The sequence below is a fragment of the Streptomyces sp. NPDC055243 genome (genome assembly GCF_044544025.1).
Taxonomy (GTDB): domain Bacteria; phylum Actinomycetota; class Actinomycetes; order Streptomycetales; family Streptomycetaceae; genus Streptomyces.
Genome location: NZ_JBITWR010000008.1, coordinates 334,099 through 387,614 on the forward strand (window position 1 = coordinate 334,099; position 53,516 = coordinate 387,614).

The following is a 53,516-nucleotide window of genomic DNA, read 5'->3' on the forward strand; positions in this document are numbered from 1 at the left end:
GTCGGCCGCCGGGATGCGCACGGGGTTGCGGGCCAGCTGCTCCTCGGTGAGCCACTCCTGGTCGTGGCCGCCCGCCTCGATCAGCGCGTAGATCAGCTCGTCGCCGTCGCCGGAGGCCAGGCCGGGCACCTCCTCCGTGCCGAAGTCGTAGCCCTCGTCCCGCAGTCGGCGCAGCAGGGACACGGCGCTGGCGGGGGTGTCCAGACCCACCGCGTTGCCGATGCGCGAGTGCTTGGTCGGGTAGGCGGACAGGACGAGCGCGATGCGCTTGTCGGCGGCTGGGATGTGGCGAAGGCGCGCGTGGCGCACGGCGATGCCGGCCACGCGGGCGGCGCGCTCGGCGTCGGCGACGTACGCGGGAAGTCCGTCCTCGTCGATCTCCTTGAACGAGAACGGCACCGTGATGAGGCGGCCGTCGAACTCGGGGACCGCGATCTGGCTCGCGGCGTCCAGCGGGGACACGCCCTCGTCGTTGTCCTCCCAGTCGCTGCGGGAGCTGGTCAGGCACAGCGCCTGGAGGATGGGCACGTCCAGGCCGCTGAGGGCGCCGGCGTCCCAGGACTCGTCGTCGCCGCCCGCCGATGCCTCGGCGGGACGCGTGCCGCCCGCCGCCAGGACCGTGGTCACGATCGCGTCGGCGGCGCGCAGTTCGTCGATGAGTTCGGGTTCGGGGGCGCGCAGCGAGGCGACGTACAGCGGCAGCGGGCGCGCACCTGCGTCCTCGATGGCACTGCACAGGCCCTCGATGAAGGCGGTGTTGCCGCTCATGTGGTGGGCGCGGTAGTACAGCACCGCGATGGTCGGTCCCTCGGCCTGGCGGGCGGTGCGCTCCAGCGGGCCCCAGGAGGGCGCCGGGGCGGGCGGTTCGAAGCCGTGACCGGTGAGCAGGACGGTGTCGGAGAGGAACCGGGCCAGCTGCTCCAGGTTGTCCGGTCCGCCGTGGGCCAGGTAGGCGTGGGCCTCGGCGGCGATGCCGATGGGCACGGTCGATGCGGCCATCAGCTGGGCGTCGGGGGCCTGTTCGCCGGTGAGGACGACCACGGGGCGTCCGGCGGCCACGACTTGGTCCAGGCCTTCCTGCCAGGCGCGTACGCCGCCCAGGAGGCGTACGACGACCAGGTCGGCGCCGTCCAGGAGCTGCGGAAGGTCCTCGAGCGGGAGCCGGGAGGGGTTCGCGTGGCGGTAGGCGACCGGGCCGCCGGCGGCGCGGGCGCTGAGCAGGTCGGTGTCGGACGTCGACAGGAGCAGGATCATGCGGCGTCGGGCCTTCCTCGGGGTGTCCACGCCCCGGGTGGTGTCGATGGCGTCTCCCCTGCTCGAGCGGACGAGAGCTCGGGGAAGGGAGTTCCTGGCTCGCCCGGCGGCTGCACCGGGCTCACAGTGGCGGGACCGCGCCGGAATCGCACCGGGCTTCCTCCCCTTGTCGCCGTCTGTGGCGACGACGGGCCGGCTGGCCCGTCGCTAGGAATACTAAGGGCCGATCAACTACTGGGGGGCAGGCGGACCTGCTGCAATGGGTCGGTATGCTCGCCGCCATGCCCCCATCGGTCCCCCCGCCCGCACTCTCGGGAGACGCGTCTGCCCGCGGCCGCGGTGACGCCTGCCCCGGCACGCTGCGGCTGCACCGGGCGGACGACGGGGCGCTGGCCCGCGTGCGCATCCCCGGTGGCCTGCTGACCGCGGGACAGGCCGACGTGCTGCGCGAGGTGGCACAGCGGCTGGGAGACGGCGAGTTGCATCTCACATCGCGCGGCAATGTGCAGCTGCGCGGACTGCCCGCGGACCGCGGCGGCGAACTGGCTTCCCTGCTGGGCGAATCGGGGCTTTTGCCCTCCGAGCGCCACGAGCGGGTACGCAACGTGGTGGCCTCCCCCCTCTCGGGACTCGACGGCCGCGGTGAGCAGGACATCCGCCCCTGGCTGTCCGCCCTCGACGAGCTGCTGTGCGCCGGCGCCCGGACCGCCGCCCTGTCCGGCCGGTTCTTGTTCGCCCTCGACGACGGCCGCGGCGACGTCGGGGCCCTCGGCGGCGACGTGACGCTGACGGCGCGGGGCACGAAGCACGCGCTGCTACGGATCGGCCCGGCCCACGACGCCCTCCTGATCCAGGCCGCGCAGGCGCCGCAGGCCGCCCTCATCGCGGCCGAGACCTTCCTGGAGCAGGCACCCGACGGGAGTGCCTGGCGGGTGACGGACCTGCCCGACGGCACCGGACCCCTGCTGGAGGCGGTCGTACGTCGCCTGCGGCAGGCCGGGTTCAGCCCCGCGCCCATCACCGAACCGCTCCCCCAGGAAGCGGACGAGCCCGCGCTCGGCATCGTGCCCGGCCCCCTCGGCACGGCCGCGCTCTCCATCGGCCTGCCGCTGGGCTCCATCAGCTCCCCCCAGTGGCAGACCCTGACGGACACCGCCCGCCGTCACGGCGTCGGCGAGCTGCGGCTGACCCCCTGGCGCGGCGTCGTCCTGCCGGGCGTCGCACGGCGCGAGGCCGCGCGACTCCTGGCGGACCTGGGGGCCGCGGGCCTGATCACCGGCCCCGACTCCCCCTGGACCGGCGTGGGCGCCTGCATCGGCCGGCCCGGCTGCGCCAAGGCGCTGGACGACGTACGCGCCACGGCGACGGCCGCGTCGGGATCCGTGGGGGCGCTGCCCGTGTACTGGTCCGGGTGCGGACGCCGGTGCGGTCACCCGCATGGGGAGTGGATCGACGTCGTCGCCACCCCCGACGGGCATCAGATCTCTCACGTACACGGCGAGAAACGCGACACTCCGGCGAGCATCCCGGGCAGTCCGGGCGCACTCGCCGCCGCCGTGGCAGCGGCCCGCGGCTGACGCGCCGCATGAACACATGAACAACCCTGCAACACTTGACTGTTCCATGCCCTATCAAGAGAGCGAACGCACTGTGCATCAGTACGAGAAGGACGGACCGGCGATCTACCGCCAGTCCTTCGCCACGATCCGCGCGGAGGCGGATCTGTCGGGCCTGCCCGCCGACGTGAGCCAGGTCGCGGTCCGCATGATCCACGCCTGCGGCATGGTCGACCTCGTACGCGACCTCGCTTTCACCCCGCAGGTGGTGGCGCGGGCCCGCGAGGCGCTGCGCGCGGGCGCCCCCATCCTGTGCGACGTGGCCATGGTCGCCAGCGGTGTCACCCGCAAGCGGCTGCCCGCCGACAACGACGTGGTGTGCACGCTGTCCGACCCGGCGGTGCCCGGCCTCGCGGCCGAGCTCGGCACCACCCGCAGCGCCGCCGCCCTGGAACTGTGGCGCGATCGGATGGAAGGTGCGGTCATAGCCGTCGGCAACGCGCCCACCGCCCTGTTCCGCCTCCTCGAAATGATCGAGGAGGGCGCACCGCGCCCCGCCGCCGTCATCGGGGTGCCCGTCGGCTTCGTCGGCGCCATGGAGTCCAAGGACGCCCTGGCCGCGCACCCCTCCGGCCTGGAACACATGATCGTGCGGGGCCGCCGGGGCGGCAGCGCCATCGCGGCCGCCGCACTCAACGCGATCGCCAGCGAGGAAGAATGAGCGTGAGCGAGCACACCACGGACCGGCTGAGCGAGCACGCCACGGGTCGGCTCTACGGCGTCGGGCTCGGCCCCGGCGACCCGTCCCTCATGACCCTGCGAGCGGTGGAAACCATCGCCCAGGCCGATGTCGTCGCCTACCACAGCGCCCGGCACGGACGCTCCATCGCGCGGTCCATCGCGGCCAAGCACCTGCGCGCCGACCACATCGAAGAAGCCCTCGTCTACCCCCTCACCACGGAGACCACCGACCACCCCGGTGGCTACCGGGGCGCGATGGAGGACTTCTACACCGAGGCAGCGGCCCGCCTCGCGGTGCACCTGGACGCCGGCCGCACCGTCGCCGTACTGGCCGAGGGCGACCCGCTCTTCTACGGCTCGTACATGCACATGCACAAGCGGCTCGCCGACCGCTACCCCACCGAGGTGATCCCCGGCGTCACCTCCGTCAGCGCCGCGGCCGCCCGCCTCGGCACCCCGCTCGCCGAGGGCGAGGAAGTGCTGACCATCCTGCCCGGCACCCTGCCGGAGGACGAGCTGACCGCCCGGCTGGCCGCCACCGACGCCGCGGTCGTGATGAAGCTGGGCCGCACCTTCCCCGCGGTGCGCCGCGCCTTCGAGAACTCCGGACGCCTGCCCGAGGCCCACTACGTCGAGCGCGCCACCATGGCCGGTGAGCGCATCGACGAGCTCGCCGCGGTCGACCCGGAGTCCGTGCCGTACTTCGCGGTCGCCGTCCTGCCCAGCCGCATCGACGCCCCCCGGCCCGAGCGCGCCCCGGACGCCGGCGAGGTGGCCGTGGTCGGCACCGGTCCCGCCGGGCCGCTGTGGCTCACGCCCGAGACCCGCGGCGTGCTGGCCGCGGCCGACGACCTGGTCGGCTACACCACCTACCTCGACCGGGTGCCGGTCCGCCCGGGACAGGTGCGCCACGGCTCCGACAACAAGGTCGAGTCGGAGCGCGCCGAGTTCGCCCTGGATCTCGCCCGGCGCGGCCGACGCGTGGCCGTGGTCTCCGGCGGCGACCCGGGCGTCTTCGCCATGGCGACGGCCGTCCTGGAGGTCGCCTCGCAGAAGCAGTACGCGGACCTGCCGGTCCGGGTGCTTCCGGGAGTGACGGCGGCCAACGCGGCCGCCGCCCGCGCGGGCGCCCCGCTGGGCCACGACTACGCGACGATATCGCTCTCCGACCGGCTCAAGCCCTGGGAGGTCATCGCGGAGCGGCTGCGGTCGGCGGCCGCCGCCGACCTGGTGCTCGCGCTGTACAACCCCGGCTCCCGCAGCCGCACCTGGCAGGTCGGCAAGGCCCGCGACCTACTGCTCGAACACCGCTCGCCGGACACTCCCGTGGTGTTGGGCCGCGACGTCGGCGGACCGGCCGAGAGCGTGCGCACCGTGCGCCTCGCCGACCTCGATCCGGCCGAGGTCGACATGCGCACGATCCTGCTGGTGGGGTCCTCGCAGACCCGCTGGGAGCAGCGCGGCGACGGCCGGCAGATCGTGTGGACGCCCCGCCGCTACCCCGAGGACTGAGCCTCCGGTCGCGCTAGGTCTGGCTGCCGCCGCGTGCGCGCAGCCAGGCCAGCGCCTCCTGCGGGGTTCCGACCACCGCCACGCCTTGAGGCACCGGCGGCCGGCGCACCACGACCACCGGGATCCCCGCCTCGCGAGCCGCGGCCAGCTTGGGCGCGGTCGCGGCCCCGCCGCTGTCCTTCGTGACGACGACGTCGATGCGATGGCGGCGGATCAGCTCGCACTCCCCCTCCAAGGTGAACGGGCCGCGGTCGAGCAGCACCTCCATGCGCGCGGGGTGCGGCGCGTCGGGGGCGTCCACCGAACGCATCAAGAACCACAGCCGGTCCAGATCGGCGAAGGCGGCAAGGCCCATGCGCCCCGTGGTCAGGAAGACCCGCTCGCCCAGCGCGGGCAGCGCCCGTGCCGCCTCGGCCAGGGAACCGACCGGGTGCCAGGCATCGCCCTCGCCCGGCACCCAGCCGGGCCGTCGCAGCGCCAGCAGGGGAACATGGGCAGCGGCGGCGGCAGCGGCCGCATTGAAACTGATCGTCTCGGCGAAAGGATGGGTGGCATCGATGAGCGCGCTCACCCGGTGCGTACGCAGCCACGCGGCAAGGCCGTCGGCTCCGCCGAAGCCGCCCACGCGCACCTCGCCCGGCGGCAGCTTCGGGCTCGCCACCCGTCCGGCCAGGGAGCTGGTCACCTTCGCGGCGGCGGGCAGCGTGTCCACCAAGGCCTCGGCGAGGCGGCGGGCCTCCGTCGTCCCGCCCAGTACCAGAACGTGCATCGGATCCATCCATGAGTGAGGCGAAAGGCGGGCGCAGCGCCCAACTCAAGCACACCGGGCTGCGGCCCGGCTGGACGACCGGTGCCTGCGCCACCGCCGCGGCCACCGCCGCCTACACCGCCCTGCTCAGCGGCGACTTCCCCGACCCGGTGACCATCACCCTGCCCAGGGGACAGACACCGGCCTTCGCCCTGGCCGTCGAGGAACTGACCGAGGGGCGGGCGACAGCGGGCGTGGTCAAGGACGCGGGCGACGATCCCGACGTGACGCACGGCGCCCTGGTGCGGGCCGGTGTGCGGCGGCTGCCGCCCGGTTCGGGCGTGGTCTTCAAGGCGGGGCCCGGCGTGGGCACGGTCACCCTGCCCGGCCTGCCGCTCGAGGTCGGCGAACCCGCGGTCAACCCCGTGCCGCGCCAGATGATCCGCGACCACATCGCACGGGTCGCCGCCGAGCACGGGGGCTCGGGCGACGTCGAGGTCACCGTCTCCGTGGACCACGGCGAGGAGATCGCCCGCTCCACCTGGAACCCGCGCCTTGGCATCCTGGGCGGTCTGTCGATCCTGGGCACCACCGGCATCGTGGTGCCCTACTCCTGCTCGGCGTGGATCGACTCGATCCGCCGCGGCGTGGACGTGGCACGCGCCGCGGGCCACACACACGTGGCGGGCTGCACCGGCTCGACCTCGGAGAAGACGGTGGTGGCCGAGTACGGGCTCCCGGAGATCGCCCTGCTGGACATGGGCGACTTCGCGGGCGCGGTCCTCAAGTACGTGCGCCGGCACCCGGTGGACCGCCTCACGGTGTGCGGCGGCTTCGCCAAGCTGTCGAAACTCGCCGCCGGGCACCTCGACCTGCACTCGGCCCGCTCCCAGGTCGACAAGCCCTTCCTGGCCGAGCTGGCCCGCCGGGGCGGCGCGGACGAGGCCCTGGGGGCCGAGGTGGCAGGAGCCAACACGGGCCTGGCCGCACTCCAGTTGTGCCAGGCCCGCGGCATCCCTCTCGGGGACCTGGTGGCCGTGGCCGCCCGCGACGAGGCCCTGTCGGTCCTGCGGGGCGCGCCGGTCGCCGTGGACGTCATCTGCATCGACCGGGCGGGCACGGTCGTGGGGCGCAGCAGCGTGCGCTGAGCCACGCTTCCAGCCGAGCGCTCAGCAGACGTGGCGGTCGCGTTCGGGCGAGTAGAGGTGGCTGTCGCGGAACTGCTCCGCGCCCAACGTCCGGCCCACCATGATGACGGCGGTACGGATCACACCCGCCGCCTTCACCTGCTCGGCGATCTCGTCGAGGGGCCCACGCAGGATGAGCTCGTCGGGGCGCGAGGCCAGCGCCACCACGGCCGTGGGGCAGTCGGCCCCATAGTGCGGCAGGAGTTCCTCGACGACGCGGTCCACGTACTTGGCGGCCAGGTGCAGCACGATCAGCGCGCCGCTGCGGCCCAGTGTGGCCAGGTCCTCGCCCTCGGGCATCGCGGTGGCCCGGTGGGCGATGCGGGTGAGGATGACGGTCTGGCCGACGGTCGGCACGGTCAGCTCCCGCTTGAGCGCCGCCGCGGCGGCCGCGAACGCGGGCACACCCGGCACCACTTCGTAGGGCACGCCCGCCTCGTCCAGGCGCCGCATCTGCTCGTTGACCGCGCTGAAGACGGACGGGTCGCCCGAGTGCAGGCGGGCCACGTCCTGGCCCGCCGCGTGCGCGGCGACGAGCTCGGCGGTGATCTGGTCGATGTCCAGCTGCGCCGTGTCGACCAGGCGGGCGTCCTCGGGACACTCGTCCAGCAGTTCACGGGGCACCAGGCTGCCCGCGTACAGACACACCCCGCAGGCGGCGAGCGTGCGCGCCCCGCGCACCGTGATCAGGTCGGCCGCACCGGGCCCCGCGCCGATGAAGTACACGGTCATGTCTTGTCTCCTGAGGGTTCTGCGGGGGCTTCTGCTGAGCGTTCCGCGGTGGGGACGGTCGAAGGTTTGCGTACGGACCACTGGGTGACCGGCATCGCCTGGCGCCAGCCGGTGAAGCCGCCGACGGGAACGGCGTGCGCGACGGCGAGGCGGACCAGGTCACCGCCGTGGCGGCGGTACCACTCGGCGAGCAGCGCCTCGGACTCCAGCGTGACGGTGTTGGCGACCAGGCGCCCGCCTTCGGGCAGCGCGTCCCAGCAGGCGTCGAGCAGGCCGGGCACGGTCAGCCCGCCGCCGATGAACACGGCGTCGGGCGTGGGCAGTTCGGCCAGGCTCTCGGGCGCCCGACCCGAGATCACGCGCAGGGCGGGCACCCCGAGGCGGGCGGCGTTGCGCTCGATGCGCCGCGCCCGCACCGGATCGCGCTCCACGCTGATGGCCCGGCAGGAGGGGTGGGTGCGCATCCACTCGATGGCCACGGACCCCGAGCCGCCGCCGATGTCCCACAGCAGCTCGCCGGGGGCGGGCGCGAGCGCCCCGAGGGTGGCGGCCCGCACGTGGCGCTTGGTGAGCTGTCCGTCGTGTTCGTACGCCTCGTCGGGCAGGCCGGGAGCCGCGCCGAGGCGCAGGGCGTCGGGGGCGCGTCGGCATTCGACCGCGATGACGTTCAGCGGGTCGCCCGGCGGGTGCGCCCAGGTGTCCGCCGTTCCTTCGACGTACGCCTCGCTCTCGCCGCCGAGCTGTTCCAGCACGCGGACCGAGCTCGGCCCGAAGCCGTGTTCGCTCAGCAGTTCGGCGACCACGGCGGGCGTGGTCGCGTCCGCGCTGAGCACCAGCAGCCGGCGGCCGTCGTGCAGGGCCGCGGCGAGACGGGCCGCGGGCCGCCCGACCAGGGTGACGACTTCGGTGTCCTCCACCGGCCAGCCGATGCGCGCGCAGGCGTACGACACGGACGAGGGGTGCGGCAGGATACGCAGCCCGTCGGCGCCGAGGACTTCGGTCAGGGCCCGGCCGATGCCGTAGAACATCGGGTCGCCGCTGGCCAGGACGGCGATCCTGCTGCCCGCGTGCGCGGCCAGCAGACCGGGGACGGCAGGCCGCAGCGGCGAGGGCCACGGCACCCGCTCGCCCGCGCATTCCGGCGGGAGCAGGCCCAGTTGGCGCCGGGCGCCGATCAGGACCTGTGCCTCGACGAGTTCGGTGCGTGCCGCGTCGGGCAGTCCGGCCCACCCGTCGGCTCCGATGCCCACCACGCTCACGGCAGGTGGGACGGGGGGTGCGGCGGGTGCGGGGGTCACGGACGGTACCTCGGTGTTCGGGGGCTGACGCACCCGAACTCTACTGTCCGGCCTTGGCCGGGCACCGGCCAGGTGGTCTTCGCCGTACCCTTATTGCACATTACTTGCAACTACTCGGAAAGATCAGGAGGCGGGACGTGGAGGAGTCTCCAGTGGTGCTGGGCATCGAGTCGTCGTGCGACGAGACCGGAGCGGGTCTCGTGCGCGGGGGACGCCTGCTCGGACATGCGGTGGCGTCCAGCATGGACGAGCACGCCCGGTTCGGCGGAGTGGTGCCGGAGATCGCCGCGCGGGCGCACGTGCACTCCTTCACGCCCGTCGTGCGCGAGGCCCTGGATCGGGCCGGACTGCACATGGCGGACATCGGGGCGGTGGCCGTCACCACGGGCCCCGGCCTCTCGGGCGCGCTCCAGGTGGGCCTGGCCGGGGCCAAGACCCTGGCGTTCTCGCTCGGGGTGCCGCTGTACGGCGTGCACCACCTGGCAGGTCACGTCGCCGCCGACACCCTGGAGCACGGCCCGCTGCCCGACCCCTGCATGGTCCTGATCGTCTCCGGCGGGCACACCTCGCTGCTGCTCGTACGGGATCTGGCGCGCGACCCGATCCTGCACCTGGGCGACACCATCGACGACGCGGCGGGCGAGTGCTTCGACAAGGCGGCCCGCGTCTTCGGCCTCCCCTATCCCGGCGGCCCGGCCATCGACCGCACCGCGCGGCAGGGCGATCCGGCCGCGGTGGCGTTTCCCCGGCCACTGACCGGGCCACGTGACGCCCCCTACGACTTCTCCTTCTCCGGGCTCAAGACGGCCGCCGCGCGCTGGGCCGAGCAACACCGGCTGCGCGGCGAGGAGTTGCCGCTCGCGGACGGGGCGGCCTCGCTCCAGGAGGCCGTGGCCGATGTGCTCACACGCAAGGCGGTGGCCGCCTGCCGCGAGCACGGCGTGGGAACACTGGTCGTGGTGGGCGGCGTGGCCGCCAACTCCCGCGTACGGGCCCTGGCGGAGGAACGCTGCCGGACCGCCGGGATCGCGCTTCGCGTGCCGCCGCTGAACCTGTGCACCGACAACGGCGCGATGATCGCGGCCGTAGGTGACCTACTGCTCCGCGCAGGAGCCGAACCGGCCCCGCTGGACGTGTCCATCGACCCGTCCGCCCCTTTGGAGTACGCCGCCCTGCACCCTGTGGCCCGAGCCGCCCGGGCCGCGTGACGGCGCCGCAGGCCGCGAGCAACTCCGGGGCGTGGCAGTCAACGGCCAACTCGGTGAACCTGCTTGTCATGACTCCCCAAGGTGACGCACACCGGGGTTGATTATCAAACGGGGCGACCCGTATGGTAAATGAGTATGAGCTCCTCTCCGTCCTCCAGGGGACGTCCCAGAGATCCCCGTTCGCACGAGGCGATCGTCGGCGCGACCACGGAGCTGATGACCGAGGTCGGCTACGCCGCGACATCGATCGGGGCGGTGGCCGCCCGTGCCGGTGTCGGCAAGGACACGATCTACCGGCGATGGCGGGGCAAGCCGGAGCTGGTCTTCGAGGCCGTCTTCACGACCACCGACCACGTTCCGGCCCCGGACACCGGAACGCTGGCCGGGGACCTGACCGCACTGCTGCGGGGTCTGGTCGACGAGTTCCGGGCACCGGCCGCCGCAGCGGCGCTCCCGGGTCTGCTCGCCGACTTCGCCGCCGATCCGGAACTGAAGGCGCGCATCCGCGGCGACTTCCTGGCCCCTGCGAAGGAGCGGCTGCTGATCGTCTTCGAACGCGCCGCGGCGCGCGGGGAGATCGCGGCCGACACACCCGTGGATCTGGTCCTGGACACGCTGGCAGGAGCCGTGTTCTTCCACGTCGGCCTGGTCGGGGAACACCCGGACCGTCAGCTGGCCGACCGGCTGGCTTCTGTCGTGGCCCGAGGAATCGAGATCCGATGAACGGCTGGCTTCTCGCAGCGGGCATCACCGCGTTCGGGGTGGCCGTGGCGCACATCGTCGGCGGGCACCGGGACGTGGTGCGCCCGCTGCTGTCCTGCGGCCTCGCCGACGAACCCAAGCGCGTCCTGCACGCCGTGTGGCACATGGTGAGCGTCGACCTGGTGCTCTCCGCGGCCGCCTTGATCTGCCTCGCGCCGGCGGACGACACCTCGGCGACCGGCCTGATGGCGTGGTTCGTGGCTGCGCACTTCGTGGCGTACGCAGCCGCTTTCCTGGCCATCACGCTGTCCATCGGCGGGCCGAAGCCACTGCTCCGGCTGCCGCAGTGGATGCTCCTCCTGCCGGTCGCGGTCCTGACAGCGGCGGGTGCCGCGTAGTGGCCCGTGCCGGGCGGGGCGGCGCCGTCCCGTCGCCGAGGCGGGCGGCGCTTGTCCGGGCTGCGGCACCCCACTACGTTGGCGACGTGGATCTCTTCTCGCGCTCTTGGACGGCATTGCGCGCGGCCGTCGCCGAACTCCCGGACGAGGACTTCGCGCGGCCGTCCGGTTGTACCGGCTGGCTCGTGCAGGACCTGGTGTGCCATCTCATCGTCGACGCCCAGGACGTCCTGATCACCCTCGTGACCCCCGCCGACACCGAACCGACCCACGACGCGTTGACCTACTGGGACGTCACCGAGACCCCGCCGACCGGCGACGACCCGCTCGACGCGCTGACCGTGCGGCTCGCCGCCGCCTACCAGGAGCCCTGGCTGCTCAAGTTCCACCTCGACGACATCGGCTCGGCCGCCGGCCGCGCCGCCGAACTCGCCGACCCTGACGCCCGGGTGAGCACCCGCGACGAGGTCCTCACCGCGGGCGACTACCTCATGACGTACGTCATGGAGTGGACCCTGCACCACCTCGACCTGATCGCGCACCTCCCTCAGGTGGCCGGGCCACCCGCGGAAGGCCTCGCCTCCAGCCGCGAGATGCTGGAGAAGATCGCCGGTGCCGCGTTCCCCGCGTCGTTCTCCGACACGGACGCGCTCCTCGTCGGTACCGGACGACGCGCCCCGACCGACGCGGAGAAGGCCGAACTGGGCGAGCTGGCCGCGAAACTCCCCTTCGTCCTCGGGTGATCGGCCCGCCGAGCGGCCCCGCTACCGCCCTCTGACCACCACCTCCGTCAGCGACAACGGGTCGGTCCACGACGCCAGTTGGATACGCACGTAGCGCCCCTTCGCTCCTTCGAGATCGACCTGGGTGGGGCGCTGCGCCCGGCCGTCCTGGTGTACGGCCACCACTCCCGGCACGGCACGCGCCTCCTCCAGGGAGTCGCCGGTGAACGGAGTGTCCGAGACCAGCACCCAGTAGTCCGAGAGCCGTTCGGTGCAGCAGTCGGTGCGGTTCCAGATCTCCGTGGACGCGATCTCGTACGACTGCCCCAGATCGACCTGCCACCACGCCTGGCGCGAGGGCTCCGCGGTGTGGGTCGTGGTGTTGTCGCGCAAGTAGTCGCCCGCGGTGTCGCCGTCCACCGCGCGGCCGGCGGCGCCCGCCCACGCCGTGCTCACCTGGGTGGCCGTCTTGCCGCGCGCGATGTTGGGCAGCACCACCTCGACCCGGCTGCTCAGTTCGACGACATCTCGGCCGCCGCCGGAGACCGTGGTCTTGAGGGTCTGCGGCCCGGTGGCACTGTCGGCGGGCACGGCGAGGGGGAACGACGCGGTGTGGGTGCGGCCCGGTGCCAGGCCGGTGAACTTCTCGCCCGCGCCGGTGGACCACCCCTCAGGTGCGCGCAGCGCCAAGGTGCCCTGTGCCGTGTCGCGCCCCAGGTTGGTCACGTGCACCGGCACGTTCCTCCGCGAGCCGGCTTCGAGCCGCGGCGGCGTCCGGGTCCAGGCCACGAGGCTGCCGGCGGGGGCGACCAGCAACGAGTCCAGGCGCAGGCCGAGTTCCTCCCCCGCGTGCCCCGGCTCGGCGAGGGTGATGGTCACCGGGGTGACCTGTCCGCCGCGTACGGGGAAGGGGCCGAGGGCGCGTCGGGTCAGGTCCGCGCCCTTCACCAGCCGGGCGTGCTTGCCGACCTGGACCCGGTAGAGCGCTTGAGGGCGCGCCTCGCCGCCGACCGCCACCGACAGCCTCTCGGCGCGGTCGGCGGTGATGTGGGCGGTGTGCCGCACCGTGGTCCGGTGGGTGCTTGAGTAGCTGCCGTCGTCGGCGTAGCTGTAGCCCTGCTCGATGTCGGCGGCTTCCAGGGCGGCGGTCCGGTCCGCACCGAGGGCGACCGTGTGCTCCGGGATGATTCGCAGCTCGCCGCCGAGTTCGACCTTCACGACGGGCAGCACCTCGTCGCGCGGCCGTTCGGGCAGGGTCACGACGAGGTCGTTCCCGTCCCGGCGCCATGTGAGCCGGTCCGTCGAGCCGTCCTCGTGGACCGTGCGTACGGAGGTGGCCAGGCCGGGCAGGCGGAGTTCGCCGGATGCGGGCCAGTCGCTCACGTGCAGGAACAGGTCGCGGTCGTTGACCGTGACCTCCCCCCACGGCCGGCCGCCGAAGCGGGTGGCCGAGGCCCCCAGTACGGCGCCGGGGTGGCGGTCCAGCCAGTCGCCCATGCCGCGCAGGACGTCGGCCTCGAACTCCACGACCGAACCGTCGCCGCGCGGGCCGATGTTGAGCAGATAGTTGCCGCCGCGGGCACGTACGCCGGTCAGTCCGCCGACCAGGTCCCTGATCTTGCCGGGCAGGTCCTCACGTTTCTGCCAGCTGCGGTAGCCCCAGGTCTCGTGGTAGATCGACGCGGGTGTCTGCCAGGCACCGTCGAGGGCCACCGCGGGGATCTCGTTGTCGCCCAGGGTGCGGAAGTCGCCCTGGTTGTTCCACACCCGGCTGTTGATCGCCGCCTTCGGCTGGAGTTCGCGGACGATCCCGGCGAATTTCCGGCTCTGGGCCGCGGTGGGCGAGGACATGTCGAACCACACCTCGGCGATGTCCCCGTACCCGGTCATCAGCTCACGCAGCTGCCCTTCGATGACGGGTTCCATCGACGCGGGGATCGGATTGTTGTTGTTGCCGTCGAAGTCGTGGCCCTGGTGCCAGTCGACCAGCGAGAAGTAGAAGCCGAACTTCAGCCCCTGGCCGCGGCATTCGTCAGCGAGTGCCTTCAGCGGGTCCTTGCCGTAGGGGGTCGCGTCGACCACGTCGTAGCCGGTGGTGTCGGTGTCGAACATGGAGAAGCCGTCGTGGTGCTTGCTGGTGATGACCACGTAGCGCATGCCGGCCCGCTTCGCGAGGGAGCAGATCTCCGCGGGGTCGAACCGGTCGGGCCGGAAGCGCTGGGCCACTTCGAGGTACTCCCGCTCGGAGATGTCGGCCCACATCTGGATCTGTTCGCTGTAGCCCTTGGTGACCGGCTCGCCCTTCCATACGCCTCCGAGTTCGGAGAACAGACCCCAGTGGATGAACATCCCGTACTGGAGCTCCTGCCAGGCCGCGAGGTCCTTGTCGTCGCTGGGCTCGATCTCCCCCGGGATGCCTTGTACGCGTGGGCCGTTGACCGGATCCGCCGGGGTGGCGACCGCTGCGGGAGGGCCGACCACGGCCGCTCCAAGAGCGAGCAGCAGCGCGAGCATGACGCCGATCACCTTGCGCATCACGAATCTCCTCTCCAACTGCCCCTGCCGATTCATCCGACGTTATGAGCCCATTCAGGCGCTCTACGGGTCACGAGGGAGGTGTGGGGGCGGGTACATCGGATGTTAGAGGCGCGAGGGCGTGGCGTCACCACCCCCGACAGAGCGGCTTGCGGCAGAGACCGGTTTCTACGCGGCTGCGCTCAACTCACGCTTCCCTCTTGAGCGTTCAGGCGCGACCATGCTAGAAACCGCTTACTCTCCCCCCTTCGCACGGATGGCACACAGCCACGCGAGCCCCTCCCCCCACTCGCAAGGAGCCCCCTCATGCGCAAGCGAACCGGCACCCTCACGGCCGCTGCCGCCTCCCTGGCCCTGCTCACCGCGGCCCCCGCCGACGCCTCCGTCATCTGGGACGGCGACGCCTCCGCGGGGACCGGCGTGTTCTCCTCGACTCTCTGCGACTCCCCCGGCAGCGTCACCGCGCAGGACAACGGCGACGGCCGCGGCCAGGTCTTCAAGTTCAACAAGCCGCTGGGCCTTGAGCGTTGCGAGGCCCATGGCATCAACGTCGGCGGCTCACGCCACACCTTCGAGAACAACTCCACGTACTGGATCGGTTGGGACACCTCCACCAACACCCCGGACGCGGGCACGATCTTCCAGTGGAAGTCGTACGGCACCAACGACCAACACCAGCAGAACTACCCGGTGTTGATGAAGGTCGAGGGCGGTGTCCTCAAGCTGTTCCACATAGAGGTCGGCGAGAAGTGGACCCTGAAGTGGTCGACACCCGTCACCACCAGTACGTACAAGCGCGTCGTGCTCGGCATCCACACCTCCTCCGACGCCTCCGCCGGGTGGGTGGCGGCCTTCTACAACGGCACCAAGGTCGCCGAGTTCTCCGGACGCACCTGGGACGACCTGGGCAACGACACCCGCTTCGGCTCCTACGGCTCCGAGGTCAAGGACAAGCGCGTCATCAACTGGATCGACGGACTGAAGGTCGGCACGACGTACGGAGACGTGGACGGATAGGCCTCAGTCCCACTCGGCGGCCTCAGTCCCACTCGGTTGCCTCAGTCCCACTCGGTTGCCTCAGTCCGCCAACGGCGTTGCGCAGCGGGCGCAGTAGCGGGCGTCCCGTTCACCGGCGAGACGACCGCACTCGGGGCAGACTCGCTCCAGCAGGCAGACCGGCTCGCCCGCGTCAAAGCCGCCGCCGCGACCCGTGCCGAGGGCCGGGTCGCGACGTCGGGCGCTCGTGTAGACGAGCCCGTCCTGCCCCGCGTCCACACAGCGGGTGATGCCCGCGGGAAGCCAGGCGAGCGCACCCGGCGCGAGCTGCCAGGCCGCATCGGGAGTGCGGAGTTCACCGGTGCCGGCCAGCACGGTGAACAGGACACCGAACTCCTCCTCCACGTGCTCGCCGACGCTCGCGCCGGGGGCCAGCCGCACGACGTCGGCGTCCAGCTCCCTCGCCGGGGCGCCGAGCGACCACAAGACGCTGACCTGCCCTCGCCCGGCGGCCGCGGTCTGCTCCGGTCCGACGAACACCGGAGCGGCGGGGGCGGGGGTGCTCATAAGGACTCCAGTCGGCGGAGGCGGGCGGCCGGACGTACAGGTGCAGCGCTCGTGCGGGTCGGCTGCGGCGCCGGCGGGATTCGAACCCGCGGACGAGGAAGGGCAAGGCCCGCCCGGCTCCCGTCAGTCGGCGTGAGAGGGGCTTCCCTCACGCCGATCGCAATGGGCCGCTCTGCCACGGCTCCGCAACCTGCGGGACCGCGCGGTCCCGCTCCGGTGAGGATAGGGACTGCTCCGGGCCGGCGGCGAGTTGATGGTCGGCGCGGGACCGGACGCGCGGGAGTCGACACCCCGCGCGTGGGATCAGGGGCGCGGACCGAGGAACAGCCCGCCACTCGCGTCGATGACCTGGCCGGTGATCCAGCGCGCCTCGTCGGAAGCCAGGAACGCGACCACGTCGGCGACGTCGTCGGGGCCGCCCAGTCTCCCCAGTGCCGTCGCTCCCGCGATGAACTCGGCCAGGCCCGGTGCTTCGAAGGACGCTCCGTTGGTGGCTGTCCGCGTGGTGCCGGGAGCGACCGCGTTCACCGTGATGCCGCGGGGGCCGAGTTCGTTGGCCAGCGTCATGCTCATCGTCTCGACCGCGCCCTTCGTCATCGCGAAGGACGTCTGGGTGGGAATGGCACTGCGGGCCGACACGGACGACATGGTGACGATGCGGCCGCCGTCGCGGAACAAGGGCAGCGCCCGCTGGATGATGAAGTACGGCGCTCGTACGTTCACCGCGAAGAGGCGGTCGAACTCCGCCCGCGTCGTGGCTCCGAGCGGACCGGCGGGCGCGGCCGCGGCGTTGTTGACGAGGATGTCGAGCGGCCGCCCGGCCAGGCCCGCCTCGACTCCCGCGAAGAGGATCTCGACGTCGTCGTCCGTGCCCAGTTCCGCCCCGACGGCGAACGCGGTCCCCCCGGCCCGCTCGATCTCCTTGACCGTGGCCGCCGCCCCGTCCTCGTCCGTGCCGAAGTGCACGACGACCAGAGCCCCCTTGGCCGCCAAACGGGCGGCGATCGCCTGCCCGATGCCCCGCGATGCCCCCGTCACGAGAGCCGTCCTGCCGGTCAGATCACTCATGTCCACCATCCCGTGATGCGAGTGACTCCCTATCTGGTAGTCACTACCACTCCGGTAGGGTCTACCACATGCCCGACCACCACTCAACACTGCGCGCACAACGGCGACTTGAGACCCAGCGCACGATTCAGGCGCATGCGGTACGGCTGTTCACCGAGCGGGGATACGACGCCACGACCGTGACCGACGTCGCCGAGGCCGCGGGCGTATCACCCATGACCGTCTACCGGCACTTCCCCACCAAGGAAGACCTCGTACTCCTGGAACAGCACAGCCGGCTGGTCGCCGAGCGGATCGCCGCATCGCCGGCCGCGCAGCCCCTGGTCCGCCGCATCGGCCGGGCGCTCGTCGACTCGGCCGCGACCATGACCGGCGGCGGCCGCGGAAAGGGCCTGACCCCGAACGAGCGGTTCCTGCTGGCCCAACTCCGGCTCATGATCTCGACGCCGGCCCTGCGGGCCAAGCACCTGGACAGCCAGTACGCCCTGCAGCAGGCGATCGTCGACGCCCTCGGGAGCGATGCCGCCCAGGGCGAGACGGCGTTCCGTGCCCGGGCGGCGGCCGGCGCCTGCCTGGGCGCGATGCACACGGCGTTGGTGCGCTGGGCCGAGGACGAGGGACGGACCGACCTGCCCGACCTGATCGCGAAGGCGCTGGCCGCCGCGTTCGGCGATGACGTGATCGGCACCGGACCGGAGGCGTGAGGCGGAGATGAGACGGACCGGAGGCGTGAGGCGGACGGCAGCTCCGCATCGGCCCTCGCTCGCGAGGGCACCCCGGCCCGACCATCGAAGATCATCGTGTGCAGAATGACCTCTATGTCGATATCGAACACTCCGAAGACGGCAACGATCGACGATGCCCCGCTGATCGGCCGCACCCTGGCTCGCGCTTTCGACGACGACCCGATGATGCGCTGGTTCTTCCCCGACGACACCACGCGCGAGGAGGGCCTCGGCCGCTACTTCACCACGCTCTTCACCCGGCAGTACGTCCACCACGGCGTCTGCGAGTACACCCCGGCGGCTGCCGCCTACTGGGTGCCGCCGGGCGCGCAGGACAAGGCCGTTCCCGACGCGGAGACCATCCAGGAACTCGTGGCGATCCTGGGCGACCGGGCCCCGCTGTTCCAGCAGGCCACGGCGGAGGCCGCCGAGCACGGCCCCCAGGAGCCGCACTGGTACCTGGCCGTGGTCGGCGCGGACCCGGCCGCCCAGGGCCAGGGCCACGGAGCCGCCCTCCTGCGCTCGGGCCTCGCCAAGGCCGACGCGGACGGCCTGCCCGCCTACCTGGAATCCTCCAAGCCGGCCAACCTGCCCGTGTACGAGCACTTCGGCTTCACGGTGCTCGGCGAGGTCCAGCTCCCCGGCGGCGGACCGACCTTGTGGTCGATGCGCCGCGAACCGCGCCGCCCGGCCGGCGCCTGAAGGACCGCGGATACTCATGAGGGCCGGTGGCCGGGGCGGCATCGTCACCCCGGCCACCGGCCCTCGGGTCAGCCGCCGGTCCGCGGCAGAAGGGTGACGATCTCGCTGCCCTTCCGGACCACCAGCACGTCCTTGTAGAGCAGGAGTTGGGGCGGGAGCAGGGAGACGAGGCCCCGCTCCTCGATGTCCACGTGGCTGCGCCAGACCCGCTCCCCGGTGCGCAGATCGAGGCCGGACAGATCTCCGGTCGGGCTGAAGAAGTACACGACTCCCTGCCCCGTCGACACCGCGGGAGACGCGAGGCCCGCCCTCATTTGTTCCCGGTCGGGCATCTTGACGCCCACTGGCTGGGTCCACAGGGTCTTTCCCGTGGTCAGTGAGTAGGCCGATGCCTTGCCCTGCCAGGAGACGGTGAACAGACGATCACCGACGACATCGGCGTTGGCCATCGTCCCCTGGAGCCGGTAGGAGTGGGAGACCTGCTCCCCGGAAGTGTTGACGGTCGTCAACTGCCAGGTCTTGGCGCCCGGCTTCGTCACTCCCTTCAGGACCATCCGGTCCCCCGTCATCCCCAGGAGCTGCTGCCCGCCGGGGACGCTCGTGACCTTCTTGGGCTCTCCGGTGGCGGGATCAAGACGGATGACGTCCGTGTCGTCCGGCTTCTCGGTGTCCCGCGCACACAGAAGATGCGGAACGCCGCTCAGCACCGTCCGCTGGCACGCGTTGCCCTTGTCCCATGTGTAGTGCCACTTCTCGTCCCCGGTCCGCGGGTCGAGGGCCGACATCGTGCGCAGCGACGGGGTGTTCGCCAGCATCGCGCCGTCGATGAGCATGGCGGCCTGGTCGGTGCGGTCGTCCTGCGGCATCTTCTTCTTCCACAGCACGTCGCCGTTGTCGGTGTCCACCGCCATCAGTTCGGTGCCGCCCGCGTAGTCGCCGCCCGGCTCGTTCTTCGCGGTGTGATTGCGGTAGGCGTAGACCACGCCGTCCCGCACGGCGAAGGGGTGGTCCATCCCGTCGCCCTCGCGATTGACCTTGACGGTCCACAGCCGCTCGCCGGTGTTGGCGTCGAACTTGACGGTGTCGTACTTGGACCCGCCGCAGTACAGCGCGGAGCCGTCCACCAGGCAGCCCCGCTCGGCGGCGCCCGGGTTGTCCTTCTGCCACGGCTTCCAGCCCTCCGGCGAAGCCGCCGGCCGCACGGGCCGGTCCTGCTCGGCCCCGGCACCGCCCCCGAAGCCGAACACCGCCCCCACGGTGATCGCCGCTACGGCCACCGCCGCGCCCGCGGCCTGCGAGAAGCGGCGCCTGCCGCGCCGCCGCACCACCTGCTCGGCCAGGTCTCCGGATGCCCGCACCCGGTCCAGGGTGATGGCGTGCAGAGTCTCCCGGACCTTCTCCTCCACCTGCTCCGTCGTCATCCCTGCATCTCCTTCGGCCTGTAGCTGAGCGGCTGCACCTGTTCCGCGGGCCTTTCGGGCCCCAGCTCCGGCACCAGCTCCCGGAGCTTGGCGAGCGACCGGTGCGCCGTACTGCGCACCGTGCCGACCGGGCACCGCAGCAGTGCCGCGACCTCGGCCTCCGGCAGATCCTCGAAGTAGCGCAGGACGACCACGGCCCGCTGCCGCTTCGACAGACGACCGAGCGCCGCCCACAGCGCGATCCGCAGCTCGGAGTCCGACTCGGTGCCGGCCTCCGTGCCCGAATCGGGCAGGACGGACACCGTGGTCTCGGCACGGTGTCTGCGCAGCCGCCAGCGGTTGACCTGCTGGCGGTACAGGATCTGGCGGACGTACGCCTCGGGCTGCTCGATGCGCGCCCAGCGTCCGTACGCCTTCATCAGCGCAATCTGCAGCAGGTCCTCCGCTGCGTGCCGGTCCCCGCCGGTGAGCAGCACCGCGAGCCGCAGCAGCGCGGTGGAGCGCATCGCTACGAACTCCCGGAACTCGTCGTGACTTGAGGCCTCCATCGACCCTCCCCTTCTTGGCAACCATCACGACGCGATGGGACGCCCGCGGCTATCCCTCCACGCACGAGATTGTTTGATCACACCAAGGGGGCGGTGTCCGCGGTCTCGCGCCGCCTCAGCCGTGGCGTCGCGGCAGGCGTACCACCTGGACGAAGAAGTCGTCGATCTGGCGTACGGCGGCGATGAACTGGTCCAGGTCGACCGGTTTGGTGACGTAGGCGTTCGCGTGCAGTTTGTAGCTGCGCAGGATGTCCTCCTCCGCTGCCGACGTGGTGAGGACCACCACCGGGATGTCCTTCAGGTCCGGGTCCGACTTGATCTTCTCCAGGACCTGGCGCCCGTCGTACTTGGGCAGGTTGAGGTCCAGCAGGATGAGACCGGGACGCGGCACCCCCGTGTGCTCACCGCGCTGGTAGAGGAAGTCGAGCGCTTCCTCGCCGTCCCGGACCACGTGCAGCTTGTTGCGGATCTTGCTGTCCTCGAACGCCTCGCGCGTCATCAGCTCGTCGCCCGGGTCGTCCTCCACGAGGAGCACGTCGACCGGCGCGGCAGATGGGGTGGTCATGTCAGGGCCTCTTCCTCGGCGCGGGCTGCGGTGTCCTGCGCGGTGTCGGTGGTGTCTGTGTCCGTGTCGGACGGCAGGGTGAAGCAGATGCGGGTTCCGCCGGTGTGGCCGCTGTCGAGCCAGATGTGGCCGCCGTGATGCTCGACGATCTTCTTGCACAGGGCCAGGCCGATGCCGGTGCCCCCGTAGGCGTCGCGGCCGTGCAGCCGCTGGAAGATCACGAAGACCTTCTCCGCGAACTCCTCGGGGATGCCGATGCCGTTGTCGGTGACGCTGAAGTTCCAGACGCCGCCGCCCTCGTCCTCCTCGCAGGTGATCTGGATCCGCGGGGTGCGTTCGGGGTGGTGGAACTTGACGGCGTTGCCGACGAGGTTCTGCCAGAGCATCGTCAGCAGCGTCGGGTCGCCGACGATCTCGGGCAGCTTCTGCGGATGTTCGACGAGCGCGCCGGTGTCCCGCACGGAGGTGTCCAGGTTGCCCAGTGCCTTGGTCAGGGCCTGGTCCAGGTCGACGGGGACGCGGGCGTCGTTCAGTCGCCCGACGCGGGAGAAGGTGAGCAGGTCGTTGATGAGGACCTGCATGCGCTTGGCGCCGTCGACCGCGAAGTCGATGTACTGCTTGGCGCGGTCGTCGAGCGTGTCCCCGTACCGCTTCTCCAGGAGCTGGCAGAAGGAGGCGACCTTGCGCAGGGGCTCCTGGAGATCGTGGGAGGCGACGTAGGCGAACTGCTCCAGTTCGGTGTTGGAGCGCCGCAGTTCCACGGCCTGGACGTCCAGTTCGGCGGCCTGCTGGGTCAGCGCGTCCCGCTGGCGGCGCGAGGCGCCCAGTTCCTCCACTATCTGCTGCCGCATGCCCTCTACGTCCACTGCCACCGCCCGGAGGTCCGCAGGGCCGTCGACCGTGATGACGTGGTCGAAATCGCCGCGTGCCACCTGCCGGGAGGAGACCCGCAGCGCCTCCAGGGGGCGGGCCACCAGCATGCGCACCAGGAACGCGAGGGCGATCCCGGCCAGCAGGAACACCGCCACCATGGCGCCGAGGATCACGGTGCGCACCGTGCGGGCGCTGTCCAGCTCGTCCTTGCCGTCTTCGACGGCCCGGGTGAGGTCGGCGTTCTGCGCTGCCCAGGTCTTGCGGACCTGGTCGAAGGCGTCCTTGCCGCGCCCGGCGTTCGTCTCGGCGACGGAGCTCGGCTCACCGGGCGTGACCTCGGCCACCAGCGGGTCGGCGTACACGCGCCGCCAGTCCGCCGACTCCCGCTGGACGGCCTTGAGGTCGGCGACGAGCCGGGGCTCGTCACCGATGAGGTCGCGCAGCTGAGCGGCGGCGCGGACCTCGTCGCGCTTGCCCTGGGTATAGGGGTCCAGGAACTGGCCGTCGGCGGTGATGGCATAGCCCCGGACGCCGGTCTCCTGGTTCACCAGAGCGGCCTGCAGACGGTAGGCCTGCGTCCGGGCCGGCTGGAGGCGATCGGTCAACCGGTCGGTCACGTCCGCGGTCTGCCCCAGCAGCCGGGCGCCGACCACGGTGCCGATCACCACCAGGAGCACCATCAGCGCCAGCACCAGCTGGAACCAGCCCTGGACCGTCAATCGACGGCCGATCCACGCTCTGTTCGTCGTCTCAACCACGGCGCTGCTCTCCGATGCTGCTCCGGTAGCGACCTTCGGCCACCGCTCTCGCCGGCCCGTCGCCGTCTCTGTCACGCTCGTCGTCCCCCCGCCAGTGCAGGTGCACCACGGCCACGTCGTCGGCCAGGCCGCCCTGCTCCTCGGCGAGGCCCTCGGCCCGCTGGATCAGCGTGTCGACGAATGCCTCCGGCGCCAGCGCGGCCAACTCCCGCGCGAGGCCCAGCAGTCCCTCTTCGCCAAGACGCTCGCGGCCGTTGCCGATATGTCCCTCGAACAGGCCGTCGGTGAACAGCACCAGTGCCGCGCCCTCGGGGAGGGGCACCTCCTCGACCGGCCAGAGCCGAACGCCGGGCGCGACGCCCAGGGCAGGACCGCCGGCCACCTCCACCCACTCGACACCGCCCTCCGCGGTGCGCAGCAGCATCCCGGGGTGTCCGGCGCGCGTCAGCCGCACGTGCCGCGCCTCCGCGGAGACGGAGAGACTGGTCAACGTGGCGAAGACGTACGGCTTCACCCGCTCCGCCAGCATGATCTCCTCGAGTCGGCCCACCTGTTCGGGGCCGGTGACGCCGCTGAGCACCAGCGTGCGCCAGGCGATGCGCAGGGCCACGCCGAGGGCCGCCTCGTCGGGGCCGTGCCCGGAGACGTCTCCTATGAGCGCGTGCACGGTGCCGTCCGCGCTCTGGACGATGTCGTAGAAGTCGCCGCCCAGCAGGGCCTGGGCGCGGCCGGGCCGGTAGCGGGCCACGACGTCCACGCCCGCGCTGTTCAGGAGCGGCCTGGGCAGCAGTCCCCGCTCGAGGCGGGCGTTCTCCTGTGCCTGCATCTGGCTGGCCTGCAGGGCGACGGCCGACTGTTCGGCCTGCTTGCGCTGGATCGCGTAGCGCACGGCCCGGCCGAACAGCTCCGGTTCGACGCGGCCCTTGACGAGGTAGTCCTGGGCCCCCGCGGCCACGGCGGCGAGCCCGGTCTCCTCCTCGGCCAGGCCCGTGAGCACGACGACCGCGACCTGCTCGGCATGGGACTGGACCATGGACACGGCCTCCAGCCCCTGGGCGTCCGGCAGATGGAGGTCGAGCAGCACGCAGTCCGGCACCTCGAAGGCCAGCGCCACCCGCGCCTCGGACATGGAACGCACCCACTGCAGACGCATCTTCAAGGCGCTGTCGGCAACGAGTTCCTCGACCAGGAGCGCGTCACCGGCGTCGTCCTCGATCAGCAGCACCGAGGGCTGCGACACCTGCCGGGCCGCTGCGGTATCACTCTCGGCTGCCATACGCACACCGGAAGTCCATGGCTGTGAAGCCACCGCTATGCTCCGCCTTCCCCACCCAGTAAGTCCGCCTGACCGAACAGCCGTTGCCGACGGCCCCTACCGCGACGGGCCCGCCCGCCGCAACCATCGAATGGTCTCCGGATCTTCGCACAACGCGCACAGCGCCCGGTAGCGGACGGTTGAGGCCAACAGGCCCCTGCCGCCACCGGGCCGCCGGCAGGAATCATGCCGCCCTGAGCCGGCCATCCTTGTGCTCCGGGTGGAGCGTCTCCAAACCATCGGCGTCGAGATGTGGATCACATCACGGCACGGCCCGCAAGCGCGTTCGCTTCGATCACCGATCGCGGCGGGGGGGGGACCCAGCGGGAGAAGGCTTCTTTACTGGCCAACCCTGCCGTCGACGCACTCGCGCAGCAGGTCGGCCTGTCCGCAGTGGCGGGCGTACTCCTCGATCCGGTGCACCATCAGTTCGCGGACCGCGAAACCGTCCTTGCCAAGCCGTTCGCCCAGGTCCGGGTGTTCGGCCAGTACGGCGTCCGTCGCGGCCTGTTCGCGTGCCAGGTCGGCGTAGGCGGCATCGACCTGGGACTGTTCGCCGACCGCTTCGTCGAAGTCCGCGTCGCGCTCGCCGTACAGCTTGGGCAGCGGGTCGTCCTCGCGGAGCCAGTTGCGCCAGTCCCGTTCCACCTCGGCGAGGTGCCGCACCAGGCCGAGCAGGGACAGCGTCGACGGCGGGACCGACCGGCGGGCCAGTTGCTCCGGGTTCAGGCCCTCGCACTTCATCCGCAGGGTCATGCGGTAGCTGGTCAGGAAGTCCAGCAGCGTCGCCAGTTCGCCGTCCGGACTGACTCCGTCGCTGTTGCGGGGGTCGTCGTCCGGGTCCGCCCACATGTCGGGGTAGGTGGTTGCCTCGCTCCAGCGTTCGGGGTGCTCGCTCATGCCGGTCATAGTCGTCCGTGCGGGCCCGGTCCGCCACTGACTTATGCGATCGGGCCCCGCCGAAGACCGCTGCGTACTCGCGCCGGGTCGTTACTTGCTGTGCACGATCTGGATCAGGTTGCCGCAGGTGTCGTCCAGCACCGCGGTGGTGACCGGGCCCATCGCCAGCGGCTCCTGGGTGAAGACCACCCCGAGCGCCCGCAGCCGGTCGTACTCCGCCTGCACGTCGTCCACGGCGAAGGACGTGACCGGGATGCCGTCCTCGACCAGCGCCGTCTTGTACGGCTTCACCGCGGGGTGGCCGGAGGGCTCCAGCAGCAGTTCGGTCCCCTCGGGGTCTTCCGGCGAGACCACGGTCAGCCAGCGGTCCTCGCCGCCCAGCGGGACGTCGTGCTTCTTCACGAAGCCCAGTACGTCGGTGTAGAAGCGCAGGGCCTTTTCCTGGTCATCGACGAAGACGCTGGACAGGTGGATCTTCATGGGGTGCTCTCCGGTGCGTCGGGCCTGAGCCATCGGGTCACGATGACCTCAAGGGGTTCGGTGTTCAGATCGTGGAACTTGTAGCGGCCCTGGCGCCGTGAATGGACCAGGCCCGCGGATTCCAGGACGGCCAAATGCTGGCTGATCGCCTGCCGGGACAGCCCCAGACCGTGCTTGGTCACCAGCCGGGCGCAGATCTCGAACAGGGTCTGCCCGTCCCGTTCCACCAGCTCATCGAGGATGTGCCGACGGGTGGGGTCGGCCAGCGCCTTGAAAACATCCTCCGTCATGACTCCACCATAGGCAAGTCACGACTTACCTATCAAGGCGGGGAGCTGCCGTCACGGACGGCTCGGTGCGGGGCTCAGCGCCAGTCGGGAGCGCCCGAGACCGGTGACAGCGCGCTTTCGATCTTCGTCTGGATCTCCCGCATCACGGACACGACGCGGCTCTGGTGCGCGTCGGTCAGCCGGGCCACCGGCACCGAGCAGCTGATGGCGTCGACGGCCGGCGCGTCGTAGCGCAGGGCGAAACCGAAGCCCGCGATGCCGTCCACCGTCTCCTCGCGGTCGATGGCGTACCCGCGCTCGCGCACCCGCCCGAGGTCGGCGAGGAGCGCGGTGCGGTCGGTGTGCGTGCCGTGCGTGAACGCGGCCAACGGGCCCTGACCCAGCGGGAGTTCATTGTCCGGACGCTCGGCGAGCAGTGCCTTTCCGAGCGCTCCGGCGTGTGCCGGGACGCGACGGCCGACCCGGCTGATGGTGCGCAGGTACTCGTGGGACTCGCGGGTCGCGAGGTACACGACGTTCGGGCCGTCGAGCCGCGCCAGGTGGATCGTCTCGCCCAACGCGTCGGAGGCCTCGTCCAGGTACGGGCGGATGGCGCGCACCCGTACGTCGCCGTCGAGGTAGCTCGTGCCGGTGAGCAGCGTGCGGATTCCGATGCCGTACAGGGACCCGGTGGTGTCCGTGCGCACCCAGCCGCAGTCGATCAGGGTCCGCAGCAGTTGGTACATGCTGCTGCGCGGCACGCCCAACTCCTCGGCGAGCTCGTCCAGGCGGGCCGGCCGGTCGGCGCGCTCGGCCAGCAGTTCCAGCAGCGCGACGGTGCGCAGGGCCGATTTCACCCCGCGGACTCCCGCGCCCGCCCCGTGGTCCGTTCCGCGGGCCGCTCCGCTCTCCGCCATGCGCCCATCGTAGATCCGCGGCGCCTGCCCATTGACCCCCATCGTTCATGACTCTAGCCTCCATTCTCATACGTGGACGCCATCTGCATATAGAGATGAGATTCATGAACAAGCCCAGTACGACGCCCCAGCAGCCCCAGGACGTGGCCCAGCGACTCCGGGAGGGCATGGCCCGCGGTGTCCTGTCCTTCCCGCTCACGAGCATGGACAGCGACGGCAGCCTCGACCTGAAGTCCTACCGCTCCTATCTGACGGCCCAGTTGGCGACGGAGCCCGGCGCCGTGTTCCCCGCCTGCGGAACCGGCGAGTTCTTCTCCCTCGACGAGGAGGAGTACCGCGCCGTCGTCCGCGTCACGGTCGAGGTCGCCGACGGCCGGCTGCCGGTGGTGGCGGGCACCGGATACGGCTGGGCCCAGTCGCTGCGGTTCGCCCGGATCGCCGAGGAGGAGGGCGCGGACGCCCTGTTGGTGCTGCCCCACTACCTGGTCGATGCGGGGCAGGACGGCCTGGTGGAGCAGCTGCGCCGGCTGTCCGCCGGTACCCGACTGCCCCTCATCGCCTACCAGCGCGGCCAGGTCACCTTCAACGCCCGGTCCCTGCGCCGGATCGCCGAGATCCCCACCGTCATCGGCCTCAAGGACGGGCACAGCGACCTCGACCGGCTCCAGCGCCTCACCCTGGCCGCCCCCGAGGACTTCCTCTTCTTCAACGGCGCCTCCACCGCGGAGATCCAGGCCCGCGCCTACGCCACCGTCGGCGTGCCCGCGTACTCGTCCGCCGTCCACGCCTTCGCCCCCGAGATCGCCGCCGCCTTCTTCACCGCGCTGCGGGAGCAGGACGACACGGCGGTGGACCGGCTGCTGCGCGAGTTCTACGTCCCGCTGGTCGAGCTGCGCGACCGGGCACCGGGCTACGCCGTCTCGCTGGTCAAGGCCGCCGCCCGGCTGCGCGGCCTCCCGGTCGGACCGGTGCGCGCACCCCTGACCGACCCCGGCCCGGACGACGTCGCCGACCTGGAAAAGGTGCTCAACGCCGGCCTCGACCTCGTCTCGGCCGCGCGGCACCGGGCCTGACCGGCCGTCACAGCCTCGTCCCACAGTTCAAAGGGGAACTGATACATGCCGCTCGTCGTAGTCGGGGTCAGCGTCTTGATCCTGCTGTTCCTCATGACCCGCTTGAAGCTGAACGGTTTCGCCGCCCTCCTGTTCGTGGCGGTCGCCGTCGCGCTGGTGCAGGGCATACCGGTGGCCTCGATCCCCGACGTCCTCTCGGAGGGCATCGGCGGCCAGATCGGCGACACGATGCTCGTCATCGGGCTCGGCGCCATGGTCGGCCGCGTCATGGGGGACTCCGGTGCCGCACAGCGCATCGCCAACAAGATGCTGGACGCCTTCGGACCGCGATGGGTCCAGGTGGCCATGGTGGTCACGTCCATGCTCATCGGCGTCACCATGTTCTACGAGGTCGCCTTCATCATCATTGTGCCCATCGCGTTCACCCTCGTACGCGTCACCGGGGCGAAGCTGCTGTGGATCGGCCTGCCGATGTCCATCACGCTCTCCACGATGCACAGCTTCCTGCCGCCGCACCCCGGCCCCACCGCCGTGGCCGCGACGTTCCACGCCTCGGTCGGCCTGACCCTGGTCTACGGCCTGTTCATCGCGGTACCCGCCGGTGCGCTCATCGCGCTGGCCTGGCCGCGGCTTCCGTTCGTCAGGGCGATGAACCCCTCCATACCCAAGGGCCTGGTCAGCGAGCGCGAGTTCACCGACGAGGAGATGCCGGGCATGGGCTGGTCCCTGACCGTGGCGCTCTTCCCCGTCGTCCTGATCGCCGGTGCGTCGGTGACCGAGATGGCCGCGTCCGGCGAGAGCCCGTTCCTGCACTTCGTCACCTTCATCGGCTCGGCGCCGATCGCGCTGCTGCTGACCCTCCTCCTGGCGATCTGGGCGTTCGGTCCGCGCATCGGCCGCAGCCTCTCCGACGTCAGCGCCTCCTGTACGTCGGCCGCCCAGGCCATGGCCATGATCCTGCTGGTGATCGGGGCGGGCGGCGCCTTCAAGAACGTCCTCGTCGAGGGCGGCATCTCCGACCACATCAAGGACACCACCGACGGCTGGGCCATCTCGCCGCTCATCCTGGCGTGGCTCATCGCGGTGATCCTGCGCATCGCCCTCGGCTCCGCCACGGTCGCCGTCGTCACCGCATCCGGTGTGGTGCTGCCGCTCCTGGCGAACAGCGGCGTCCACCCCGAGATCCTGGTGCTCGCCGTCTCCTGCGGATCGATCGCCTTCTCGCACGTCAACGACCCCGGATTCTGGCTGTTCAAGGAGTACTTCAACCTCTCGGTCATCGAGGCGATCAAGGTGCGCACCACCTATACGACGGTGCTGGCGATCCTCGGCCTCGGCGGCGTCCTCGCGGTCGAGTGGGCCCTGGACGTCCTCAGCCTCTGACCCGCCCGGCGACCCGTCCGCTTCTTTCCCGTATCTCTCACCCGAGGAATCTCTGATCATGAACAGGCAGCCGACCGTCACCGCGTTCAGCGTCTACCCGGTCGCAGGCCGGGACTGCATGGAGCTCAACCTCTCCGGCGCTCACGGCCCCTACTTCACCCGCAACATCGTGGTCCTGCGGGACTCCGAGGGCCGCACCGGCCTGGGCGAGGTACCGGGCGGCGAGAAGATCACCCAGACCCTGCGCGACGCCGAGTCCCTCGTCGTCGGCGCCCGCCTCGGTGACCACAAGCGCGTCCTGCGCGAGATCGGCGACCGTTTCGCCGACCGTGACGCCGGTGGACGCGGCGCCCAGACCTTCGACCTGCGCACCGCCGTCCACGCGGTGACCGCCGTGGAGTCCGCCCTGCTCGACCTGCTCGGCCAGCACCTGGAGGTGCCCGTCGCGGCGCTGCTCGGCGACGGCCAGCAGCGCGACTCCGTCCGCGTCCTGGGCTACCTCTTCTACGTCGGCGACCCCGACCGCACCGATCTGGAGTACGTCCGCGAGCCCGAATCCGCCGTTGACTGGCACCGCATCCGGCACGAGCAGGCCCTGTCCCCCGAGGCGATCGTCCGGCAGGCCGAAGCCGCCTACGACCGCTACGGCTTCCGGGACTTCAAGCTCAAGGGCGGTGTCCTGGAGGGCGCCGAGGAGGTCGCGGCCGTCCGCGCGCTCAAGGACCGCTTCCCGCAGGCCCGCATCACCCTCGACCCCAACGGCGCCTGGTCGCTGCGCGAGGCGATCGAGCTGTGCACCCCGCTGACCGACACCCTCGCCTACGCCGAGGACCCCTGCGGCGCCGAGGGCGGATACTCGGGCCGCGAGGTCCTGGCCGAGTTCCGCCGCGCCACCGGGCTGCCGACCGCCACCAACATGGTCGCCACCGACTGGCGGCAGATGACCCACGCCCTGGCCCTCCAGTCGGTCTCCATCCCCCTCGCCGACCCGCACTTCTGGACCATGCAGGGCTCGGTCCGCGTGGCGCAGCTGTGCAACGCGATGGGCCTGACCTGGGGATGCCACTCCAACAACCACTTCGACATCTCCCTGGCCATGGTCACCCACTGCGGAGCCGCGGCCCCCGGGGACTACAACGCCCTGGACACCCACTGGATCTGGCAGGAAGGCCTGGAGCGCCTCACCACCGCCCCGCCCCGCATCGTCGACGGCGAGATCGCCGTGCCGGACGCCCCCGGCCTGGGCGTCGAGCTCGACATGGACCGGCTGCTCGCGGCCCACGACCTCTACCGGCGTAAGGCCCTGGGCGCACGCGACGACGCCACCGGCATGCGCTACCTCATCCCCGACTGGCAGTTCGACAACAAGCGCCCCTGCCTGGTGCGCTGAGCGCCTACGCGTTCCCGGGCCTGGCGATGAGGGCCTCGATTCCGTCCAGGAACCGTTCGAGCCCGAACTCGAAGAGCGTGCCCAGCTCCAGGCTGAAGTCGTCGTCGCCGAAGAGCGTGGACAGGACCGGGTACGCCTCGGCGGTCTGGATGGCGTCCATCCGCGGCTCGTTGGACGCCATCCACTCCTCGGGGGTCATGCCGGTGTCCTGGCGCGCCTGGGATTCCAGCTCGATGGCCAGCGCGACGCCTTGGGCGTACCCGAGGACGGCCAGGTGAGCATGGATCATCTGGTACGGCGTGAGCCCCACGCCGCGCAGAACGGCCAGGACCCGCTCGGTGTAGCGCATCGCGTGGGGCGAGGCCATCGGCCGGGTCAGTCCTGCCATGGCCCGCCCCAGCCAGGGATGACGTTCGTACAGACTCCACAACCACCGTGCCTCCTGCGCCAGTTGCGCGCGCCAGCCCGGCGGCCTGGGTCCTGCCGGCGCCTCGCTGAACACCGCCTCCGACATCAGCCGGACGAGTTCGCCCTTGCTCGGGACGTGCCGGTACAGGGCCATGGTGGAGGCGCCGAACTCGGCGGCGACGCGCCGCATGGACAGCGCCGCGAGCCCCTCCGCGTCGGCGAACGCGATCGCGGTGCGGATGATGCGCTCGCGGGTCAGCCCGCCCTGGCCGGGGGCCGTGCGGCGTTCCCGTCCCGGCTCCGCGACCACCGTGCCGACACCGGGCACGGCGCGCACCAGGCCCTCCTGGTTCAGTGCGGCGAGCGCCTTCGTCGCGGTCGCCATCGCCACCCCCCACTCCTGGGTGATGCGCCGGGTGGAGGGCACGCGGTCGCCCGGTGAGAGAGCGCCGGAGTCGATCCTGCGGCGGATGTCCCGCGCGATGCGGAGGTAGGGCGGATCGGCAGCCATGGCCGCACTGTACTAGTGCACCAGGTGCGCCATCTTCCAGTTCAGGAGCTGCGGAGGGGGAAGTGCACTAGGTCGTTGTTTGCGGCGTACGCGCCGAGCCGATTCCGTACCGGGCATGGAGAACTCACCCCACCCCCGCGCGGGCCGCAAGGAATGGTCCGCCCTCGGCGTCCTGATGCTGCCCCTGCTCCTGGTCTCGATGGACGTCTCGATCCTCTACTTCGCGATTCCCTACATCAGCCAGGACCTGGAACCCGGCGCCACCCAGCAGCTGTGGATCCTCGACATGTACGGCTTCGTCCTCGCCGGCCTGCTCATCACCATGGGCGCCCTCGGCGACCGGATCGGCCGGCGCACGCTGGTGCTCGCGGGAGCCGCGGTCTTCGGTGCGGCCTCGGTCGCCGCGGCGTATGCGCACACGGCCGAACTGCTCATCGCCGTACGGGCGTTGCTGGGCCTCGGCGGCGCCGCCCTGATGCCCTCGACGCTCGCCCTGATCCGCAATCTGTTCCGCGACCGGAAGCAGCGCGCCCAGGCGGTGACCCTGTGGACGGGTGTCATGACCGCGGGCATCTCCCTGGGACCGGTGGTCAGCGGTCTGCTCCTGGAACACTTCTGGTGGGGTTCGGTCTTCCTGATCAATCTGCCCGCGATGGCGCTCCTGCTGGCTCTGGTCCCCTTCCTGGTACCGGAGTTCAAGGCGCCGCAGCAGGGCCGCTTCGACCTGCCGAGCGCGGCGCTCTCCCTCGGCACCCTGCTCCCGGTCATCTACGGCATCAAGGAACTGGCCCAGCACGGATACGCACCTTTGCCCGCGCTTGGCGTCAGTTCGGGGCTGGTGCTCGGCGTCGTCTTCGTACGCCGTCAGAAGCGCCTGGCGCACCCGATGATCGACCTCGGCCTGCTGGGACGGCGCGCCTTCGGCGGCCCGGTGGTCGCCAACCTCCTCGCCATGTTCGCCACGGTGGGCATGGCCGTCTATCTCACGCAGTACCTGCAGTCCGTCCTCGACATGAGCCCGTTCGAGGCCGCCCTGTGGAGCCTGGTGCCGGCCGCGGGTCTGGCCGTCATGGCGCCCACCGCGGCCGCGCTCGCCCAGCGCGTCGACCGCGCGTACGTCATGGGCGGCGGCTTCCTCGGCTCCACCTGCGGCTTCCTCTGGCTGACCCAGGTGCACGCCGACACGGCGCTCTGGGTCACGCTGACCGGCGCCTCGGTCTATGCGGGCGGCCTGGTCGCCGCCATGACGCTGGCCACTGAACTCGCCCTGGGAGCCACCCCGCCGGAGCGTGCGGGCTCGGCCGCGGCCGTCCTCGAGTCGGGCCAGGAGCTGGGCGGAGCGCTGGGCATGGCGATCCTCGGCTCCATCGGTGCGGCGGTCTACAGCCGCGACATGGCCGACGCCCTCCCGGCGGGTGTTCCGCACGCGGACGCGGTACGCGAAACCCTGGGCGGCGCCACCACCGTGGCCGAGCGACTGCCGTCCGGTACGGCGGACACCGTACTGACGGCAGCGCGCGACGCCTTCACGCACGGGATGGGCTTCGCCGCGATCGGCGCGGCCGTCGTCATGGCCGCAGCGGGGCTCTTCTGCCTCGTCCTGCTGCGCGGCGCGGGCACGACGCCGCTCGGTGTCGCGCACGCCGGGCAGCCGCCAGCCGCTGACCTGCGCATTCGCGCCACCCGCGCGCCGTGACGCCACGAGCGACACCAGTGGCGTCATTAATGGCTCGCCATGGTGTCACTCGTGTGCCATGATGGCACCACGGATCGCGCACCCCTCCGTCTCGCAGGCCGAGGGGCGCGCGCTTCGCGAAGCAGCCGTTGAGGGGGGCCGATCATGGAAACAGCACAGAGACAGCAGCAGGCGACACCCGGCGCGTTCACCGCCTTCGCCCGCTTCGTGCTCTGCGGCGGCGGGGTGGGACTCGCCTCCAGCTTCGCCGTGGCGGCCCTCGCCTCCTGGATTCCCTGGGCCCTGGCCAACGCCGTGATCACCGTGGCGTCCACACTCCTGGCCACCGAGCTGCACGCCCGCTTCACCTTCGGCGCGGGCGGGCGCGCGACCTGGCGTCAGCATGCGCAGTCGGCCGGATCCGCGGCGATCGCGTACGCGGTGACCTGCATGGCGATGTTCGTCCTGCAGCAGCTGGTGGCGGCGCCCGGTGCGGTGCTCGAGCAGGTCGTCTACCTCTCCGCCTCCGCGCTCACCGGTGTCGCGCGGTTCGCGGTCCTGCGCCTGGTCGTCTTCGCACGCACCCGCTCGCAGGCCACCGCCCACGCCCCCCGGCCCGTACCCGCCACCATGACCCGCGCCACGGCCCCGGCCACCCCCGCAGCCCTCTGCCCCGCGGCCTGACGGCACGGCACCCCCTCCTTGCGGTCCTGGTCAGCACAGTGATCACCGGACCTGGCCGCAGGCCGCGCGGCAGGGCTTCGTAGGATCTTGGGTGAGTACGCGGACGCCCCGACCCCGGGCCGCCGATGCTGCCCGCGCCCCCCTGCCGACCGCACGGGCGGCCGTGGCGACTCCTGCCCTTTGTCACCTCGCCGTCCGGGTTTCCCGCCGGCTGAAGTCCGGAACGTCCTTCTCTTGAGCACCGACGAAATCATCGAGGCGCCGCCCGCGCCTGCCCGACCGCGCCCTCAGATCCGCGCACTCCCCCGCGTCCTGCCCCGCCTCGTGGGCCGCGCCCCGGCCCCGCCGCCCGCGGGCACCGCCCTGCACAACGTCAGCGCCGTCACCGCCGTGCTCCTGGCGCTGGTCGCCGTCGGCTCGGTCGTCCACGAGCCGGTCCTGATACCCCCGCTGGCGGCATCCGCCGCGATCGTGCACAGCGCGCCCCGGCTGCCGCTCGCCCAGCCGCGCAGCGTGATAGCGGGCCATCTGCTGTGCGCCGGCGTCGGCTACGCGGTCCTCGCCGCGCTGGGCAGCGCCCCGTGGGCGGCGGCGCTGGCCGCGGGCATCGGCCTGGCCGTGATGACCGCGGCGCGCACCCCGCACTCGCCGGCCTGCGCCACCGCCGTCGTCATCGTCCTGCACCACCCCCGGCCCGCCACCTTCGTTCCCCTGCTGGCCGGATCGGTCCTCGTGGTCGTCCTGGCGGGCTGGGCCGCCTCGCGCGCCCGTCCCAGCGCGCCACGCTATCCCGCGTACTGGTGGTGATCGGTTGTGCGGCGGCGCCGGGCCGTGTGAAGTTCTCTGCGTGAGGGCCGGGCGGCCGGGAAGGGAGTCCGATGACTTCGGGCACCGGCGCTGTCGTGCGCGGCCCGCACCCGCGAAGTGACGAGAAGGGATACGCGATGGCAGCGGCTAGGACAGTGACGTTCCCCAACGGCGTGAGCGTGCCCGCCCTGGGCCAGGGCACCTGGCGCATGGGCGACGATCCTTCGCGCCGCGCCGAGGAACTGGCCTCCCTGCGCAGGGGCCTGGACCTGGGCATGACGCTGATCGACACGGCGGAGATGTACGGGAGCGGCGCATCGGAGGAGCTGGTCGGCGAGGCCGTCCGCGGGCACCGCGACGAGGTCTTTCTGGTGAGCAAGGTGCTGCCGTCGAACGCCGACGCCCGCGGCACGGTGGATGCCTGCCACGCGAGCCTGCGCCGCCTCGGCACCGACCGGATCGACCTGTATCTGCTGCACTGGCGCGGCGGTGTGCCGCTCGCCGAGACCGTCGAGGCCCTCGAGGGCCTGATGAGCCGCGGCAGCATCGGCGCCTGGGGCGTGAGCAACCTCGATGTCGACGACCTGGCGGATCTCCCCCGGGACGCCCTCCCGCAGACGGATCAGGTGCTCTACAACCTCACCCGCCGCGGCCCCGAGTACGACCTGTTCCCCTGGTGCCGCGAACGCTCGGTGCCCGTGATGGCCTATTCGCCGCTGGAACAGGGGCGGCTGCTCGGCCATCAGGCCCTGGAGGCGGTGGCGTCCGCGCACGGGAGCACACCGCTACAGGTGGCGCTCGCCTGGGTGCTGCGCCACGACGACGTCATCGCCATCCCCAAGGCCTCCACCGCGGCGCACGTGGAGCAGAACCACGCCGCCCTCGATCTCCGCCTCACCGACGAGGACCTCAAGGCGCTGGATGCCGCGTTCCCCGCGCCGGTGGGCAAGGAGCCCCTGGAGATCCTCTGAAGGGCCCCGCCCCGAAGATCCGACCGGCCAGGGGACGTGTGCGTTCCCCATATCAGGGCACCCGGCACGTCGCAGCGCATGCTTCCCCGAGCATGTCGCTCTAGGGTGAATCCCGGGGACCGCAACACCCGGGGCCACAGCCTTCGGGCCCTATAGGAGGCACTGCATGCCCCTCGCCGCAAGCGGAACCTCGTCGCTGATGCTGATCATCGGCGTGGTGATCGTCGCCGTACTGCTCGCCCTGTTCCTGTTCGGACGGCGACAGGTCACCCGACGCCCCGACCCACCGCAGGAGCCCCAGCCGCGCGCGGACTCCTGGGAGGAGCCCCACCAGGGTCCCCCCGAGTCGCGCTAGGCGTTTCCAGGAGGAACGGCATGCCCATCGCCACGGTCGATCCCGCCACCGGCGAGACGCTCGAGACCTTCGAGCCGCTGGAGGACGCGACGGTCGAGCGCCGTCTGGCGTCCGCCCACGCCGCGTTCGGCCAGTACCGCACCAGCGCCTTCAGCGAGCGTGCCCGGCTGATGAACCGGGCCGCCGAACTGCTGGAGGAGGACAACGCGTTCATCGCCCGGACCATGACCACCGAGATGGGCAAGCCCATCAAGGCGGCAAGGGCCGAGGCGGCCAAGTGCGTCAAGGCCATGCGCTGGTACGCCGAGCGGGCCGAGGACCTGCTCGCGGACGAGCACCCCGCGCAGGCCGACGTGGCGGATTCCGGCGCGAGCCGGGCCATCGTCCGCTACCGCCCGCTGGGCGTCGTGCTCGCCGTGATGCCCTGGAACTTCCCGCTCTGGCAGGTCGTACGGTTCGCCGCGCCCGCCCTGATGGCGGGCAACGTAGGCCTGCTCAAGCACGCGTCGAACGTGCCCCAGACGGCCCTGTACCTCCAGGACCTCTTCCAGCGCGCCGGGTTCCCCGAAGGCTGCTTCCAGACGCTGCTCGTCGGCTCGGGCGCCGTCGAGGGCATCCTGCGCGACGAGCGGGTGGCCGCGGCGACCCTCACCGGTAGCGAACCGGCCGGCCGCTCGGTGGCGTCCATCGCCGGCGACGAGATCAAGAAGACGGTCCTGGAGCTGGGCGGCAGCGACCCCTACCTGGTGCTGCCGAGCGCCGACATCGAGCGGGCCGCGGCGACCGCCGTGACCGCCCGGGTGCAGAACAACGGACAGTCCTGCATCGCCGCCAAGCGCTTCATCGTGCACACGGACGTCTTTGACGACTTCCGCGACCGATTCGTTTCGGGTATGCGGGAGTTGACCGTCGGCGACCCGGCGAGCGAGGACACCGACGTCGGCCCGCTCGCCACCGAACAGGGCCGCAGCGACCTGGAGGAGCTCGTCGACGACGCGCTCGCCCGGGGCGCCACCGCGCTGTGCGGCGGGCAGCGCCCCAAGGAGCAGGAGCGGGGCTGGTACTACTCCCCCACCGTGCTGGCCGACGTGACCCCGGACATGCGCATCCACAAGGAGGAGGCGTTCGGCCCGGTGGCCACGCTCTACCGCGTGGCGAACCTGGACGAGGCCGTGACGCTGGCCAACGACTCGCCGTTCGGGCTCAGCTCCAATGTGTGGACGCGCGACGACGCCGATGTCGAACGCTGCGTCCAAGACCTCCAGGCGGGCGGCGTCTTCTTCAACGGCATGACCGCCTCCCACCCCGGCCTGCCCTTCGGCGGCGTCAAACGCTCGGGGTACGGACGGGAGTTGGCCGGGCACGGCATCCGCGAGTTCTGCAACGCCACGACGGTCTGGTACGGCCCGTCCGACCCGGACGGCAAGGGCTGACACACCTGGCCGCACGGCCGGGTGACTGCTGCGCGATGATCCCCTGCCGCGCGATGATCCAGGGATGGATCTGGACGACGCACTGGTGGGCCACTGGAGCAGCCTCCCCTTCTCCTACGGGGTCATGGAGGCCTCCGAACTCGGCCTTCTCGACGACGGCCGGGGCTGGAGCGCGTGGTTCAACGCCGACGCGCTGTGTGTCACCCGCCTGTTGTGGCGGTGCCCGGAACCGGGCGTCGTGGAGCTGCATGCGAAGTGGAGTGTGGAGGGGCCCCTGGGCGACGGCCCAGGGGCCTCGCCGTTCTCCCGCGTGGAGTTGGTCGAGCCGATGGACCAGGTCACGCGCCACCGCTACGTCATCGAACCGGCCGTACCGCTGCCGGGGGCCGACCCCGTGCTGGCGGTCGACTTCGAGGAGCCGGTGGAGTTCTGCTGTCAGTACGCCAGGGGCTCCAGGACGATCGGGCCCGAGGACGACCCTTCTCACCTCGTACTCCCGCATCAGTAGGCCGGCTGGTTCCCCGCCCACACCGTGGGGGTCCGGCCCGACCACGGGCTTGCCTGTTCGAGCTGTCCCGCGAGGCGGAAGAGGCGGCCTTCGAGCCCGTATCCGGCGGCGAACTGCATACCGATCGGGAGCCCTGTCCCGGCGTCCGCCGTCACCGGCACGGACATGGCGGGTGTGCCCGCCACGTTGGACGCCATGGTGAACGGCGAGCGGTCGTTGAGGCGGTCGATCCAGCCGAGGCCGTCCAGTGTCTGCGCACCCTCGGTGTAGGCGCCCGCGAGCAGCGGAAGCTCCGGCACGGTCGGGGTGAGCAGTACGTCGTAAGTCTCGAAGTACCGGGCCAGGCTTCGCGCGACCCGGTTGCGGAGGGCGAGCGCGGTGACGAACTGGGCGCCCGTGACCCGCTGCCCGTAGTGGTAGCCGGCCAGGGTCCCCGGCTCGAGGGTGGAGGAGTCGACGGGCCGGTCGAAGGCGGCAGCCAGCTCGTCGACCGAGGCCGCGAGATGCGCCGTCATCAGCCGGGCGCTGGCCAGGACGAACTCCTCCCAGTGGGCCCCGAGGTCGACCTCGGCCTCCTCCACCCGGTGGCCGAGGGATGCGAGCAGCCGCACCGTGCGCGACAGCGCGTCGGCCACCGGTGCGGTGGTACGGCGTCCGCCCCACGCCTGGGCGATGACACCGATCCGCAGCGAGCCCGGCGGGCGGGTGACTTCCTCCGCGTAGGGCCGGGACGGCTGGTGGGCGAAGTAGGGATCACCCGGTTCCGGGCCGCGGATCAGGTCGAGCAGGGCCGCGCTGTCGCGCACGGTGCGGCTGACGCTGCCCTGCACGGCCAGGCCGCTGAAGACTTCGTCGGCGCCGGGGCCCATGGAGACCCGGCCACGGGTGGGCTTGAGCCCGAACAGGCCGTTGTAGGCGGCGGGTATGCGCAGCGAGCCCGCGGCGTCGGTGGCGTGGGCGATCGGGACCACCCCGGCAGCCACCGCCGCGCCCGCGCCGCCGCTGGAGCCGCCCGCGCTCCGCTCCAGGTCCCACGGATTGCGGACCGGGCCGTACAGCGCCGGTTCCGTGGTGATGCTGTAGGCCAACTCCGGTGTCGCGGTACGCCCGAACGTCACGAGGCCGGCGCGTCGGAAGCGCCGCATGAGGGCGGAGTCGGCGGCGGCGACGTGGCCGGCCGCGAGACGGCTGCCGAGCTCCATGCGCCGCCCGGCCATGGAGACTCCGATGTCCTTGATCAGGAAGGGGACGCCCGCCAGAGGTGTGCCGGCGGGGTGGGGTTCGTCGTCGGCCTGCCAGGTCTCCACGATCGCGTTGATCTGCGGATCGACCGCCTGCGCGGCCTCGCGCGCGGCTGCTTCCAGTTCGGCGGGGGTCACTTCGCCCCGGGCCACCAGCTCTGCAAGGCCGACCGCGTCGAAGCTCACGTACTCGGCAACTCTCACTGTCACTCCCAGCGGAAGAACGATACCGTCGAGTCCCTGACGATACCGATCGGTATCGCACGGGACAGACTGGTACCGTAACAGCGAAGTCAAAGGACCCCTCGACCGGACGTCACGGAGCAGTCATGGCAGCGACCGCCGGAAGGCCGAGCAGAGCGAGCAGATCGAGCAGGGTGGCGAAACTGCCGCCCCGGGAGCGCATCCTCGACGCGGCGGAAGAGCTCTTCCAGAGCGAGGGAATCCGGCGCGTGGGCGTCCAGGCGATCGCCGACAGGGCCGAGACGACCAAGATGGCGATCTACCGGCACTTCGGGACCAAGGACGCACTGGTCGCGGAGTGGCTGGGGATCGTCGCCGCCGACTACCAGGCGGCCTTCGACCGGGTCGAGGCCCAGTACCCCGGCCGGCCCAGGGAGCAGATCCTGGGCCTGGCCCGGTTCATCGCCGAGGGTCTGCCGGCGATCTCGCACCGGGGCTGCCCCTTCATCAACTCCCTCGCCGAACTGCCCGACCGCGCCCACCCCGCACGGCAGGTCATCGAGGAGCACAAGGCCCGCCAGACCCGCAGGCTGCTCGCCCTGTGCGTCGAGGCCGGGCTGCCCGACCCCGAACAGGCCACGGCCGAGATCACCTTCGTACTCGAAGGCGCGCAGGTCAGCACGCAGAACGGAAGCATCGATCAGGCGGGGGACCGCCTGATGCGCATCGTCGAGGCAGTCATTGATCTGCACTGCTGAGGGCAGGCCTCAGTGGCCCGGCAGCGGCGGCTCCCCGTGCTCGGCGCCCGTCAGGCGCAGCTGCACCTGGACCTCCTGGTCGCCGGAGGCCGTGCCGGTGGCCGAGGCCACGAAGGCCGATTCGAGCGTGGCACGCAGCCGGTCCACCGCCACCGGGCTGCCCTGCAGGTCGGCGGTGACCGTGGCCGCCAGCAGCACGCCCCGGACGGGTCCCGGGCTGTGGGCGGCGACGAAGGCACCGGTCCAGACGGCGGGGCGGGGCTGCTCCGTGCGGTGCGGCGCCTCCTCACCGCGGTCGGAGGAGAAGTGGGTCCGCAGCACGCCGAAGACGGCGTCCGCGTCGGCCGCGGAGCACTCCCCCAGGACCACTTGCACCAGGTCGGGGGAGTCGGAGGGGGCGGTGGGGGAAGCCGGGCCGGATGTGTCGTTCACGCTGTTCTCCACTGGGGTCGCGGGTACCTGATGTGGGGTCACGGGTACCCGATGTGGGGGCAGGTATCTGGTGGGGCGACTGCCGGTGCCCGATGTGGTGGCCGACGGTGCCGTGTGAGGGGTTCAGAGGTCGCGCAGCGCAGGCAGCAGCTTCTTCTCCGCCCAGTCGATGAAGGGGCGTTGGTGCTCGCCGCCCACCTGGACGAGGGCGACCTCCGTGAAGCCCGCCTCGGCGTAGGGGCGTACGGCGTCGACGAAGGCGTCGACGTCATCGCCGCACGGGATCTGGTCGGCGATGTCCTGCCGGGTGACGTACTGAGTGGCGCCCGCGAAGCCGGACGGACCGGGCAGTTCCGCGTTGACGGGCCAGCCGCCGACCGACCAGCGGAACTGGTCGTGCGCACGGGCGACGGCCGCGTCCTTGTCGGTGTCGAAGCAGACGGGAAGCTGACCCACACGCGGCTTGCCGCTGCCGCCGTGCTCGTCGAACGAGGCGAGCAGCTCGGCCTTGGGCTCGGTCGCGATGACCAGGTCGGCGAGGCGTCCGGCCAGGGCGCAGGAACGTCCGCCGGAGACCGCCACTCCAATGGGGGGCAGCTCGTCGGGGACATCCCACAGCCGGGCGTTCGCCACGTCGAAGTGGGTGCCCTGGTGGTTGACGTTGTCGCCGGTGAACAGCGCGCGGATGATCTCCACCGCTTCCTCCAGCATCTCCAGGCGGACCTGCGGGGAGGGCCAGCCCGCGCCGACCACGTGCTCGTTGAGGTTCTCGCCCGAGCCCAGGCCCAGCCGGAAGCGGCCCTCGGAGAGCAGCTGCATCGTCGCGGCCTTCTGCGCCACCACGGCCGGGTGATAGCGGACCGTCGGGCAGGTCACGTACGTCATGAGCGGGATCCGCGAGGTCGCCTGCGCCGCCGCGCCCAGCACGCTCCACGCGTAGGGCGCGTGCCCCTGCGAGTCGAGCCAGGGGAAGTAGTGGTCGGACGTGACGGAGAAGTCGAACCCGGCCCGCTCCGCCGCGACCAGATCGTCGACGAGGGCTCGGGGGCCCGCTTGCTCGGTCATCATCGTGTAGCCAATTTGCACCATATTTGTACGCTTTGCCGAACGGCTCCCGCTGAAACATCACCACCAGCGGGCGTGTGAGCCTGCTGCCCACGCGCCGCGGGGCTACTCGGGTCCCCTGCGTCCCTACTTCCAGTCGTACGCGTACGCGGCGACCCAGGTGATCTCCAGCTGCGCGCTGCTGCCGGGCGCCGCTCCCGGGCCTTCGAGCGCGCTCTCGTTCTGCAGGACCCAGGACAGCGGATGGTCCGGCACACCCCTGGTGTCCTGTCCCGTCTCCCGCCCGTCCACGAAGAAGCGCACGCGCCCGGGAGTCCATTCGGTCGACACCGTGTGCCACTCGGTCCACTTGTCGGCGCCGCGGTACGTGCCCTGCTCCCCGCCGCCGCACGGATGGTGGAAGGCGGTGAGGTCCCCGGCCCAGTTGCCCTCGGGGTGGTCCATCTCGCAGCCGCCGCCGTAGTGCAGCCACGCCGACTTGTATCCGGGGGCAGGCTTGGTCACCTTGATACGGGCGCTGTACTTGCCGTACCTCATCTGCATGACGGCACGCGGTACGACCGCGGCGGCATGGACCGGCCCTCCGTCGTCGGGCCGCCACATCCGGATACGCATGCGGCCGTCGCCGTTCTCCGCAGGGCCCACGCTCACGGTGTCCTCCGGGTGGTAGACGCCCACGACATCGCGACCCCGGTCGTTGGCCGTGTCACGCCAACCGGTGGGATACGCCCACCAGTTGGCGCGGTAGGAACCCTTGAGGCCCTCGCAGTACGCGGCGGACGTGTCGGCGTGATGGTCGCAGTCGCTGAACGCGCCGAGCGGCACCCGGTCGCCGTTGAAGTCCTCGGCGACGACCTGCCAGAACGGGCCGCAGTCGCCGCGCGGCAGCTCCGTGCCGACGCTGCCGCAGGCGTCGGCCGACTGCGGCGCTCCCCCGGCGCTCGGGATGGACAACAGGGCCGCCAGCAGTCCCGCGCCGAGCGCCGCCACCACGACCGGCCTGCGCCGTCCGGCCGCCGCGTGTGATCCCATCGCGCTGCCCTTCCTCCCGGCCGCACACGCCCCACAGGAACCGGCGGACACCTCAGGCGAAGGGGTCATCCTCGCGGAGGCAGCAGGGCGCCGCCAGACCGCTGACACGACCTCTTCATGGCGCGCCGGTCACAGAACTCGCCGAGAACGTGAACTGGTGTACGCGTCGGCGCGGTTGGGACATAGGTTGTGCGTTGAACAGTTCACGCCTCGGTGGAAAGACGGACGCTACCCATGACCGACCACGCCACGACGCCCGGACCTGCGGCGCATCAGAAGATCGACACATCGGTGCCGCACTCGGCCCGGATCTGGAACTACTGGCTGGGCGGGAAGGACAACTATCCCGTCGACGAGGCGGCGGGCGACGCCTACAGCGCCGTCTTCCCCGGCATCGTCACCGTCGCCCGCAGCAGCCGCGCCTTCCTGCGCCGCAACATCACCCACCTGGTCACCGAGGCGGGCATCGGGCAGTTCCTGGACATCGGCACCGGCCTGCCGACCGTGGACAACACCCACGAGGTCGCCCAGCGGCTCGATCCCCGCACCAAGATCGTGTACGTCGACCACGACCCGATGGTCCTCGCGCACGCCCGCGCCCTGCTCACCTCCACCCCCGAGGGAGCCACCGCGTACGTCGACGCCGATCTGTCCGACCCCGACCGCATCCTGGCTGCCGCAGCCGAGACGCTCGACCTCACCCGCCCCACCGCCCTGATCCTCAGCAACATCCTGGGCCACGTCGCCGACTACGACCAGGCGCGCTCCATCGTCACCCGTCTGATGGAAGGCCTGCCCTCCGGCAGCTACCTCTCCATCAACGACGGTTCGCGGGGCACCGACACGGACTACGAACAGGCCCAGGACGCCTACAACGAAACCGGCGCCGTCCCCTACTTCCTGCGCCCCGTCGACCAGATCACCGCGTTCTTCGACGGCCTGGACCTGCTGGCCCCCGGAGTCGTCTCGGTCCCCTTCTGGCGCCCGGACACCGACACCCCCGCCCCGGAGCCCATCGGCGAACACGGCGGCCTGGCCCGCAAACCGTGACGACACCCTGACGGCGCCCGGCATGCCGGAACGTGTGTCCTGACTCAGGCTGGTTACGCGGTGACACCGCGGACGTCACGCAGACCAGACTTCGACGAGGGAGCAGAGCGCCATGGGGACCGATGTGTTCCGCTCGGAAGTGCCCCTGACGGTGAACGGCGAGCCCTGCCTCGTCACCGTCGACCACCGTTCGACGCTGCTGGACGTCCTGCGCGAGCAGCTGGGTCTCACCGGCGCCAAGAAGGGCTGCGATCACGGCCAGTGCGGTGCCTGCACCGTGCTGGTCGACGGTCGCCGCGCGAACAGCTGTCTGCTGCTGGCCGTCGCTCACGACGGGTGCGCCGTCACCACCGTCGAGGGGCTGCGCGGCGCCGATGGTGAGGGGCTGCACCCCCTGCAGCAGGCCTTCCTGGAGCGCGACGCCTTCCAGTGCGGCTACTGCACCCCCGGACAGATCTGTTCGGCCGTCGGCGCCCTGGAAGAGGCCGCGGCGGGCCACGCCTCGCACGTGACGGATCCGGGCGCCGACACCGGCGCGCCCGTGGAGCTGACCCGGGACGAGATCCGTGAGCGGCTCAGCGGCAACCTGTGCCGTTGCGGCGCCTATCCGCACATCGTCGAGGCCGTCGAGGACGTGACCCGGTGAAGCCCTTCCGGTACGTACGCGCCTACAGCGTCGAAGAGGCGGCCGCGGCCCACGCGGGCCGGCCCGGCTCCCGCTATCTGGGCGGCGGCACCAATCTCGTCGACCTGATGAAGCTGGGCGTGGAGCGGCCCGGCACGCTGATCGACGTCAGCAGGCTGCCGCTGGACGCCGTCGAGGAACTGCCGGACGGCTCCGTCCGCGCCGGTGCGACGGTGCGCAACAGCGACCTGGCCGCCCATCCGCTGGTGCGCGAGCGCTACCCCGTTCTGTCCCAGGCGCTGCTCGCGGGGGCCTCGGGCCAGCTGCGCAATGTGGCCACGACCGGCGGCAACCTGCTCCAGCGCACCCGCTGCCCCTACTTCCAGGACCTGAGCAAGCCGTGCAACAAGCGCGAGCCCGGCACCGGCTGCGGCGCGCGCGACGGCGTCCACCGCGACCACGCGGTCCTGGGCCACTCGACGCAGTGCATCGCCACCCACCCCTCCGACATGGCCGTCGCGCTCGCCGCACTGGACGCCCAGGTGGAGCTGCACGGCGTACGGGGACGGCGCACCCTGCCCGTCACCGAGTTCCACCGCCTGCCCGGCGACCGTCCGGACCTGGACACCGAGATCGCACCCGGCGAACTGATCACCGGAGTGGTGCTCCCGGCCGCGGCCGCGCGGCTGCCGTCCGCCTACCGCAAGGCCCGCGACCGCGCCTCCTACGCCTTCGCGCTCGCCTCGGTGGCCGTGGTCCTGGACGTCGAGGACTCCGTCGTACGCGAGGTGCGGATCGCGTTCGGCGGGCTGGCCCACCGGCCCTGGCGTGCCGTGCGTGCCGAGCGGGAGCTGGTGGGCGGCGCGCCGAGCGACGAGGCGTTCCGGCGGGCCGTGGACGCCGAGCTGTCGGCGGCCGAGCCGCTGCGGGACAACGTGTTCAAGGTGCGTCTCGCCCGCAACCTCGCCTGTGACGTCCTGAGCCGGCTCGCCGACTCACCCTCCGCCACCTGACCAAGACCCCGCCCGCCCTCAGGGAGAACCCCATGCCGGACACCGTCAGCGCACTCGGAGCGCCCGCCGAGCGCAGGGAGGGCCCCCAGAAGGTGACCGGGACCGCCCGCTACGCCGCCGAGCACACCCCCGAAGGCTGCGCCTACGCCTGGCCGGTGCCCGCCACGGTGGCGCGCGGCACGGTCAGCGCCGTCGACGCCTCGGCGGCCCTGGCGCTGCCCGGTGTCGTCGAAGTCCTCACCCACCTCAACGCGCCGCGCCTGGAGAAGCCGGACGACGCCACGCTGGCCGTGCTCCAGGACGCGCGCGTTCCGCACCGGGGCTGGTACGTCGCGCTCGTCGTCGCCGACAGTCTGGAGGCCGCCCGCGAGGGCGCCGCAGCCGTCCGGGTCAGCTACGCCGAGGAGAAGCACGACGTCACCCTGAAGGCCGATCACCCCGACGCCCGTGTGCCGGAGGACGAGGACGGCACCTCGGGCGAGCACGTGCGCGGGGACGCGGAGGGGGCGTTCGCCTCCGCGCCCTCCCGCGTCGATGTCACCTACCGGGTGGCGCCGCTGCACAACCACCCCATGGAACCGCACGCCTCCACCGCCCACTGGCAGGACGAGCGGCTGACCGTGCACGACTCCAGCCAGGGCGCCAGCACCGTCCGCGATGTCCTGGCCGGCCTGTTCGCGCTGCCCAAGGAGCGGATCACGGTCGTCTCCGAGCACGTCGGCGGCGGCTTCGGCTCCAAGGGCACGCCCCGCCCCCAGGTGGTGCTCGCCTCCATGGCGGCCCGCATGACCGGCAGGCCCGTCAAACTCGTCCTGCCGCGGCGCCAGTTGCCGGCCGTGGTGGGCCATCGCTCGCCGACCCTGCACCGGGTGCAACTGGGAGCGGACCGGGACGGCACGCTGACCTCGGTGATCCATGAGGTGACCGCGCACACCTCACGCATCAAGGAGTTCGTCGAGACGGCCGCCGCCGCCACGCGCATCATGTATCCCTCGCCGCACGCCCGCACCACCCACCGCGTGGTGCCGCTCGACGTGCCGAGCCCTTCGTGGATGCGGGCTCCGGGCGAGGCGCCGGGCATGTACGCGCTGGAGTCGGCGATGGACGAACTCGCCCAGACGCTCGGCATCGACCCCGTCGAGCTGCGGCTGCGCAACGACACCCAGCGGGAGCCCGACAGCTCCAAGCCCTTCAGCAGCCGCCACCTCGCCGAGTGTCTGCGCGAGGGAGCCCGCCGCTTCGGCTGGTCCGAGCGCGACCCGCGTCCCCGCTCGCGCGCCGAGGGGCCCGTTCTGGTGGGCAGCGGAGTCGCCGCGGCCACCTACCCGGTGGTCGTCGCGCCCTCCCGGGCCAGCGCCCACGCCTACCCGGACGGCAGCTTCGTGGTCCGCGTCAACGCCACCGACATCGGCACCGGCGCCCGCACCGTGCTCGCCCAGGTCGCCGCCGACGCGCTGGGCGTCCCGCTGGACTCCGTGCGCACGGACATCGGCAACAGCGACCTGCCGGCCGCGCCGCTGGCGGGCGGTTCCTCCGGGACGGCCTCCTGGGGCTGGGCCGTCCACGAGGCCTGTACGCGGCTGGCCGCCCGCCTGGCGGGACAGCAGGGGCAGCAGCTGCCCCCGGAGGGCGTGGGCGCCACCGCCGACACGGCCGGCAAGGCCGACGCGGACAGCGCCTACTCCCGCCACTCCTTCGGCGCCCACTTCGCCGAAGTCGGCGTGGACACGGTCTCCGGCGAGGTCCGGGTGCGCCGCCTGCTCGGCGTCTACGCGGCCGGGCACATCCTCAACTCCCGTACCGCACGCTCGCAGTTCATCGGCGCGATGACGATGGGCCTGGGCATGGCGCTGACCGAGGGCAGCACCATGGACGCGGCCTTCGGCGACTTCACGGAGGCCGACCTCGCCGCCTATCACGTACCGGCGCACGCGGACGTGCCCGCGATCGAGGCGCACTGGATCGACGAGGAGGACCCCCACCTCAACCCCATGGGCAGCAAGGGCATCGGCGAGATCGGCATCGTCGGAACGGCGGCGGCCATCGGCAACGCGGTGCACCACGCGACCGGACTGCGGCTGCGCGAGCTGCCCCTGACGCCCGACCGGCTGCTGGCGGGCGGTCTCTGAGCGATCTCCGAGCCCGCTCCGAGCGTTCTCCGAGCGGGCTCCGCACCGCAGGCCCCCCGACACAATCGCAGCCCCCCCCCGACGCCGAGCCCTCTCAGGCAGCCGCCCGGCTCTGCGCCGTCCACGCCAGCAGTCTCTCCGCCGTCCAGGTCGTCACCACGCGCTCGGCGGGCACCCCGCACTCCTCGGCCCGCGCGCACCCGATCACCTGCCAGTCCAGCTGACCCGGTGCGTGCGCGTCGGTGTCCACGGAGAACAGCACTCCGGCGTCCACCGCCCGGCGCAGCAGCCGGCGCGGCGGGTCGAGCCGCTCCGGACGGCTGTTGATCTCCACGGCCGTGCCGTGGTCCGCGCACGCGGCGAACACCGCGTCCGCGTCGAACTGCGACTCCGGCCTGCCGCGCCCGGTGACGAGCCGGCCGGTGCAGTGCCCGAGCACGTCGGCCCGCGGATCGCTGACGGCGGCGACCATGCGCCGGGTCATCGCGGCGGCGTCCATGCGCAGCTTGGAGTGCACCGAGACGACCACCACGTCGAGCTGGTCGAGCAGCTCGGGCTCCTGGTCGAGCGAGCCGTCGTCGAGGATGTCGCACTCGATGCCCGTGAGCAGCCGGAAGGGCGCCCAGCGCTCGTTGAGGTCGGCCACCACCGCCAGCTGCTCGCGCAGCCGCTCCGGCGACAGACCGCGCGCGATGGTCAGCCTCGGCGAGTGGTCGGTGAGCACGGCCCACTCATGGCCCAGCGCCCGCGCCGCCCGGCCCATCTCCTCGATCGGACTGCCGCCGTCGGACCAGTCGGAGTGCAGGTGGCAGTCGCCGCGCAGCAGCGCCCGCAGCCGGGTACCGCCCTCGACGAGCGGGGCGTCCGCCTCGCCCTCGAGCCGCTCCAGGTACCCCGGCACATCGCCGGCCAGCGCTTCGCGGACCACACCGGCGGTCTTGGGCCCGATGCCCTTGAGCGACTCCAGGGACCCGTCGGCGACGCGCCGCGCCGCCTCGCCGTCGGCCAGGTCACCGATCACCGCGGCCGCGGTGCGAAAGGCCTTCACGCGGTAGGTCGGGGCGCGGCCGCGCTCCAGCAGAAAGGCGATCCGTTCCAGCGCCCGCACGGGATCCATCGGCACCTCCGGCCATCGGGACTGCGACGGCGTACGTGTGCTTCCAGCGTCGCCCACAACGGGCGGCGGGGCATGTGAGGGCCGCGGGGCTGTGAGGCCGGGGCCTTCCCTGCCCCGTCGAGGCCTACGCCGCGGGTTCGGCGGACGGGGCGTCCGGGGCGACCGTGATCGGCCCCCTGAAGTCCAGCACGGCTTCGGCTCTCTGCTGGGTCTCCTCGGCGGCCTTGCGGGCTGTCGCGAGGACGTCGCCGTGCTCCTGGACGAGGGTGTCGTAGATCGGCGCCTCAGCGGCGTCATTGGCTGGCATGACCAGCGGCTCCTTGTTCGGTGACTGTATTGGTCGGTTCGGCCGCATGCGGCCGGTCCGCGACCTTACGCTGCGCTTGCGGGCCTCCGCGGACCGGGGTCAACCGCTGAGACGGCCGGCCCGGTGGACCGGGGCAGGCGCCTAGGAGCCGGAAATCGGGCGGGCGCAGGCGCAGAACGTGCCCCGCCCGCCCCAAGCCGGGCGCGATCCGGGACCCGGTGTGAGACTGCTCATGAGGCGGTGATCACAGATGTCGAGCCAGCCCAGGGAGCCCGGAGCCGGAAACGCCGGACCGGGAGACGCCGGATCAGGAAACGCCGGGCCCGACAGCTACGGGCCCGACAGCTCCGGACCCGCGCGCTCGGGCCCCGGCCCCCGGCAGCCCGGCCCCGGGGAGCAGCTGTTCGAGCAGCTGCTCGCCTCGGCGCACGCGGCGGCGCCCATGGAGCTGCCCGCCCTGGCCCAGCGCTTCGCCGACGCCGTCGGGCTCGACCGGATCGACGTGTACCTCGTGGACATCCAGCAGCGGTGCCTGGTGCCGCTGGCTGCGGGACCGGACTCGCTCACGGTGGACACCACCGTCGCCGGTTCGGCCTACCGGGCGCACGCGCTGCGCGTCGAGGAGCTGGCCCAGGGCCGGATCGTCGCCTGGCTGCCGCTGATCGACGGCGCCGAGCGGCTCGGCGTGATCGGTGCCACGGCGTCGGTCATCGACGTCGCGCTGCTGCGCCGCTGCCGCATGCTGGCTTCCGTCCTGGCCATGACGATCACCTCCAAGCGGGCGTCGAGCGACAGCTTCGCGCGCCGGACACGGTCCGAGACCATGCAGCTGCCCGCCGAGATGCTGCGGGCCTTCCTGCCGCCCAGGACCATCGGCAACTCCCACGTGATCTCCACCGCCGTGCTCGAACCGGCGTACGAGATCGGCGGCGACGCCTTCGATCACTCCCTGACCCCCTCGACCCTGCACGTGGCGATCCTGGACGCCATGGGCCACAACCTCGCCTCGGGTCTCACCACCGCCGTGGCCATGGCCGGCTGCCGCAACGCCCGCCGGGCCGAGGCCACGCTGACCGAGCTCGTCGACACCGTCCAGCACGCGCTGGCCGGGTGGCTGCCCGAGCAGTTCTGCACCGGCATCCTCGCCCAGCTCGACCTGGCCTCCGGCCTGCTGCGGTGGTGCAACTGCGGCCATCCGCCACCGCTGCTGATCCGGGACCACCGCGTACTGGACCGGGCGCTGGAGCGGCCGGCCCAGCCGCCCATGGGCACCCCCGCCCTGCTGGCCGACGTGGAGTGGGAGGTCCACGAGGAGGCGCTCCAGCCGGGTGACCGCGTGCTGATGTACACCGACGGCGTCACCGAGCTGCGGACCGGGGGCGGCGCCGAATTCGGCCTGGAGCGGTTCACGGACAGCATCATCCGTGCCACCGCGGCGGGCGAACCGGCGCCCGAGGCCCTGCGCCAGCTCATTCACTCCATCCTCGACCGCCAGGACAACCAACTGCGCGACGACGCGACGCTGTTGCTCCTCGAATGGCGTCCGCCGGGAACGCGGTGACCTGCCGACCGGTCGCGTGGCCCCCGCTCCCCCGCATGCCGGAACGTGTGTTCTGGATCAGGGTGGATACACGGGACAACAGCAGCATCAGTCGCGCGTGAAGGAGGACGAGCACCGTGGGAAACGACGAGGTCATGGGCGACGAGGTCTACCAGCCCGATGCCGAGGAGGTCCGCGAGGACGAGGGCATCCTCGACGCGGAGGACACGCTCAGCGACCGCGGGGCTGATCCCTACGACGAGGGCTGGTCGCCGCCCGAGCGGCCCCTCGGCGTGGCCCACACCGGCACCACCGCTCAGGAGCAGCAGGACGGCGAGAGCCTGGCCGAACGCCTCTCCGAGGAGCGGCCCGACCCCGCGCTCGAAGTCCCCGATCCGGCCGAGGACGACGACGGCATCGGGGACACGACCGACACCGACGGCGAGCCGATCGACGAGACGCAGGTCGGGGACGCCCGCGCCGGGCGCCTGTTCGCCCCCGACGAGGGGGCCAGCGTGGACGCGGAGGACGACGCCGAACAGGACATGATCGGCGAGGACATGGGCATCGACGGCGGGGCGGCCTCCGCCGAGGAGGCCGCGGTGCACGTCATCGACCCCGACGCCGCCGGCCGGCCGGACTCCGCGGGCTGACGTGGCAGCCCAGGGCGCGGCCCGCGGCTGCCGGCGTCTCAGCGCAGGTCGAGCCGCATCAGGATGCGGGGATGACCGGCCAGCACGGAGGTCGTGTCGGCGGCGTGGGTGAATCCGGCGCGCTCGAAGTTCTTGCGGAGACCGGCGTACGCCATCGTCAGGTCGACCTTGGCGGCTCCGTTGTCGAGTGGGTACGCCTCGACGGCGGGTGCGCCGTGGGCGCGGGCGAACTCGACAGCGCCTTCGATCAGGGCGTGCGAGATCCCCTGCTTGCGATGGCCGGGCCGTACGCGGACGCACCACAGCGACCAGACCGGCAGATCGTCGACGTGCGGGATCTTCCGGTTCCGCGCGAAGGACGTCTCCGAGCGGGGCGCCACGGCCGCCCAGCCCACCGGCTCGTCGCCGTCGTAGGCCAGCACTCCCGGCGGGGGATTCGCACGGCACAGCTCGGCGACGTACTCACCGCGGGCAGGACCGCGGAGCTCGTTGTTGAGCTTGGACGGGATCCGGTAGCTCAGGCACCAGCAGACATTGGCGTCGGGTGACTTCGGGCCGACCACGGCACGGACATCCTCGAAGACCGAAGCGGGGCGTACGTCGATGGACATGGCCCCACAGTGGCACGCGTAGCGGCAGTGATCGTGGCAGTGGCGCGGCGGAGCCCAATTCCTCGGTGATGCGGTTCTTCCGAGCAAAGGCGGGCAGCTGAGAAGTCTCTGTCCGCCGCGCCGATACGGGGTGTGCCATGGTCGGAACTGCCGCAGGCAGCGACTCGACGTTCGTCCGGGGCATGGCTGTCTTCTCCGCCATCGCCACCGCCGCCCTTTACCTCCTCGGCCTCGCGGCCGTCGGCCTCGCTGTCGGCGAGGGGGGAGGGGGCGCGGATTCCACACCCCTGCGCGAGTGCCGCGACGCGTCCCAGCGTCCGCGGGACGCACAGGTGTCGGCCCATGAGGTGCGGTTCCTTCCGCTGAACGTCATGTGCCGTACGACCGACGGGCACGTGTTCACCAGCCCGGTCGTCCCCTCCTGGCTCAACCCCGCCCTGACGACCGCCTTCGCAAGCTCGCTCGCCTTCACGGCGGGCGCTTTGGTGCAGACGAATCGACGAACGGCGGCGCGGTCACGGTACGGCCGAGGAGACGGACTGGAAGACGAACTCGCCGCACCGGCACCGGGCCGCTGATCAGCCCCCCCAAGTCCCCAGGAGCCTCCTGCCGTCCAGCGGTTGCAGCCAGCCGGAAAATCATGCCCTTCGGATGATCCGGAGCGTCAGAATGGCGCGATGGATCATCGCTTTGTAGGCATACCCGAGTTGACCGACGTTCCCCGTGTCGCCGTCGTCGTCGACGTCATGCGCGCCTTCACCGTGGCTGCCTGGGCCTTCTCTCGTGGTGTCGAGAGGATCGTCCTGGCCTCGACGGAGAGTGAGGCGCTGGCTTTGAAGGAGGGCCGGCCGGGGTGGCTGGCCTTGAAGGACGGTGCTCCGGCAGCGGGCTTCGACGCGGTGAACTCGCCCGGCCTGCTCAGGTCGCGGGACTTCACCGGTCGCACGCTGGTGCAGAAGACGACGGCGGGGACCGTGGGCGCGCTGGCCGTCGCCAACGCGCCGCTGGTCCTGTGCGCGAGCTTCGTGGTGGCCGGCCCGACCGCGCGGTTCCTGCGGGCGAAGGATGCCGGTCCGGTGACGTTCGTCGTCACCGGCGAGGGTGGGCGGGCCGACGAGGACCTGGCCTGCGCCGAATACATCGGGCAGTGCATGGCCGGAGGCGATGTCGAGGCGGCCCCGTATCTCCACCGGGCGAGGGCTTCTCGTGCCGCGGCGGAGCTCGCCGGCGGGCTGCGGAGCGGGTACCACCCCGACGATGTGGACCTCTGCCTGGAGATCGACCGGTTCCCCTTCGCGATGGTGGCCCGCCAGGAAGAGTCGCTGACGGTGCTCCGTCCCGTTGTCGTTAACGGAACGGCCTCATGAGCTCCACATGATCTCCACGTGAACCCTTGACCAACGGTTGAGGGTTGGATCAACTCCCAGCTCAGGGGCGTTTATTACTCAATCTTTGGCAGATTTTTGCTCTGTCATCAGAGGTTAATGCAATGGCAAAGTGAGAGACACAGCTGAAGTACAGGCTGTCACCGGGGCGACGTGGAGCCCGCTGTCACTCAGCGGCCCGCGCCGCCTCACTGTCACCATCGACCCGACCACACCGCGTCCCGGCTCCGCCGCAGTGACGCAGGAGGCAGGCCATCATGAAGTCCCTGATCGACAACGCCCGTTCCTTCGCCGCGACCCACGTCGCGGCCCCTCAAAACGCCGCGGCCTTCCAGGCCCTCGGGGCCGGCCAATCGCCCGAAGCCCTGTTCGTCACGTGCTCCGACTCACGCGTCGTACCGGCCCTGATCACCGGCGCACGCCCCGGTGAACTCTTCGAACTCCGCACCGCGGGCAACGTCGTACCGCCCTACCCCTCCG

55 protein-coding genes, 1 tRNA gene and 1 riboswitch (2 of these 57 only partly in view) are annotated in these 53,516 nt (G+C 71.8%); of the genes, 31 read left to right on the forward strand and 25 right to left on the reverse strand.

Annotated elements, in window-relative coordinates; all coding sequences use genetic code 11:
* Positions 1–1,254, reverse strand: partial view of a cobaltochelatase subunit CobN gene (cobN, locus tag ACIGXX_RS24690; RefSeq protein WP_351166274.1) — the beginning only. It extends 2,343 nt beyond the left edge of the window; only the first 1,254 of its 3,597 coding nucleotides appear in the window; its start codon is at positions 1,252–1,254; its stop codon lies off the left edge, out of view.
* Positions 1,255–1,342: 88 nt separating this feature from the next.
* A riboswitch (cobalamin riboswitch) is annotated at positions 1,343–1,417 on the reverse strand.
* Positions 1,418–1,523: 106 nt separating this feature from the next.
* Between cobN and cobG the strand changes: the two genes are divergently transcribed.
* The 3 genes from cobG (at position 1,524) to ACIGXX_RS24705 (ending at position 5,063) form a co-directional block, all read left to right on the forward strand.
* On the forward strand, positions 1,524–2,831 hold the full coding sequence (cobG, locus tag ACIGXX_RS24695; RefSeq protein WP_399978817.1) for a precorrin-3B synthase: 1,308 nt from the start codon (positions 1,524–1,526) through the stop codon (positions 2,829–2,831).
* 73 nt (positions 2,832–2,904) lie between these two features.
* Positions 2,905–3,531, forward strand: coding sequence for a precorrin-8X methylmutase (locus tag ACIGXX_RS24700; protein WP_351166272.1), 627 nt, complete (start codon positions 2,905–2,907; stop codon positions 3,529–3,531).
* Positions 3,528–5,063, forward strand: coding sequence for a precorrin-2 C(20)-methyltransferase (locus ACIGXX_RS24705; RefSeq protein WP_383821837.1), 1,536 nt, complete (start codon positions 3,528–3,530; stop codon positions 5,061–5,063). Before ACIGXX_RS24700 ends, ACIGXX_RS24705 begins: the two co-directional genes overlap by 4 nt.
* Before the next feature lie 13 nt (positions 5,064–5,076).
* Here the strand turns inward: ACIGXX_RS24705 and ACIGXX_RS24710 are convergent, their stop codons facing one another.
* On the reverse strand, positions 5,077–5,832 hold the full coding sequence (locus tag ACIGXX_RS24710) for a cobalt-precorrin-6A reductase (protein ID WP_399978821.1): 756 nt from the start codon (positions 5,830–5,832) through the stop codon (positions 5,077–5,079).
* Between the two features lie 11 nt (positions 5,833–5,843).
* Between ACIGXX_RS24710 and ACIGXX_RS24715 the strand changes: the two genes are divergently transcribed.
* Positions 5,844–6,959 (forward strand): cobalt-precorrin-5B (C(1))-methyltransferase, encoded by a 1,116-nt coding sequence (locus ACIGXX_RS24715; RefSeq protein WP_399978824.1) that lies wholly within the window; start codon positions 5,844–5,846, stop codon positions 6,957–6,959.
* Between the two features lie 21 nt (positions 6,960–6,980).
* On the opposite strand, the gene cobM is transcribed toward ACIGXX_RS24715, so the two are convergent.
* Both cobM and cbiE read right to left on the reverse strand, forming a co-directional pair.
* Positions 6,981–7,730, reverse strand: coding sequence for a precorrin-4 C(11)-methyltransferase (gene cobM, locus ACIGXX_RS24720; protein WP_351165984.1), 750 nt, complete (start codon positions 7,728–7,730; stop codon positions 6,981–6,983).
* Positions 7,727–9,028, reverse strand: coding sequence for a precorrin-6y C5,15-methyltransferase (decarboxylating) subunit CbiE (cbiE, locus tag ACIGXX_RS24725; protein ID WP_399978827.1), 1,302 nt, complete (start codon positions 9,026–9,028; stop codon positions 7,727–7,729). The genes cobM and cbiE overlap by 4 nt, the downstream gene beginning before the upstream one ends.
* 152 nt (positions 9,029–9,180) lie before the next feature.
* On the opposite strand from cbiE, the gene tsaD reads away from it, so the two are divergent.
* The 4 genes from tsaD to ACIGXX_RS24745 all read left to right on the forward strand — a co-directional run bounded on the left by tsaD (position 9,181) and on the right by ACIGXX_RS24745 (position 12,079).
* On the forward strand, positions 9,181–10,236 hold the full coding sequence (tsaD, locus tag ACIGXX_RS24730) for a tRNA (adenosine(37)-N6)-threonylcarbamoyltransferase complex transferase subunit TsaD (protein WP_351166268.1): 1,056 nt from the start codon (positions 9,181–9,183) through the stop codon (positions 10,234–10,236).
* A 135-nt stretch (positions 10,237–10,371) separates the two neighbouring features.
* Positions 10,372–10,959, forward strand: coding sequence for a TetR/AcrR family transcriptional regulator (locus ACIGXX_RS24735; RefSeq protein ID WP_399978830.1), 588 nt, complete (start codon positions 10,372–10,374; stop codon positions 10,957–10,959).
* On the forward strand, positions 10,956–11,336 hold the full coding sequence (locus ACIGXX_RS24740; RefSeq protein ID WP_383821828.1) for a hypothetical protein: 381 nt from the start codon (positions 10,956–10,958) through the stop codon (positions 11,334–11,336). The genes ACIGXX_RS24735 and ACIGXX_RS24740 overlap by 4 nt, the downstream gene beginning before the upstream one ends.
* Before the next feature lie 86 nt (positions 11,337–11,422).
* The gene (locus tag ACIGXX_RS24745) at positions 11,423–12,079 is read left to right on the forward strand and encodes a maleylpyruvate isomerase N-terminal domain-containing protein (RefSeq protein ID WP_351165976.1); all 657 of its coding nucleotides are present in this window, start codon (positions 11,423–11,425) and stop codon (positions 12,077–12,079) included.
* Between the two features lie 21 nt (positions 12,080–12,100).
* Here ACIGXX_RS24745 and ACIGXX_RS24750 read toward each other — a convergent pair whose 3' ends face one another.
* Positions 12,101–14,593, reverse strand: coding sequence for an alpha-L-fucosidase (locus ACIGXX_RS24750; RefSeq protein WP_399978835.1), 2,493 nt, complete (start codon positions 14,591–14,593; stop codon positions 12,101–12,103).
* Between the two features lie 306 nt (positions 14,594–14,899).
* Here ACIGXX_RS24750 and ACIGXX_RS24755 point away from each other — a divergent pair, with 306 nt between their 5' ends.
* Entirely contained in the window at positions 14,900–15,610 is a 711-nt protein-coding gene (locus ACIGXX_RS24755) for a hypothetical protein (protein WP_366461793.1), read from the forward strand.
* Between the two features lie 60 nt (positions 15,611–15,670).
* Here ACIGXX_RS24755 and ACIGXX_RS24760 read toward each other — a convergent pair whose 3' ends face one another.
* The 3 genes from ACIGXX_RS24760 to ACIGXX_RS24770 form a co-directional block, all read right to left on the reverse strand.
* Positions 15,671–16,156: a hypothetical protein gene (locus tag ACIGXX_RS24760; RefSeq protein WP_351165970.1), complete on the reverse strand. Its 486-nt coding sequence runs from the start codon at positions 16,154–16,156 to the stop codon at positions 15,671–15,673.
* 65 nt (positions 16,157–16,221) lie between these two features.
* Positions 16,222–16,341: transfer RNA gene (locus tag ACIGXX_RS24765), tRNA-OTHER, on the reverse strand.
* Positions 16,342–16,459: 118 nt separating this feature from the next.
* The gene (locus ACIGXX_RS24770; RefSeq protein ID WP_351165968.1) at positions 16,460–17,224 is read right to left on the reverse strand and encodes an SDR family oxidoreductase; all 765 of its coding nucleotides are present in this window, start codon (positions 17,222–17,224) and stop codon (positions 16,460–16,462) included.
* Positions 17,225–17,292: 68 nt separating this feature from the next.
* Here ACIGXX_RS24770 and ACIGXX_RS24775 point away from each other — a divergent pair, with 68 nt between their 5' ends.
* On the forward strand, positions 17,293–17,928 hold the full coding sequence (locus ACIGXX_RS24775; RefSeq protein WP_399978839.1) for a TetR/AcrR family transcriptional regulator: 636 nt from the start codon (positions 17,293–17,295) through the stop codon (positions 17,926–17,928).
* A gap of 105 nt (positions 17,929–18,033) precedes the next feature.
* Positions 18,034–18,651 carry a GNAT family N-acetyltransferase gene (locus ACIGXX_RS24780; protein WP_351165964.1) on the forward strand — a complete coding sequence of 206 codons (618 nt, stop codon included), beginning with the start codon at positions 18,034–18,036 and terminating at the stop codon, positions 18,649–18,651.
* Between the two features lie 68 nt (positions 18,652–18,719).
* Here ACIGXX_RS24780 and ACIGXX_RS24785 read toward each other — a convergent pair whose 3' ends face one another.
* The 9 genes from ACIGXX_RS24785 to ACIGXX_RS24825 all read right to left on the reverse strand — a co-directional run bounded on the left by ACIGXX_RS24785 (position 18,720) and on the right by ACIGXX_RS24825 (position 26,697).
* Entirely contained in the window at positions 18,720–20,072 is a 1,353-nt protein-coding gene (locus tag ACIGXX_RS24785; protein WP_361465933.1) for a PQQ-binding-like beta-propeller repeat protein, read from the reverse strand.
* Positions 20,069–20,620, reverse strand: coding sequence for a SigE family RNA polymerase sigma factor (locus ACIGXX_RS24790; RefSeq protein ID WP_351165960.1), 552 nt, complete (start codon positions 20,618–20,620; stop codon positions 20,069–20,071). Before ACIGXX_RS24790 ends, ACIGXX_RS24785 begins: the two co-directional genes overlap by 4 nt.
* 115 nt (positions 20,621–20,735) lie before the next feature.
* Positions 20,736–21,185 carry a response regulator gene (locus ACIGXX_RS24795; RefSeq protein WP_361465936.1) on the reverse strand — a complete coding sequence of 150 codons (450 nt, stop codon included), beginning with the start codon at positions 21,183–21,185 and terminating at the stop codon, positions 20,736–20,738.
* A complete protein-coding gene (locus tag ACIGXX_RS24800) occupies positions 21,182–22,738 on the reverse strand; it encodes a CHASE3 domain-containing protein (protein ID WP_351166266.1) in 1,557 nt (518 codons plus the stop codon). Before ACIGXX_RS24800 ends, ACIGXX_RS24795 begins: the two co-directional genes overlap by 4 nt.
* A gap of 70 nt (positions 22,739–22,808) precedes the next feature.
* A complete protein-coding gene (locus ACIGXX_RS24805) occupies positions 22,809–24,092 on the reverse strand; it encodes a fused response regulator/phosphatase (protein WP_351165956.1) in 1,284 nt (427 codons plus the stop codon).
* A gap of 378 nt (positions 24,093–24,470) precedes the next feature.
* The gene (locus ACIGXX_RS24810; RefSeq protein ID WP_351165954.1) at positions 24,471–25,040 is read right to left on the reverse strand and encodes a DinB family protein; all 570 of its coding nucleotides are present in this window, start codon (positions 25,038–25,040) and stop codon (positions 24,471–24,473) included.
* 81 nt (positions 25,041–25,121) lie between these two features.
* Positions 25,122–25,511, reverse strand: coding sequence for a VOC family protein (locus ACIGXX_RS24815; RefSeq protein WP_361466070.1), 390 nt, complete (start codon positions 25,509–25,511; stop codon positions 25,122–25,124).
* The gene (locus ACIGXX_RS24820; RefSeq protein ID WP_351165952.1) at positions 25,508–25,801 is read right to left on the reverse strand and encodes a metalloregulator ArsR/SmtB family transcription factor; all 294 of its coding nucleotides are present in this window, start codon (positions 25,799–25,801) and stop codon (positions 25,508–25,510) included. The genes ACIGXX_RS24815 and ACIGXX_RS24820 overlap by 4 nt, the downstream gene beginning before the upstream one ends.
* A 74-nt stretch (positions 25,802–25,875) precedes the next feature.
* A complete protein-coding gene (locus ACIGXX_RS24825) occupies positions 25,876–26,697 on the reverse strand; it encodes an IclR family transcriptional regulator (RefSeq protein WP_366462892.1) in 822 nt (273 codons plus the stop codon).
* A 104-nt stretch (positions 26,698–26,801) separates the two neighbouring features.
* On the opposite strand from ACIGXX_RS24825, the gene ACIGXX_RS24830 reads away from it, so the two are divergent.
* The 3 genes from ACIGXX_RS24830 to ACIGXX_RS24840 are packed head-to-tail and all read left to right on the forward strand — an operon-like array spanning position 26,802 to position 30,543.
* Positions 26,802–27,770 (forward strand): 5-dehydro-4-deoxyglucarate dehydratase, encoded by a 969-nt coding sequence (locus tag ACIGXX_RS24830; protein WP_366462891.1) that lies wholly within the window; start codon positions 26,802–26,804, stop codon positions 27,768–27,770.
* 45 nt (positions 27,771–27,815) lie between these two features.
* Positions 27,816–29,153, forward strand: a complete 1,338-nt coding sequence (locus ACIGXX_RS24835) for a gluconate:H+ symporter (RefSeq protein ID WP_366462890.1) — start codon at positions 27,816–27,818, stop codon at positions 29,151–29,153.
* A gap of 58 nt (positions 29,154–29,211) precedes the next feature.
* On the forward strand, positions 29,212–30,543 hold the full coding sequence (locus ACIGXX_RS24840) for an enolase C-terminal domain-like protein (RefSeq protein WP_383821801.1): 1,332 nt from the start codon (positions 29,212–29,214) through the stop codon (positions 30,541–30,543).
* A gap of 4 nt (positions 30,544–30,547) precedes the next feature.
* Here the strand turns inward: ACIGXX_RS24840 and ACIGXX_RS24845 are convergent, their stop codons facing one another.
* Positions 30,548–31,462 carry a TetR/AcrR family transcriptional regulator C-terminal domain-containing protein gene (locus ACIGXX_RS24845; protein WP_351165941.1) on the reverse strand — a complete coding sequence of 305 codons (915 nt, stop codon included), beginning with the start codon at positions 31,460–31,462 and terminating at the stop codon, positions 30,548–30,550.
* Positions 31,463–31,577: 115 nt separating this feature from the next.
* Between ACIGXX_RS24845 and ACIGXX_RS24850 the strand changes: the two genes are divergently transcribed.
* The 7 genes from ACIGXX_RS24850 (at position 31,578) to ACIGXX_RS24880 (ending at position 37,895) form a co-directional block, all read left to right on the forward strand.
* A complete protein-coding gene (locus ACIGXX_RS24850; RefSeq protein ID WP_383821798.1) occupies positions 31,578–33,158 on the forward strand; it encodes an MFS transporter in 1,581 nt (526 codons plus the stop codon).
* Positions 33,159–33,302: 144 nt separating this feature from the next.
* Positions 33,303–33,821, forward strand: coding sequence for a hypothetical protein (locus ACIGXX_RS24855; protein ID WP_399978852.1), 519 nt, complete (start codon positions 33,303–33,305; stop codon positions 33,819–33,821).
* A gap of 234 nt (positions 33,822–34,055) precedes the next feature.
* Positions 34,056–34,628: an HPP family protein gene (locus ACIGXX_RS24860; protein WP_351165935.1), complete on the forward strand. Its 573-nt coding sequence runs from the start codon at positions 34,056–34,058 to the stop codon at positions 34,626–34,628.
* Positions 34,629–34,765: 137 nt separating this feature from the next.
* Complete coding sequence (locus tag ACIGXX_RS24865; protein ID WP_399978855.1) at positions 34,766–35,599, forward strand: aldo/keto reductase; 834 nt, start codon at positions 34,766–34,768, stop codon at positions 35,597–35,599.
* 166 nt (positions 35,600–35,765) lie between these two features.
* The gene (locus ACIGXX_RS24870; protein WP_351165929.1) at positions 35,766–35,954 is read left to right on the forward strand and encodes a DUF6479 family protein; all 189 of its coding nucleotides are present in this window, start codon (positions 35,766–35,768) and stop codon (positions 35,952–35,954) included.
* Between the two features lie 20 nt (positions 35,955–35,974).
* Positions 35,975–37,387, forward strand: a complete 1,413-nt coding sequence (locus ACIGXX_RS24875) for an NADP-dependent succinic semialdehyde dehydrogenase (RefSeq protein ID WP_351165927.1) — start codon at positions 35,975–35,977, stop codon at positions 37,385–37,387.
* A 64-nt stretch (positions 37,388–37,451) separates the two neighbouring features.
* Positions 37,452–37,895, forward strand: a complete 444-nt coding sequence (locus tag ACIGXX_RS24880) for a hypothetical protein (protein ID WP_383821789.1) — start codon at positions 37,452–37,454, stop codon at positions 37,893–37,895.
* Here ACIGXX_RS24880 and ACIGXX_RS24885 read toward each other — a convergent pair.
* Positions 37,889–39,340: an amidase gene (locus tag ACIGXX_RS24885; protein ID WP_399978860.1), complete on the reverse strand. Its 1,452-nt coding sequence runs from the start codon at positions 39,338–39,340 to the stop codon at positions 37,889–37,891. The genes ACIGXX_RS24880 and ACIGXX_RS24885 overlap by 7 nt on opposite strands.
* Before the next feature lie 125 nt (positions 39,341–39,465).
* On the opposite strand from ACIGXX_RS24885, the gene ACIGXX_RS24890 reads away from it, so the two are divergent.
* Positions 39,466–40,077 (forward strand): helix-turn-helix domain-containing protein, encoded by a 612-nt coding sequence (locus ACIGXX_RS24890; protein ID WP_351165921.1) that lies wholly within the window; start codon positions 39,466–39,468, stop codon positions 40,075–40,077.
* A 9-nt stretch (positions 40,078–40,086) separates the two neighbouring features.
* Here ACIGXX_RS24890 and ACIGXX_RS24895 read toward each other — a convergent pair whose 3' ends face one another.
* The 3 genes from ACIGXX_RS24895 to ACIGXX_RS24905 all read right to left on the reverse strand — a co-directional run bounded on the left by ACIGXX_RS24895 (position 40,087) and on the right by ACIGXX_RS24905 (position 42,606).
* On the reverse strand, positions 40,087–40,509 hold the full coding sequence (locus ACIGXX_RS24895; protein WP_399978864.1) for a hypothetical protein: 423 nt from the start codon (positions 40,507–40,509) through the stop codon (positions 40,087–40,089).
* Between the two features lie 123 nt (positions 40,510–40,632).
* On the reverse strand, positions 40,633–41,598 hold the full coding sequence (locus ACIGXX_RS24900; protein WP_351165917.1) for an LLM class F420-dependent oxidoreductase: 966 nt from the start codon (positions 41,596–41,598) through the stop codon (positions 40,633–40,635).
* A 102-nt stretch (positions 41,599–41,700) separates the two neighbouring features.
* A complete protein-coding gene (locus ACIGXX_RS24905) occupies positions 41,701–42,606 on the reverse strand; it encodes a glycoside hydrolase family 16 protein (protein ID WP_399978867.1) in 906 nt (301 codons plus the stop codon).
* A 234-nt stretch (positions 42,607–42,840) separates the two neighbouring features.
* Here ACIGXX_RS24905 and ACIGXX_RS24910 point away from each other — a divergent pair, with 234 nt between their 5' ends.
* The 4 genes from ACIGXX_RS24910 to ACIGXX_RS24925 all read left to right on the forward strand — a co-directional run bounded on the left by ACIGXX_RS24910 (position 42,841) and on the right by ACIGXX_RS24925 (position 47,423).
* Complete coding sequence (locus ACIGXX_RS24910; RefSeq protein WP_351165912.1) at positions 42,841–43,656, forward strand: SAM-dependent methyltransferase; 816 nt, start codon at positions 42,841–42,843, stop codon at positions 43,654–43,656.
* 112 nt (positions 43,657–43,768) lie between these two features.
* Positions 43,769–44,302: a 2Fe-2S iron-sulfur cluster-binding protein gene (locus ACIGXX_RS24915; protein WP_399978871.1), complete on the forward strand. Its 534-nt coding sequence runs from the start codon at positions 43,769–43,771 to the stop codon at positions 44,300–44,302.
* Positions 44,299–45,294, forward strand: a complete 996-nt coding sequence (locus tag ACIGXX_RS24920; protein WP_399978874.1) for an FAD binding domain-containing protein — start codon at positions 44,299–44,301, stop codon at positions 45,292–45,294. Before ACIGXX_RS24915 ends, ACIGXX_RS24920 begins: the two co-directional genes overlap by 4 nt.
* A gap of 32 nt (positions 45,295–45,326) precedes the next feature.
* Entirely contained in the window at positions 45,327–47,423 is a 2,097-nt protein-coding gene (locus ACIGXX_RS24925; protein ID WP_366462880.1) for a xanthine dehydrogenase family protein molybdopterin-binding subunit, read from the forward strand.
* Positions 47,424–47,517: 94 nt separating this feature from the next.
* Here the strand turns inward: ACIGXX_RS24925 and ACIGXX_RS24930 are convergent, their stop codons facing one another.
* A complete protein-coding gene (locus ACIGXX_RS24930; RefSeq protein ID WP_351165902.1) occupies positions 47,518–48,540 on the reverse strand; it encodes a PHP domain-containing protein in 1,023 nt (340 codons plus the stop codon).
* Positions 48,541–48,664: 124 nt separating this feature from the next.
* Positions 48,665–48,847 carry a hypothetical protein gene (locus tag ACIGXX_RS24935; RefSeq protein WP_351165900.1) on the reverse strand — a complete coding sequence of 61 codons (183 nt, stop codon included), beginning with the start codon at positions 48,845–48,847 and terminating at the stop codon, positions 48,665–48,667.
* A 250-nt stretch (positions 48,848–49,097) separates the two neighbouring features.
* Between ACIGXX_RS24935 and ACIGXX_RS24940 the strand changes: the two genes are divergently transcribed.
* Both ACIGXX_RS24940 and ACIGXX_RS24945 read left to right on the forward strand, forming a co-directional pair.
* Positions 49,098–50,408 carry a PP2C family protein-serine/threonine phosphatase gene (locus ACIGXX_RS24940; RefSeq protein WP_383821772.1) on the forward strand — a complete coding sequence of 437 codons (1,311 nt, stop codon included), beginning with the start codon at positions 49,098–49,100 and terminating at the stop codon, positions 50,406–50,408.
* A 134-nt stretch (positions 50,409–50,542) separates the two neighbouring features.
* Entirely contained in the window at positions 50,543–51,040 is a 498-nt protein-coding gene (locus ACIGXX_RS24945) for a DUF5709 domain-containing protein (RefSeq protein WP_351166262.1), read from the forward strand.
* A 38-nt stretch (positions 51,041–51,078) separates the two neighbouring features.
* Here the strand turns inward: ACIGXX_RS24945 and ACIGXX_RS24950 are convergent, their stop codons facing one another.
* Positions 51,079–51,651 (reverse strand): GNAT family N-acetyltransferase, encoded by a 573-nt coding sequence (locus ACIGXX_RS24950; RefSeq protein ID WP_351165896.1) that lies wholly within the window; start codon positions 51,649–51,651, stop codon positions 51,079–51,081.
* Positions 51,652–51,788: 137 nt separating this feature from the next.
* Between ACIGXX_RS24950 and ACIGXX_RS24955 the strand changes: the two genes are divergently transcribed.
* From ACIGXX_RS24955 to ACIGXX_RS24965, 3 genes are all read left to right on the forward strand, one after another.
* The gene (locus tag ACIGXX_RS24955; protein WP_399978880.1) at positions 51,789–52,229 is read left to right on the forward strand and encodes a hypothetical protein; all 441 of its coding nucleotides are present in this window, start codon (positions 51,789–51,791) and stop codon (positions 52,227–52,229) included.
* Between the two features lie 99 nt (positions 52,230–52,328).
* Positions 52,329–53,018, forward strand: coding sequence for a 2-phosphosulfolactate phosphatase (locus ACIGXX_RS24960; protein WP_351165892.1), 690 nt, complete (start codon positions 52,329–52,331; stop codon positions 53,016–53,018).
* Positions 53,019–53,293: 275 nt separating this feature from the next.
* On the forward strand, positions 53,294–53,516 hold the 5' portion of the coding sequence (locus tag ACIGXX_RS24965; RefSeq protein ID WP_351165890.1) for a carbonic anhydrase. Its footprint extends 419 nt past the window's final position; only the first 223 of its 642 coding nucleotides appear in the window; it begins with the start codon at positions 53,294–53,296; its stop codon lies beyond the right edge, outside the window.

What these genes read in the sequence shown, in the direction of transcription:
- cobG (WP_399978817.1), top strand. Translation starts at nt 1,524, where the DNA reads ATGCTCGCCGCCATGCCCCCATCGGTCCCCCCGCCCGCACTCTCGGGA.
- ACIGXX_RS24705 (WP_383821837.1), top strand. Translation starts at nt 3,528, where the DNA reads ATGAGCGTGAGCGAGCACACCACGGACCGGCTGAGCGAGCACGCCACG.
- ACIGXX_RS24710 (WP_399978821.1), bottom strand. Translation starts at nt 5,832, where the DNA reads ATGCACGTTCTGGTACTGGGCGGGACGACGGAGGCCCGCCGCCTCGCC.
- ACIGXX_RS24715 (WP_399978824.1), top strand. Translation starts at nt 5,844, where the DNA reads ATGAGTGAGGCGAAAGGCGGGCGCAGCGCCCAACTCAAGCACACCGGG.
- cobM (WP_351165984.1), bottom strand. Translation starts at nt 7,730, where the DNA reads ATGACCGTGTACTTCATCGGCGCGGGGCCCGGTGCGGCCGACCTGATC.
- ACIGXX_RS24735 (WP_399978830.1), top strand. Translation starts at nt 10,372, where the DNA reads ATGAGCTCCTCTCCGTCCTCCAGGGGACGTCCCAGAGATCCCCGTTCG.
- ACIGXX_RS24740 (WP_383821828.1), top strand. Translation starts at nt 10,956, where the DNA reads ATGAACGGCTGGCTTCTCGCAGCGGGCATCACCGCGTTCGGGGTGGCC.
- ACIGXX_RS24750 (WP_399978835.1), bottom strand. Translation starts at nt 14,593, where the DNA reads ATGCGCAAGGTGATCGGCGTCATGCTCGCGCTGCTGCTCGCTCTTGGA.
- ACIGXX_RS24755 (WP_366461793.1), top strand. Translation starts at nt 14,900, where the DNA reads ATGCGCAAGCGAACCGGCACCCTCACGGCCGCTGCCGCCTCCCTGGCC.
- ACIGXX_RS24760 (WP_351165970.1), bottom strand. Translation starts at nt 16,156, where the DNA reads ATGAGCACCCCCGCCCCCGCCGCTCCGGTGTTCGTCGGACCGGAGCAG.
- ACIGXX_RS24770 (WP_351165968.1), bottom strand. Translation starts at nt 17,224, where the DNA reads ATGAGTGATCTGACCGGCAGGACGGCTCTCGTGACGGGGGCATCGCGG.
- ACIGXX_RS24775 (WP_399978839.1), top strand. Translation starts at nt 17,293, where the DNA reads ATGCCCGACCACCACTCAACACTGCGCGCACAACGGCGACTTGAGACC.
- ACIGXX_RS24780 (WP_351165964.1), top strand. Translation starts at nt 18,034, where the DNA reads ATGACCTCTATGTCGATATCGAACACTCCGAAGACGGCAACGATCGAC.
- ACIGXX_RS24785 (WP_361465933.1), bottom strand. Translation starts at nt 20,072, where the DNA reads ATGACGACGGAGCAGGTGGAGGAGAAGGTCCGGGAGACTCTGCACGCC.
- ACIGXX_RS24790 (WP_351165960.1), bottom strand. Translation starts at nt 20,620, where the DNA reads ATGGAGGCCTCAAGTCACGACGAGTTCCGGGAGTTCGTAGCGATGCGC.
- ACIGXX_RS24795 (WP_361465936.1), bottom strand. Translation starts at nt 21,185, where the DNA reads ATGACCACCCCATCTGCCGCGCCGGTCGACGTGCTCCTCGTGGAGGAC.
- ACIGXX_RS24800 (WP_351166266.1), bottom strand. Translation starts at nt 22,738, where the DNA reads ATGGTGCTCCTGGTGGTGATCGGCACCGTGGTCGGCGCCCGGCTGCTG.
- ACIGXX_RS24805 (WP_351165956.1), bottom strand. Translation starts at nt 24,092, where the DNA reads ATGGCAGCCGAGAGTGATACCGCAGCGGCCCGGCAGGTGTCGCAGCCC.
- ACIGXX_RS24810 (WP_351165954.1), bottom strand. Translation starts at nt 25,040, where the DNA reads ATGACCGGCATGAGCGAGCACCCCGAACGCTGGAGCGAGGCAACCACC.
- ACIGXX_RS24815 (WP_361466070.1), bottom strand. Translation starts at nt 25,511, where the DNA reads ATGAAGATCCACCTGTCCAGCGTCTTCGTCGATGACCAGGAAAAGGCC.
- ACIGXX_RS24820 (WP_351165952.1), bottom strand. Translation starts at nt 25,801, where the DNA reads ATGACGGAGGATGTTTTCAAGGCGCTGGCCGACCCCACCCGTCGGCAC.
- ACIGXX_RS24825 (WP_366462892.1), bottom strand. Translation starts at nt 26,697, where the DNA reads ATGGCGGAGAGCGGAGCGGCCCGCGGAACGGACCACGGGGCGGGCGCG.
- ACIGXX_RS24830 (WP_366462891.1), top strand. Translation starts at nt 26,802, where the DNA reads ATGAACAAGCCCAGTACGACGCCCCAGCAGCCCCAGGACGTGGCCCAG.
- ACIGXX_RS24835 (WP_366462890.1), top strand. Translation starts at nt 27,816, where the DNA reads ATGCCGCTCGTCGTAGTCGGGGTCAGCGTCTTGATCCTGCTGTTCCTC.
- ACIGXX_RS24840 (WP_383821801.1), top strand. Translation starts at nt 29,212, where the DNA reads ATGAACAGGCAGCCGACCGTCACCGCGTTCAGCGTCTACCCGGTCGCA.
- ACIGXX_RS24845 (WP_351165941.1), bottom strand. Translation starts at nt 31,462, where the DNA reads ATGGCTGCCGATCCGCCCTACCTCCGCATCGCGCGGGACATCCGCCGC.
- ACIGXX_RS24850 (WP_383821798.1), top strand. Translation starts at nt 31,578, where the DNA reads ATGGAGAACTCACCCCACCCCCGCGCGGGCCGCAAGGAATGGTCCGCC.
- ACIGXX_RS24855 (WP_399978852.1), top strand. Translation starts at nt 33,303, where the DNA reads ATGGAAACAGCACAGAGACAGCAGCAGGCGACACCCGGCGCGTTCACC.
- ACIGXX_RS24865 (WP_399978855.1), top strand. Translation starts at nt 34,766, where the DNA reads ATGGCAGCGGCTAGGACAGTGACGTTCCCCAACGGCGTGAGCGTGCCC.
- ACIGXX_RS24870 (WP_351165929.1), top strand. Translation starts at nt 35,766, where the DNA reads ATGCCCCTCGCCGCAAGCGGAACCTCGTCGCTGATGCTGATCATCGGC.
- ACIGXX_RS24875 (WP_351165927.1), top strand. Translation starts at nt 35,975, where the DNA reads ATGCCCATCGCCACGGTCGATCCCGCCACCGGCGAGACGCTCGAGACC.
- ACIGXX_RS24880 (WP_383821789.1), top strand. Translation starts at nt 37,452, where the DNA reads ATGGATCTGGACGACGCACTGGTGGGCCACTGGAGCAGCCTCCCCTTC.
- ACIGXX_RS24890 (WP_351165921.1), top strand. Translation starts at nt 39,466, where the DNA reads ATGGCAGCGACCGCCGGAAGGCCGAGCAGAGCGAGCAGATCGAGCAGG.
- ACIGXX_RS24900 (WP_351165917.1), bottom strand. Translation starts at nt 41,598, where the DNA reads ATGGTGCAAATTGGCTACACGATGATGACCGAGCAAGCGGGCCCCCGA.
- ACIGXX_RS24905 (WP_399978867.1), bottom strand. Translation starts at nt 42,606, where the DNA reads ATGGGATCACACGCGGCGGCCGGACGGCGCAGGCCGGTCGTGGTGGCG.
- ACIGXX_RS24910 (WP_351165912.1), top strand. Translation starts at nt 42,841, where the DNA reads ATGACCGACCACGCCACGACGCCCGGACCTGCGGCGCATCAGAAGATC.
- ACIGXX_RS24915 (WP_399978871.1), top strand. Translation starts at nt 43,769, where the DNA reads ATGGGGACCGATGTGTTCCGCTCGGAAGTGCCCCTGACGGTGAACGGC.
- ACIGXX_RS24925 (WP_366462880.1), top strand. Translation starts at nt 45,327, where the DNA reads ATGCCGGACACCGTCAGCGCACTCGGAGCGCCCGCCGAGCGCAGGGAG.
- ACIGXX_RS24930 (WP_351165902.1), bottom strand. Translation starts at nt 48,540, where the DNA reads ATGGATCCCGTGCGGGCGCTGGAACGGATCGCCTTTCTGCTGGAGCGC.
- ACIGXX_RS24935 (WP_351165900.1), bottom strand. Translation starts at nt 48,847, where the DNA reads ATGCCAGCCAATGACGCCGCTGAGGCGCCGATCTACGACACCCTCGTC.
- ACIGXX_RS24940 (WP_383821772.1), top strand. Translation starts at nt 49,098, where the DNA reads ATGTCGAGCCAGCCCAGGGAGCCCGGAGCCGGAAACGCCGGACCGGGA.
- ACIGXX_RS24945 (WP_351166262.1), top strand. Translation starts at nt 50,543, where the DNA reads ATGGGCGACGAGGTCTACCAGCCCGATGCCGAGGAGGTCCGCGAGGAC.
- ACIGXX_RS24950 (WP_351165896.1), bottom strand. Translation starts at nt 51,651, where the DNA reads ATGTCCATCGACGTACGCCCCGCTTCGGTCTTCGAGGATGTCCGTGCC.
- ACIGXX_RS24955 (WP_399978880.1), top strand. Translation starts at nt 51,789, where the DNA reads ATGGTCGGAACTGCCGCAGGCAGCGACTCGACGTTCGTCCGGGGCATG.
- ACIGXX_RS24960 (WP_351165892.1), top strand. Translation starts at nt 52,329, where the DNA reads ATGGATCATCGCTTTGTAGGCATACCCGAGTTGACCGACGTTCCCCGT.